Raw genomic sequence first — 56,655 nt, 5'->3', positions numbered from 1 at the left:
CGCTCCCGGCGCACGCGCGCGGACCGGAGCTCGTCCATCGCGAGGCGGGTCGTCACGGTGGCCGTGAACGCCCGAGGGGAGGCGAGCTGCTCGCCCGACTGGAGGGCCCGATGAACACGCAGCAGCGCCTCCTGGACGACGTCCTCCGCCTCGGTGACGCTCCCCAGCATCCGGTACGCGATCCCGAAGGCCACGGGCCGCAGGGCCGCCAGCAGCTGCTCCCGGTCGGGGGCCGCTGCCGGCGAGCCCGTCTCGTCGGTCACGCCGGCGCACCGCTCTCGGCGCGCGCCTGGGCGCCCAGCTCGCGGAAGCCATCACGCCACGTCGCGTGCGCGGGGGCCCAGCCCAGCTCGCGCCGGGCCTTGGCGTTGGACGCGCCCCGCAGCTCGGTCATCATCACCGCGCCAGTCTCGCCCGCCAGGAGCCGTCCGACCAGCCGCGGCACGCGCATCGGTGCCTTGGCCCCCAGCGACTCGGCGAGGATCGGAAGCCACGTCGCCACGGTCGCGGGTTCGTCGTCGACGACGTTGTAGACGCCCGGCCCGCCGCGCTCGACGGCAGCCACCGTCGCGTCGGCAGCGTCGGCGATGTGGATGAACGACCACACCCCGCCGCCGTCACCGACGATCGGGAACTTCCGCCGCCGGACGGCTTCGGTCTGCTCGCCGTCCGGGCCGAGCGAGGTGTGCGGGCCGTAGAAGCCGCCGTACCTCAGCACGAGGCCCTGCGTCCACGAGGCGGCGAGCACCTGGTCCTCCACGTAGCGGATGGCGCCCACGGTCTGCTCCATCCCGGGCGGCGGCACGGTGCCGAACGGGTCGTCCTCGGTCTTCACGCCGCCGCCAACGCGGTCATAGCCGGCGAAGAAGCTCTGGGCGACGAACCGCCCCACCCCGGCCGCCCGGGCCGCGGAGAGCAGGTGGTCCGTGCCTTCGGTCCGCAGCCGGTTGGTCTGGGCGAAGGCGCGGTCGAAGTGCCGCATGTCCATCGGCCCGATCGACGTCAGCTCGTGCACCACGACCTCCGGGCGCGCCGTGGCCACGGCCCGCGCCACCTGCTCGGGGTCCAGCGCGTCAGCCACCACCGGCGCCGCTCCGAGCTCCTGCAGGAGGGCCCGCTTCGACTCGCTGCGCGTCATACCGTGGACCTCGTGCCCGGCTCGTACCAGACGCGGCACCAGCTGTCGCCCCATCGCACCCGTCGCTCCTGCCACCAGAACCCTCATCACGTGCTCCTTCGCTCGTTTCGTGCCTACACCCATCAAGACGGGACAGCAGCCCGTCCTGTGACACTCGGCGCGAAAGACATGCCGTGGAGGGTGGCGGATAGCCACATGCAGGCGGCGTCTTTGTGGTGGCAGGTCCCACCGTCGGCCGTTCGAGCCTGAACTACTTTCGCCGAAACGGTTGGGCGTCAACGAATCTCGTTGCAGCAAAGGCGCGAGCGCCCGCCAGAGGTGGAGGACTTCGGTGTCCAAGCGGTGGAGTTTCGCGCTCGCGAGCGTCATGATCACGCTGTCCGTCGCGGCCTGCGGGTCGCCCGGCCAGCCTGGGGCACCAGCCGGCGGCAACGGCACGGCCGGCGCCTCCGGTGGTTCCGGCGCCCCGTACAAGGTGGGCCTCGTCTACTCCAAGTCCGGACCGCTCGCGAGCTACGGCAAGCAGTACCGGCAGGGACTCACGGCCGGCATCGACTACGCGACGAAGGGAACCGGCGCCGTTGCCGGTCACACCATCCAGATCACCGAGCAGGACGACGCCGGCGACCCGGCGAAGGCCGTCGCCTCGGCCACCGACCTCATCGGTCAGGGCAACACGATCATCGCCGGTTCGACCTCGAGCGGTGTGGCGCTGCAGGTGGCCCCGCTGGCGAAGGACAACAAGGTCCTCTTCATCTCCGGTCCGGCCGCTGCCGACGCCGTCACGGGCGCCAACCGCTACACCTTCCGGTCGGGACGCCAGACCTACCAGGACGTCGCGACGGCCGGCACCATGCTGGGCGACGTCAAGGGCAAGAAGGTCACGGTGCTCGCGCAGGACAGCGCCTTCGGCAAGGCCAACGTCGCGGCGGTCACGGCGGTCCTCGGCGCCAAGGGCGCCACGGTCAGCTCCGTCGAGGTGCCGGCGGCCGCGACGGACCTCACCCCGTTCGCCACCAAGGTCAAGGGCGGCACCCCCGACCTGCTGTTCGTCGCCTGGGCCGGTGCCAACGCCACGGCAATGTGGACGACCCTCGGTCAGCAGGGCGTCTTCGACTCCACGAAGGTCGTCACCGGTCTCGACATCAAGGCGACGCATGCCCTCTTCGGCGAGGTCGCGACGAAGATCAACTTCCTCTCGCACTTCTTCGAGGGCGCGGCCGACAACGCGGCCTACCAGGCTCTGGACGCAGGACTGAAGAAGCAGGGCGCCACGGTCGACCTGTTCACCAACGACGGTTTCGTCGCGGGCCAGATGATCGTGCACGCGCTCGAGTCCGGCGGTGGCAACGTCGACAAGATGGTGAGCTCCCTCGAGGGCTGGAAGTTCGACGGCCCGAAGGGCTCGCTCGAGATCCGCGCCGAGGACCACGCCCTGCTCCAGCCGATGTTCACGGCCACGCTGAAGAAGGACGGCAGCAACGTCGTACCGCAGCTCGGCGACACGCTGCAGGCGTCGGCCGTCGCTCCGCCGGTCACGCCCTTCAAGTGATCGGACACCTCGCGTCGTGATCAGTGCAGAGGCGGTCGGCTGGAAGGTCGGCGGCGCCACGATCCTCGACGGCGTGTCCCTGACGGTTGGGGCCGGTGAGCTGCTCGGCATCATCGGCCCCAACGGGGCGGGCAAGTCGTCGTTCGTCAACATCTTGAGTGGCGTGACCAGGCCGTCCAGCGGACGGATCACGTTGCAGGACAGGGACGTCACCGGAGCGAGTGCCACACGCCGCGCTCGGTTGGGTCTGGCACGGTCGTTCCAGACGTCGGCCCTCTTCGACGGGCTGACGGCAGGGGAGAACGTGCGGCTGGCGATGCAGGCCGCCGGCACGGCGGCCTTCTCGCCGTTCCGGCGCGCCGGGTCCGCGTCGTCGGACGCCATCGAGTCGCTCCTCACCCGGGTGCGTATGCCGGGTCGTGCGCACGCGTTGGCTCGTGACCTCTCGCACGGCGACCGTCGCAAGCTCGAGCTCGCGATGGCCCTCGCGTCTGATCCGTCGGTGCTGCTCCTCGACGAACCGATGGCCGGGGTGTCGGCAGAGGACGTCGACGGCCTGACCGAGATCATCGGCGAGGTCCGCGACTCGGGGGTGGCGGTCGCGATGGTCGAGCACCACATGCATGTCGTCCTCGGCCTCGCCGACCGCGTAGCGGTCCTGCACCACGGACAGCTGCTCGCTGTCGGCGCACCGACCGAGGTGACGGGCGACGAACGGGTCCAGCAGGCCTACCTGGGAGAAGCATTGTGACTGAGCAGGATCCATCGACCCACGGCGCAGGGGAGCCCGCGCCCGTGCTGGCACTCGACGACGTCCACGTCCGCTACGGCGGCTCGCACATCCTGCAGGGTGTCTCCTTCGACGTCCCCGCGACCGGCGTCACGGCGCTCCTGGGACGCAACGGGGTGGGCAAGACGACGAGCCTCAAGGCGATCATCGGACTCGCTCCGAGGACCGGTCGGATCATGCTGAAGGGCAAAGAGATCCAGAGCACGACGACGGCTCGCATCATCCGTGGAGGCATCGGCTATGTGCCCGAGGACCGTGAGGTCTTCGGGGGTCTCACGGTCGAGGAGAACCTCAGGCTCGCTGCCCCCGACCAGGGTGTCGACGCCCCGGTGGTCGGGCGGCTCTTCCCCGATCTCGTCGCGCGTCGTGGTCAACGCGCGGGCACGCTGTCTGGTGGTCAGCAGCAGATGGTGTCGCTGGCCCGGGTCCTGCTGCGCGAGAACGCGCTGCTGCTCATCGACGAACCCACCAAGGGCCTCGCTCCCAAGCTCGTCACCGAGGTCGCCGACGTTCTGGCGGAGGTGGCGCGGACGACCCCGATCCTCCTGGTCGAGCAGAACCTCCCACTGGTGCGGCGGATCGCCGACCGCGTCATCGTCCTCGACGCAGGCAAGGTCGTGCACCGCGGCGCGGCGGCTGACCTCGTGGCCGACGTCGATCTGACGCGTGAGCTGCTCGGGGTCTCGATGCGACGCGAGGGCGCGGCATGAGCGACCTCGTCCTCCTGCTGGTCACCGGCGTCGGCCTCGGTGCGCTCTACTTCATCGCCGCGAGCGGGCTGAGCCTCATCTACGGCCTCATGGGCGTCCTCAACTTCGCTCACGGCGCCTTCATGACGGCCGGGGCGTATGCCGCCTGGCTGACGATGGGGGCGCTGCCGGGCGAGTGGCCGGTGGCCGGGCGCCTGCTCGTCGCCGTCGTCGCTGCCGTGGCTGTTGGGGCCGTGGTGGGGCTGGTCGTCGAGGTCGTCCTGATCCGTCCGCTCTATCGCCACCACATCCAGCAGGTGCTGGTCACGGTGGGTCTCTCGCTCGCGGGTGTCGCTGCGGCACAAGGCATCTGGGGAGCGGACCCGCGCCCGGTGGACTCCCCGGCCTGGATGGGGGAGACGAGCGACGTGCTCGGCGCCCGGCTCCCGAACGACCGCTTCGTCTACGTCGTCGTCGCGGCCGTGCTCTTCGCCGGGCTCCTCGCCCTGCTGCACCTGACGCGCCTCGGACTCGTCATCCGGGCCGGGGTCGAGAACCGGACGATGGTCGAGGCCCTGGGCATCAACGTCCACCGGACCTTCACGGTCGTCTTCGCCCTCGGCGGCGCTGCGGCCGGCCTGGCCGGGGCGCTGTACTCGCACTACGCGGGAGCCGTCTCACCCGCGCAGGGCGGCTCGCTGCTCATCTTCGCCTTCATCGTCGTCGTCATCGGTGGCATGGGCTCGCTGACCGGCACGGCCGTGGCTGCCGTGGTCGTGGGACTCGTCCAGCAGCTTGCGAACTACTACGCGGCGAGCGGGGTCGGCGACCTGTCCGTCGTGCTGCTGCTCGCACTGGTCCTCCTGCTCCGACCGACCGCCCTGAAGGGAGCGACGGCATGACGTCGCCGACCGACCACCTCACCGACACGCATACGCCCTCGGGTACTGAGGTCGCGGGCGATGCGGCCGACGCGCCGGGGAGTGTGACGGGAAGGCGGCGCCTCGGGGTCCACCGGCTGCTGCGCGTCCTGCCGGCGCTCGTCGTCCTGGCGGTGCTCGCCTACCTGCCCTACGTGCCGGTCGAGCTGCCGGGCATCCTGCCCGGGCGGGTCAACGGTCCAGGGTCGCTGCAGCTGCTCGCCACCTGCCTCGTCGTCGGCGGCATCGCCCTGAGCTACGACGTGGTCTTCGGCCGGACCGGCCTGCTCAGCTTCGGGCACGCCCTGTTCGTCGCCGCCGGCAGCTACCTGCTGACGATCTCGCTCTCGACCTGGGCGCTGCCCCTCCCTGTCGCCGTGCTCGCGGCCCTCGGCCTGTCGACCGGGCTCGCCCTCGTCGTGGGGGCCATCGCCCTCCGGGTCGGCGGGATCGCCTTCGCGATGGTGACACTGGCGTTCGCGCAGGCCGCGTCGATCATCGTCATGCGCAACCCCGGGGGAGTGACCGGGGGCGAGGAGGGGCGACCGCTCGACCGCGACGCGGTGCCCGACCTGCTCGTGGGCGTGGCCAACGCGCCCTACCGCTACTGGTTGGCGCTCGGCTTCGTCGTCGTGGCGTGGGTCGCGGTCACCGTCCTCGTGCGGTCCCGGGCGGGCCATGCGATGGCGGCGGTGCGCGAGAACGAGCAGCGCGCGGCCGTCCTGGGGTTCGGCACCTACCGCGTCAGGCTCCTGGCGCTCGTGGTCGGCTCGTCGCTCGGTGCCCTCGGCGGCATCGTCCACGCGCTCGTGCTCGGCGGGTCCAACCCGCACCTGACCACCTCGGAGTTCACGCTCTCCCTCCTCGTCATGGTGGTGCTCGGTGGCGCCGGCAGTCGCTGGGGCGCCCTCATCGGCGGCGTCCTCTACACGTATGCCGATGCCCGCCTCGTCGAGGTCAGCAACGCCGCCGTCCTCCAGGGCCTGCCCGACGTCGTGCGCCAGGTGCTGTCGCAGCCGCTCTTCATCCTCGGCGTCTTCTTCGTCGTCGTGGTCTACTTCGCTCCGTCAGGCCTGACCGGCCTGGGCGGGCGACTGATCAGGAGGTCAGCGTCCAGATGAGCACCACCCCGTCTGCGTTCGTCATCGAGCTGCCGAAGGGCAGCCTCGCCATCCACGACCTGAGCCTGGGGTCCCCTGCTGCAGATGCTCCCGTCGTGCTCGCCGTCCACGGCATCACAGCCAACGGTCTCTCCTGGAGACGGGTCGCCGACGAGCTCGGCCGTCGGCACGGCCCGGGGGCGGTGCGGTTCCTCGCCCCGGACCTGCGGGGACGCGGTGACAGCCGCTCGGTCCCCGGCCCGTACGGGTTGGGCGCCCACGTCGACGACCTGACCTCGATCGCCACCGTCTTCGGATCCGCCCCGGTGCTCGTCGGACACTCGATGGGAGCCTTCATCGCCGCGCTGGCCGCAGCCCGCCACCCCGAGCGCTTCCCGGCCGCCGTGCTCGTCGACGGTGGACTCGCCTTCCCAGTCGCGGACGACCTCGACATCGACGCCGCCCTCCAGTCGGTCATCGGGCCGGCCATGGACCGCCTGTCGATGCGCTTCGCCGACCCAGCGGCATACCTCGGCTTCTGGTCGTCCCACCCGGCGCTGGGGCCGGTGCTGAGCGGGCCCGGCGGAGACGCGGCGCGGGCCTACATCGAGCACGACCTCGTGCTCGACCCCACGGACGGCCAGTGGCACAGCACCTGCGTGCTCGACGCAGTGCTGGCCGACGGCGCCGACGTCATGGCCGACCGCGAGACCCACGCCGGGCTGCGGACGGCCGTCGCCGACGGCGTCGGGGCCGAGCTCGTCTGGGCCCGTCGCGGTCTGCTCGACGAACCGCAAGGGCTCTACGACGAGGGACGACTGGCTGCGCTCGACCTGCCAGACGGGGTGCGCACGACCGAGGTCGACGCGAACCACTACGATGTCATCCTCGGCGACCGGGGCGTCGCCGCGGTCGCGGATGCTCTCGACCGGCAGCTCCACTCCTGAGGAGCGGCCACCCTCAGGAGGTCGCTTTCACCGCCTGAGGGTGATGTCGGGTGCTGGCTCGCGTCCCAGCCTGCCGGCATGAGCGCCATCCACGTCAACGCAGACACCTTCGTCCGGGCCGAGACCGACCGGATGTTCGCCGCCCTGCTCGCGGACGCGGGTGGGATCAGCCGGCTCAAGCACTCGCGGACACCGACGCACCTGGACCCCCAGCCGGTGATCAGGATGAACCGCGACACGCTCTACAGCTCGGCGGTCGTCGACATCAGCGAGGGCGCCACGCTCACCCTGCCGGACCGGCTGGCCGGTACCTCTCGGCGATGGTCGTGAACCGTGACCACTACGTCAACGCGGTGCCGCACGAGCCCGGCGACCACGAGCTGACGACCGACCGCCACGACACCGACGTCGTCCTCGTCGCGATCCGTACGCTCGTCGATCCCGCGGATCCGGACGACGTCGTCGCGGCGGTCAACGCCCTGCAGGACCGCCGCGACGTCCCCGTGGACGGCTTCTGGTCCATCTCGCTCTACGACTCGGACGGCTACTTCGACGATGACGGGAGCGCCGTGAGCCTCAACAACCTGACGCCCCAGCGGAATCCGGACGGAGGCGTGACAGTGCACTTCGGCGGGTGCGCTGACGGACGGGCCAACTGCCTGGGCATCAAGGAGGGGTGGAACTACCTCGTGCGGCTCTACCGCCCCCGACCCGAGGTGCTCGACGGGACGTGGACCTTCCCGGTGGTCACCCCGGTGACCTGACGCGTCGCGTCCCCGTCAGCCGGGAGCCTGGAGCGAGCGGAGGCGCAGCGCGATCTGCAGCTCGAGGGAGTGGTCGGGCTGCTGCCACGACGCACCCAGCAGCGCCGTGATGCGCTCGAGCCGCTGCGACACGGTGTTGACATGGACGTGCAGCGTCCCTGCCGCGTGGCGCGGGCTGCCGCCCGCCGCGAAGTATGCCGCGAGCGTCCCGACGAGGTCGGTCCCGCGCCGCTCGTCGTAGTCCAGGACAGGCCCCAGAAGCTTGCGGACGTACTCGTCGACGTCCGGGTCGGAGCCGACGATGAGTCCCGCGAAGCCGAGCTGGGTCGCGGCCGCGCCCTTCCCGCGGTGCCCCAGCGCGATGAGCGCCCCCACGGTGCGGTGCCCTTCCTCGTGGGCGACGCCGATGTCGTCGACGGTGCTCACCGGTCCGACACCGGCCACCGTGACGCAGGTGCGCTTGGCGATGCGGGCGGCCACCGCCCGCGCCAACCCGTCGGGATCCGTGCCGGGGACGAGCGCGACGACGTCACCCTCATGGGTGCCGACGAGCGAGCCCTCACCGGTGGCGGCACTAGCGGAGATGAGCAGCGCCCGGTGACCACCGGGCTCCTCGCCCCGCAGCACGAGCAGGCAGAACGGCTTCTGCGGGTCGAAGCCGACCGTCCGGGCCAGTGACAGCCGCTCCTCGCGAGATCCGCGCGCACTGACGAGGTCGCTGACCAGGCGGTTGCGGGCTGACTGGCGGGCGTCCGCGGCCTGGCGCTCGAAGAGCAGGACGAGGGCCGTGACCACTCCGGCCCGCTCGACGGTCCGCTGGTCCGAGTCGCTCAGCGTGAGTCCTCCGACGTAGATGGTGCCGAGCCGCTCACGGGCAGCGGTGACGGCGACGGCATACACCCCGTCCCGCTCGACGAGGCGTCCGGTGCCGAGACCCGGCAGCGCGTCGAGGGACGCGACCGGGTCGCGGCCGGACGTGTCGAGCTCGGGAGCGGGACCCGCTGCGCTGTGCCGGGTGCCGTTCTCGTCGACGAGGACGGCCCACCCGCCGAGCAGCTCGGCGAGGGCGTGCGTGATGTCGTCGACGCCGCCACCACCGAGCACGAGTGAAGCGAACCGGTCGTGCGCGGCCGCCGCCTTCTCAACCCCATCGGCGTAGTGACGGACCGTCTCGTGCGCCTCGGAGAGCGCGGCCAGGGCGTTCTCCGCGTCGGCGAGGGCACGGGTCTGGACCAGGGTGAGCGCGGCGAGGGTGGCGAGGTTGCCCAGCAGCCCGACCTCCTCGCGGGTGAACGGACGTGGAGACCGGTTGGCGGCGAAGAGCACCCCGACGAAGTGCTCCTCGACGATGAGCGGCGTCCCGCAGATCGCGATGAGGCCCTCCTCGCCGACGGCGCCGTCGATCTCGGACGTGTGCCTGAACCGCTCGTCGGCCCAGTAGTCGGCGGTCCAGTAGGGCTTGTGCGTCGAGGCGACGAGACCTCCGAGGCCGGCGCCGAGCGCGAGGCGGACCGACTGGAAGACCGCCGAGACGGAGCCGTCGGTGGCGCGCATGAAGGTGTCGCCGGCCTCGGGATCGTAGAGCGTGAGGTAGGTGAGGTCGGTCCCGACGAGGCGGCGCGCGCGGCGCACGATGGCATCGAGGACCGAGCCCGGGTCGCTCTCGGTCGCCAGCTCCCGTGCCGTGTCGAGCAGGGCCGCCAGCCCGGCCTCCCGGTGCTGGTGGATCTCACGGGCGCCCGCGATCCGCAGGGCGAGGTCCCGTGCAACGGTCGGAGCCGCCGCCGCCGCGACCTCGGCGACCGGGGCATCGGCGGCGAGCAGCTCGAGCAGGTGCAGGACCTGAGCTGCTGGCTCTCCCGTCTCGACTGCCTCGGCCGGCTTGGCTCCCTGGGGTCGGTCGTCGGGCGACTGCGGGTCGGTGCGGAGTGCCACGGGCAGATCCTAGGCGGCTCGGTTCGGGGTGGGCGGCCGGAGGCGCACGGCTTTCAGTGCGCCGTCGTTCAATGCGCCGTCCACCCACCGTCCATCGAGAAGGACGTCCCGTTGATCGAGCCGGAGGCCGGCCCGCACAGGAAGAGGGTGAGGGCAGCGACCTCGTCGGGCTCGACGAGGCGCTTGACGGAGACCGGTGCCAGCATGATCTTCTCGACGACCTCGGACTCGGGGATGCCGTGGGTGCGGGCCTGGTCCGCGATCTGCCGCTCCACCAGGGGAGTGCGCACGTAGGCCGGGTTGATGCACGTGGAGGTGACGCCGCGCGGGCCGCCCTCCAAGGCGACGACCTTGGAAAGACCTTCGAGGCCGTGCTTGGCGGTGACGTAGGCGGACTTGAACGCGCTGGCCCTGAGGCCGTGGACGCTCGAGATGTTGACGATGCGGCCCCAGCCGCGGTCGTACATGTGGGGGAGGCTCTGCCGGATGAGCCGGAACGGCGAGACGAGCATGAGGTCGAGGATGAACTCGAAGCGGTCGACCGGGAACTCCTCGATCGGGCTCACGTGCTGGATGCCGGCGTTGTTGACGAGGATGTCGACCTCGGTCGGCAGGGTCGCGAGGTCGTCCAGGGCGGCCAGGTCGGCTGTGATCGTGGCGATGCCTGATCCGTCTGCCAGGGCCGCGAGTCCTTCGGCGTCCCGGTCGACGGCGTGCACCACCGCGCCCGCGGCCGCGAGGGCCCGGGCGACGCTCGCCCCGATGCCGCTCGCCGCTCCGGTGACGAGGGCGGTGCGCCCGGTCAGGTCGATGGGTTCGTTGACCGCCAGGGGACCGCTCTGGAGGCGGTCCGGGGCGTCGTCGCGTGCGTCGGTGCGGGCGTCGGGCATGCGGGAAGACTAAGGAGACCGGTCCGGCCCGCCGGTGTGGTGACCGAACACAAAACCCCGGATCTCATGTGGACCGCGCTCACCATCGTCGTCGGGTCTCCCCGCCGGGTGGCGTGACACGATGACCTCGTGACTTCCATGGGCGAAGCGACACCGCCCCCGGCCGAGGATGCTGGATCCGCCCACGCGGAACCAACGACGGTCGCAGCGGCGGCGGGCGATCCACCACGGCACCACCACGCCGGCGGCAGGATGCTCCCGCTTGCACTGGGCGCCCTCGGGATCGTGTTCGGCGACATCGGCACGAGTCCCCTCTACGCGATGCAGACCGTCTTCAGCATCGAGCACAACACGGTGCAGGCCACCCGGGGCGACGTCCTCGGCGTCATCTCGATGGTGCTGTGGTCGATCACGCTCGTGGTCTCCATGAAGTACGTGTCGCTGGCGATGCGCGCCGACAATGACGGCGAGGGCGGCATCCTCGCGCTCGTGGCGCTGCTGCGACGCCACCTGCAGGGCACCCGACGACTCGCTGCGGTGATGGTCATGGGCGTGCTCGGCGCCGCGCTGTTCTACGGCGACGCGGTGATCACGCCCGCCATCTCGGTCATGTCGGCGATCGAGGGGCTCGCGGTGGCCAACCCGTCCCTCGCCGAGCTCGTCGTGCCGCTCACTGTCGTCGTCCTGTCCCTGCTCTTCGTCATCCAGCGATGGGGTACGGGGGTCGTCGGCAGGTCCTTCGGACCCGTGATGGTGCTTTGGTTCGCCGTGCTCCTGGTGCTCGGCCTGCCGCACGTCTTCGCCAACCCCGAGATCCTTGCGGCGGTCTCGCCCACGTATGCGTTGATGTTCGTCGCCGAGCACCCGCTCGTCGCGTTCGTCGCCATGGGTGGCGTGGTGCTGACCATCACCGGAGCCGAGGCGCTCTACGCGGACATGGGCCACTTCGGCGCCAAACCCATCCGCTTCGCGTGGTACCTCGTCGTCTTCCCCGCGCTCGCCGTCAACTACCTCGGGCAGGGCGCGATGATCCTCGGTGACCCGGGCGCCGTGTCCAACCCGTTCTTCCTCCTCGCCCCGACCTGGGCCACGCTGCCGCTGGTCCTGCTCGCCACCGTGGCCACCGTCATCGCGTCCCAGGCTGTCATCTCCGGCGCGTTCTCCGTCTCGCGGCAGGCGGTGCGCCTCGGGATGCTGCCACGGCTCGCGGTGCGACACACCTCCCGCGAGGAGGGAGGCCAGATCTACGTCCCGGTGATGAACTGGATCCTCTTCGCCGGAGTGCTCCTGCTGACCGCAGCGTTCCGCAGCTCGAGCCGGCTGGCCGCCGCGTACGGCCTGGCGGTGACGGGGACCCTGCTGCTGACCAGCGCACTGTTCCTGCTGCTCGCCCGATACGTGTGGAGGGTTCAGACGTGGAAGCTCGTCGTCTACCTGGTCCTCGTCGTCGGCGTCGAGCTGACCTTCCTCGGCGCCAACCTCACCAAGGTCGTCGCCGGCGGATGGTTGCCCCTCGTCATCGCCACACTCGTCGTCGCCCTCATGACGACGTGGCGGCGTGGCGCGGATGCGCTGCATGCCGAGGAGCGGGACCTCGAGGGCCCGCTGCCACTCTTTCTCAGGATGCTCCACAAACACCCTGACCTGGTCAGACGCGTGCCTGGCGTCGCGGTCTTCCCACACCCCAACGCGACGACGACGCCGCTCGCGTTGCGCACCAACGCCGACTTCAACCGCGTGGTTCACGACCGAGTCATCCTCGTGCAGATCGTCAACGAGAACGTGCCGCACATCCGGCACGTCGACCGCGTCGAGGTCGACGACCTCGGTGACGCGACCGACGGCTTCGTGCACGTCAAGGTGCACGTGGGCTTCACCGACAGCCAGGACATCCCCAAGGGGCTGGCCCTCGCGGTCGGCAAGACGCCCGAGCTCGACATCGACCTCGACGAGGCGCGCTACTTCCTGTCCGTGCTGACCGTCCAGGCCACCGGCCACCGCGGGCTGCGCACGTGGCGCAAGCGTCTGTTCGCGTGGATGTACCACAATGCCGCGAACCGGACAGAGGTCTTCCACCTGCCGCCGGAGCGGACCATCGTCATGGGCGCCCACGTCGAGCTGTAGGCCGGGTGGTCATGACCGTGCGCAGCCCTTCTGGGCCGCCCCGCGGTGTGTCGTTTCTGCGCGGATCAGCCACGGGCGGTGGGGTACCTACGCGACCATGTGGGCATGAGGGAACTTGCCGGGTGGGCCGGCGGGAGCCACACCGCCGGCCGGGTCACCCATCCCACCTACCGCAAGGGAGCCGGCCCGGGCGTCGTCATCGTCCACGAGATCCCGGGTATCACCCCCGAGGTGCTGACGTTCGCCGACGACGTCGTCGATCGCGGTTTCACGGTGGTGCTGCCACACCTGTTCGGCGATCCGGGCGAACCCGCCAGCGCCGGGCAGATCGCCAAGGCGATCGCCCACGTCTGCGTGAGCCGGGAGTTCACCAAGCTCAGGGCCGGCGTGGCCTCACCCGTCACCGACTGGCTGCGGTCGCTGGCTCGCAACCTGAGCGACGAGCTGGGAGGCCCCGGGGTCGGAGCGCTCGGCATGTGCCTGACCGGCGGGTTCGCCCTGGCGATGATGGTCGACGAATCCGTCGCCGCGCCCGTCGTCGCCCAGCCGTCCCTGCCCATCCCGGTGGGCAAGACCCGTGCCGGGGATCTCGGGCTCAGCCCGGCGGACCGCGAGGTGGTGCGCCGTCGGGGGGCCGCAGGCTGCGCCGTCCTAGGCGTGCGTTACCGCGGCGACCCTGCCACCGGGACCCGGTTCGACACGCTCACCGAACTGCTCGGAAATGGATTCCTCAAGGTCGAGCTCGAGGGCAAGGGCCATGCGACGCTCACCGCGCACCGCCAACAGGTCGCCGTCGATCGCGTTCTGGACTTCTTCGACGAGCGGCTGAGGCCCGGCTGAGGCCCAGCTGAGGCGCCGAGCGTCGGGGCCGTCGTCCCGGCGCGGTGTCCGTCGGCACTCACTCGTGACCGGTTCCTCGTTCGAACGGTTGAGCGATAGCCGTCAGCCGCCGGGTGTGTGCTGGCCAGTCGATCGTGTCCGGGACGTTGCTGTGGCGCGGTAGCAGTCCGACGGAGCCGTCGAGCTGCTCACGCAGGATGTCGGCGTGGCCCGCGTGGCGCTGCAGGTCCGCGGTCTTGTGGACCAAGATCTGGTGGAGCGTGACCTCCGCGCCGCCCCAGTGGGCGACGTGACCGATCGCGTCCAGCGGCAGCGCGTCGATCGTCTCGTCGGCGAAAGCCTGGACGCGGCGGTAGAGGTCCACGATCCCGGCAGCGGTCTCGGATTCCGTTGCGTACCAACCGGCCAGCGGGTCGGACCCTTCGTGCGAGACGAGCTCGTCCGGAGTCAGCCATTCGCGTCCGAACGTCGGGCCGAAGTAGATCACCTCGGTGTTGAGCGCGTGCTTGACGAGGCCGAGCAGGTTGGTCCCGGTCGGCGTTCGCGGCAGCCGCAGGTTGTGCTCGGAGAGCCCTTCGAGCTTCCACAGCAGCACGTCCCGCGCGCCCTGTAGGTAGTCCTTCAACACGTCCTTCGGTGGGGTGACCATTCGCCTAGGCTGTCACGGCTCGCCGCCCGTGGGTGGCCGCGCAGGTGCTGTTCGCGTGACGCGGAGCACCGCCTCCACGAAGGAGCCTGCGACGACCCTGGCACCGCCACGACAACTCCGCCCGGGCGGACTTTGCGCGCGGATCGGCCCCAGAACCCCACGACAACTCCGCCCGGGCGGACTTTGCGCGCGGATCGGCCCCAGAACCCCACGACAACTCCGCCCGGGCGGACTTTGCGCGGGCGGTGTCCCGGGACCCCGCTGCACCGGAATCCAGCGGGCCGCTACCTCTCCGGCGGACCGTGATCCCTGACCGCTGACCTGGTGGTGACGGCGACGGCCGCCGCGCTGGCGGCAGAGGTGGACGTTGCCCCCCGAATGAGGATGCCGCCCACTACGGCTTGACGAGCACGTCGCCGGTGTTGGGCGCGAGGGTGATGGAGGTCCTCTCGACTCCGCTCAGGTCACGATAGGTACCACCGAGAGACAGGGTCACCGAGGCGGTGGTGGGATTGACCAGTGCGATACCGGCACTGAAGTCCCGACGGTAGACCCCGCCGACCTTGGCGTACCGGTTCACCGGGTCACCCACCTCCACCCGGTCCCACGGGTGGTCGACGAAGATGCCGGCCACCGTGTTCGCAGTGGAGAAGTTGAAGTAGCTGTGGCCGTTGGTTCCCAGCAGGAACGAGGCGAGGGCGTACTTGTGCCACTGGTCGATCTGCGCCTGGGTCGCAGTGGCCGACACGTTCCACATCTTGGTGGTCGTCCAAGCCACCTTGCTCCGGGCACCGACGTCCACCAGCATGTCGACGTCCTTCTTCCAGGCTGACTCTGCCTTGAACGTCCCGATGGGCGTGTTCTTGTCGCGCAGGAAGATCTCGGAGTGCACGGCGTCGAGTTGCTCGAACAGCACCGCGGGGGTCTGCCCGACGGGCTTGAAGTACCGCTGCCCGTTGACGAGACCGTTGGAGGCGAGCAGGCCGGCGGGGTCGGCCGCCCGCACCGCCTTGGCCACCTCGAGATCGGCCGCGAGCAGGTCGGCATACGTCCACACCTTGCCGGTGCGAGGGTCGATCGGCTTGGAAGCGTTGTAGTTCGGCGCCAGGGGGGCCGTGCCCAGCATGTCGAGATAGCAGTCATCGAAGCCGGACTCCGCGAGCAGGGCCTTGCACGTGCTGGCGCGGTCGGCCCACCACTGCGGGTTCGACATGTCCATCATGTAGTTCCCGAACGAGCGGGACTTCACCCGAACTCCGTTCGCGTCGTGCGCGTACCAGGATTCGGGGTACCTCGCGGCCTCGGTGGACTGGGCGTACACGCCGTTCATGTAGAGGAAGAGCCGAAGGTTCGGGTTGGCTGCTCGCATCGCTGGGACGTATCCGCGGAAGGTCGTCTTCGTCCCCATCACCACGTCGTAGGCCCGGGCCACGGAGACTGCGGTGGACTCGGTCATGACCTTCTCGGAGTCCCACGCCATGTTGCCGGGTGCCCACCGTTGAAGAGCGCCGGTGCGCACCGGCCACGTCGTCGCGCCCTCCGCCTGCACGACGGAGGCCCCGGACAGCAGCCCCGTCACGAGCAGGACCACCGCCAGGCGCCTCCTGCGGAAGGAGCCCCTGAGCCGCGAGCGCCTGGGCGCTCCTGGACCCGCCAGCACGTTGTCAGTCGACATGTCGTCCCCCTGTAGCGTTCCCCCCGCGCGCCGCCCCCGGCCGCGACCAGTGCCCCAACCATGCCGGACGTCCGCCCTCCACGCGGCGGATCCGCACATTCGCCCACCAGAATTCGGGGCGTCGGGTTGCCGGCCGCCTTGGTACCTGATGGGCTGCCGGGCATGAGCGAGCAGACCGCAGCCATCCGCCGCGCCTTCTGGGTCGACCCGGACGCCGACCCGCGCAACGGCCGGGAGCGGCCGGAGGGCGAGACGGCGACGCTGCTCGACTACCTCGAGCGCTACCGGATGACCTTCGAGATGAAGTGTGACGGGCTCACGCCGGAGCAGCTGGCCACTCGGTCGGTGCCGCCCAGCACGATGAGCCTGCTGGGGCTCATCCGGCACCTGGCCAAGATCGAGCACCACTGGTTCCGTCGGACGCTCGAGAGACAGGAGGACCTGCCTGTCCTCTACTGGACGCAGGAGGAGCCGGACCTCGACTTCGAGGGCGCGCTCGCCACCGACGGCTGTGTGGCCGATGCCTGGGAGTCGTGGCGCCGCGAGGCGGCGCACGCACGGGAGGTCTACGCCCGCTACGACGACCTCGGCGAGAACTTCGTCCCGGGCGAACCGTGGCAGGTGCGCGGGGTCATCGTCCACCTGATCGAGGAGTACGCCCGACACTGCGGGCACGCCGACCTGCTGCGCGAGTGCGTCGACGGCCGCACCGGCCAGTAGGCCCGGGGCCCGTTGGCGTATGCCGCGTGGCGCGGTCTGTCCTGCGCCGTCCGTGGGAGCGGCCGGGTTAGGGTGCCGGTGTGCTCCAGGACCCGGCGCAGGGACGCGACCGCCGACGCGGTGCGCCGACGCTCGACCTCGAGACCCTGCCGCGTGAGGTCCGGGCCGCGGTGGAGGCGATGGTCGCAGGGCGTGAGGTGAGACTCCGCCACGAGGGTCGTGACGTCGGGGTGCTGGCGTTCCGCAAGAGCGTCCTCGAGGGCACCGTCGTGTCCGGGCCGGCCGCGGCAGGGGAGTCAGCCCCTCCCGAAGCAGTTCCCGACGGTGTCACCGTCGTGGCCACGGCGACGAAGCTGTCCGACGCCGCGCGGCGTCGGCTCTCTGATGAGCTGGGGTCCGACTACATCGTCCTCGACCTGCTGAAGGCGCCGCCGACGGCGGACGTGGTCCTGACCCATCCCGTGAGCCCGCAGCTGCTCGGGGCACTTCGGGCCGGCTTCCCGAACGCCCGGGTGATCGTGACCGAGATCGACGACGAGGAGCTCGGCGTCAGCGCGCCGGGGCCGGTGAGCCGTCTGCTCGATGCCGGGGCCTCGGCCTACCTGCCGCCACGACCTCTGCGCGAGGTAGCGGCCAGCATGCATGCCTATCTCACCGGATCCGGCGCGCCGCAGCTCACCGCCGCCGCCCCCGCGACGGCGCCGACCGCGGCGCTGCCGGCGCCGTCGAGGGACCAAACGGACTGAGTAGTCGGTCGCCCGCCGGGGTGCCTGCAGACGAATTGGGTGTACGCCGGGCGCTGCCGCCACCTCACGGGGGCGTCGGTCATCCCGTCCTTTCCGGAGTGTTGCGCGGGGCTGTCTCGCTGACGGTCCAGTTGGACAGGAACTGCAGCGCTTCGGCCGATGGCGTGCTGGGTTCGACGGTGTAGGTGATGATCGTGAGGCCGGCGTCACCGGGCAGTTCCAGCGCCTCACCGGTGAGCTCGAGGTCTCCGACGACCGGGTGATGCATCTGCTTCGTCGAGGTGCGGTGGAGCCGCACGGTGTGGCCTGCCCACCAGGTGCGGAACTCCTCGCTGCGGGTGGAGAGCTCACCGACGAGGTCCGTGAGCCCGCGGTCGTATGGGGTGTGGCCCGCCTGTAGACGCAAGGATGCGACGACGTCTTTGGCGACCGCGGTCCAGTCGGCATAGAAGTCCCGGGAACGGTCGTCGAGGAACAGGTAGCGCGCGAGGTTGGGGCATGTGGTGTCCGCGCTGTACAGGTCGGACAGCAGGGCTCGTCCGAGCTGGTTGACGCCGAGCAGGTCGAGGCGGTTGTTGCGGACGTACGAGGGCGCCGACAGCGAGTCCAGGATGCGTTGCACACCGGGTCGCAGCTGCTGCTTGCCGGTGGTCCGTCGCCGCCGGCCGCCGGCGTTGGCTGCACGGGCGAGGTCCAGCAGATGAACCCGCTCCGACTCATCGAGCTTGAGCGCGGTCGCCACGGATTCCAGGACCGACTCGGACACCCCGGACAGGTTGCCGCGTTCCAGGCGCGTGTAGTAGTCGGTGCTGACGTCGGCCAGCATGGCAACCTCCTCGCGTCGCAGACCCTTGACCCGACGGTTGGTCCCGTAGAGCGTCAGACCCGCCTGGTCCGGGGTGAGCCGCGCCCGGCGAGAGGTCAGGAAGTCGCGCACCTCGGCCCTGTTGTCCATGCCTCGACCGTACGGTGCCGGGTCGGGGCGAGGGAGGTAACACCAGCCCCTCCCACCCGCAGAAGCCCTCGCCTACGGTCGATGGCATGACGACACTGCAGCTGAACAACCACGTCGAGATGCCTGCTGTCGGTCTCGGGGTGTTCCAGACCCCTCCGGAGGAGACCCGGGCCGCCGTCGAGGCGGCCCTGGCCACCGGGTACCGCCACATCGACACCGCCGCCGCGTACGGCAACGAGCGCGAGGTCGGCGAGGCGCTCCGAAGCTCCGGCGTGCCCCGCGACGAGGTCTTCCTCGAGACGAAGGTCTGGATCAGCGACTACGGCTACGAGCAGACCCTCCACGGCTTCGACAAGAGCGCCGGCAAGCTCGGCGTCGAGCAGGTCGACCTGCTCATCCTTCACCAGCCCCTCCCGTCCGACTTCGACAAGGCCCTCGAGGCTTACCGGGCGCTCGAGACGCTCCTCGCGGACGGCAAGGTGCGCGCCATCGGCGTCAGCAACTTCATGGTCGACCACCTCACCGCGCTGCTCGACCAGGCGACGGTCGTACCCGCGGTCAACCAGATCGAGCTCCATCCCTACTTCCAGCAGAAGCCGGTCCAGGAGCTCGGCGCGCAGCACGGGATCCTGACGCAGGCGTGGTCCCCGATCGGTGGCATCACCTTCTACCGCGACGGCAACCACGGCAGCACCCTCGAGGACCCGGTCATCGGCGGCATCGCCGACGCACACGGCAAGACGCCCGCCCAGGTGATGCTGCGCTGGCACCTGCAGCGGGGCCGGTCTGTCATCCCCAAGTCCACCAAGCCGCACCGCATCGCCGAGAACTTCGACGTCTTCGGCTTCGACCTGACGCGCGACGAGCTGGCCGCCATCGACGCTCTCGACACCGGGCAGCGCAGCGGTCCCGAGCCGGCCGACATCACCCTGGAGACCTTTGGGCGTGCCATCCCCGAGGCCTGAGCAGACCCGCAAACCTCCGACCGCGAGTGAGAAGACCCCGCCCGATGACCGCCACACCCCAGCCCATCCAGACCGGCCGAGTCGCCGTCATCACGGGTGCCTCGTCCGGTATCGGCGCCGCCACCGCCCGCGCCACCAGCCTCCGCACGGCCGCAGACCGCGTACGGGCCGAGCTCGGCGGCGCAGCCGTTCTCGTCGACAACGCCGGTGTCATGCTCCTGGGCCCGTTCGGCGCCCACCAGCGCGACGACTACCGCCAGATGGTCGAGGTCGACCTCCTCGGCGCGATCACCGCCGCTGAGGTCTTCCTCGACCAGATCAAGGGCGCCGCTTCGATCGGAGGTGGTGACATCGTCAACGTCTCCTCGGTCGCCGGCCGCACCGCCCGCGCCGGCAACGGCGTCTACGCCGCGACGAAGTGGGGCCTCAACGGGTGGTCCGAGTCGCTCCGGCAGGAGCTGCTCCCGGACGTGCGCGTCACCTCACCATCAACGAGATCCTCCTGCGGCCAGCCGGACAGCTCTGACACTCAACGGGTTTCGCCCTGATTCCACCACGAAGGAGAACAGCAATGCAGACACGCACTCTCGGCACGCGCGGGCTGAAGGTGTCCGCTCTCGGACTCGGCTGCATGGGCATGAGCCAGTCCTTCGGACCACGACCCCCACGCGAGGAGATGATCACGTTCCTGCGCGCCGCGGTCGACCGGGGCGTCACCCTGTTCGACACCGCTGAGGTCTATGGCCCGTTCCACAACGAAGAGCTGGTGGGGGAGGCCCTGCAACCCGTCCGCGAGGACGTCGTCATCGCCACCAAGTTCGGGTTCGCCTTTGACGAGAATGGCGCGCAGACCGGCGTCACCAGCCGACCGGACAGCATCCGCGCCGCGGTCGAGGGCTCGCTCCGCCGCCTGCGCACCGACGCGATCGACCTGCTCTACCAGCACCGTGTCGACCCGGACGTGCCCATCGAAGAGGTCGCCGGCACCGTCAAGGAGCTCGTCGAGGCGGGCAAGGTCCAACACTTCGGGATGTCGGAGGCCGGCGTCGAGACGATCCGCCGCGCCCACGCGGTGCAGCCGGTCACGGCCCTGCAGAGCGAGTACTCCCTCTTCTGGCGTGAGCCGGAGGAGGCGATCCTTCCGGCGCTCGAGGAGCTCGGGATCGGTTTCGTGCCGTTCAGCCCTCTTGGCCGCGGGTTCCTGACCGGTCAGGTCACCGCCACCACCGAGTTCGGCGAAGGCGACATCCGCGCCTCTCTCCCGCGCTTCGAGCGGGAAGCGCTGCAAGCCAACCTCGCGCTCGTCGACCTCATCAGGACGGTGGCCGAGCGCAAGCAGGCCACGGTCGGCCAGGTCGCGCTGGCCTGGCTCCTCGCGCAGCGGCCGTGGATCACCCCGATCCCCGGGACCAGAAGGCTCGAGCGCCTCGACGAGAACCTCGGATCCGCAGACCTCGACCTCACCCCTGACGACCTGGCAGAGCTCGACCGGGCATCGGCCAGCGTGCAGGTCCACGGCGAGCGCTACCCCGAGGCCATGCAGCGCATGATCGACCGCTGAGCCAGCCAGAGACTACTGGCGTTCCCACGCTTCCCCGGTGCGTCGTAGTGCTGCCTGTGCGGGCAGCGGCGTGAAGCTCGTCGCTTGTGGCGAACAGCCCATCGGCCCTCGGGAGAGTTGTGTCGATCCTGTGCGAAGCGCCAGAGACGCACTGGTCCGGCGAACACATCGGCGCAGGTCAGCGCGGTGGCTGCGCGTGACCTGCGCCGAATGCTCAGATGTCGCGGAAGACCTCGATGGTCGCGCCGAGCGCGTTGAGGCGCTCGGCGAGGTCCTCGTAGCCGCGGTTGATGACGTAGACGTTGCGCAGCACCGACGTGCCGGGCGCGGCGAGCATCGCGAGCAGCACGACGACGCCGGGACGCAGGGCCGGAGGGCAGACGACCTCGGCCGCTCGCCACCGCGTCGGGCCCTCCACGATGACGCGGTGCGGGTCGAGCAGCTGCACCTTGGCGCCGACCTTCGTCAGCTCGGTGAGGTAGATCGCACGGTTCTCGTAGACCCAGTCGTGGATCATCGTGCTGCCCTCGGCGACGGCGCCGATCAGCGCGAAGAAGGGCAGGTTGTCGATGTTGAGGCCGGGGAACGGCATCGGGTGGATCTTGTCGATCGGCGCGTGGAGCGGCCCGGGGATCGTCGTGAGGTCGACGAGTCGGGTCCTGCCGTTGGCCGAGGTGTACTCCGCCGACAGGTTGTACTTCATGCCCATGCCGTCGAGGGTGGCGAGCTCGATCTCGATGAACTCGATCGGGACCCGGCGGATCGTGATCGAGCTGTCGGTGACGACGGCGGCCGCGATGAGGCTCATCGCCTCGATCGGGTCCTCGCTGGGGGAGTACTCCACGTCCACGTCGATGTCGGCGATGCCGTGGACCGTCAGGGTCGTCGTGCCGATGCCGTCGATACGGACGCCGAGCTTCTCGAGGAAGAAGCAGAGGTCCTGGACCATGTAGTTGGGGCTCGCGTTGCGGATCACCGTCGTACCCGCGTGGCGGGCGGCCGCCATGAGGACGTTCTCGGTGACCGTGTCGCCGCGCTCGGTGAGCACGATGGGCCGCTCGGGCGCGACCGACCGGTCGGAGCGCGCCTCGTAGAAGCCGTGCGTGGCCGCGACCTCGAGCCCGAACGAGCGCAGGGCGGCCAGGTGGGGCTCGACGGTGCGGGTGCCGAGGTCGCAGCCACCGGCATACGGCAGCTGGAAGCTCTCGAGCTCGTGGAGCAGCGGGCCGAGGAACATGATGACGGTGCGCGTGCGTCGCGCCGCGGCGACATCGATGTCGTCGAGGTTCAGCTCCGCCGGCGGGATGATCTCGAGGTCGTTGCTGTCCGGGAGCCAGCGGGTGCGCACGCCGATCGAGGCGAGCACCTCGAGGATGCGGTTGACCTCCTCGATGCGGGCCAGGCTGCGCAGCGTCGTGCGGCCGCGGTTGAGCAGGGCGGCGCACAGGAGCGCGACCGCGGCGTTCTTCGAGGTCTTGACCTCGATCGAGCCGTTGAGCTTCTGGCCGCCGACGATGCGCAGGTGCTGGGGGCCGGAGTGGCCGAGCGAGACGAACTCGGAGTCGAGGGCGTCGCCGATCTTGGCGAGCATGTCGAGGCTGAGGTTCTGCTTGCCCTGCTCGATCCGGGTCACCGCGCCTTGCGAGGTCCCGAGGAGGTCAGCGAGGTCCGACTGGGTCAAGCCCTTGTGGCGTCGCGCGTCGCGGATGAGTCCGCCGATTCGGGTCAGGTAGGTCTGAGGCACGGCTTCGAGGCTAACTCATATATGAGTTAAGGCAAATCGCCCACGCCGACTCGGGACCACGGACCCATCGTGCTGGGTCCGCGGCCCCGTGGCCTGCCCTGTCGTATGCCGTGTCCTGCGTCAGCCGCGGGCGTTGGCGACGCCCTGGGGGAGGAAGCGCGAGCCGGTGACGGCCTCGGCGACGCCCGTGCGGTCGAGCAGGGGCGTGATGCCGCCGTTCCAGAACTGGAAGCCCGCGCCGGTGATCATGGCCAGGTCGATGTCCATCGGGGCCTGGGCGACACCCTCGTCGAGCATCCGGCGCGCCTCGTCGGCGAGGACCGTGAGCACCCGCTCGCGCACGTGGGCGAGGTCGAGCACGACCGGCTCGGCCGGCTTCTCGATGAGCTCGGCGACCTCGGGGTCGAGCACGGGACGGCCCGAGCTCAGGTCGTAGAAGCCGCGCTTGCCCGCCGCGACGATCCGCTGGAGCGTCGGCGAGGCGTAGAAGCGGTCGGGGAACGCCCTCACGAGCGTCTCACCGTTGTGCAACGCGATGGCCGGACCGACGAGCCCGATCAGCACGAAGGGCGGCATCGGGGCGAGACCGGCGAAGGCCCGGTCGACGACCTCGATCGGCGTGCCCTCGTCGAGGATCTTCGCGGCCTCGCCCATGAAGCGGCCGAGGAGGCGGTTGACGATGAACGACGGCCGGTCCGCGGCCCGGATGCACGTCTTCTTCAGCGCCTTGCCGACGGCGAAGGCCGTTGCGAGAGTGGGGTCGTCGGTGCGCTCGCCCGGGATGATCTCGAGCAGCGGCATGACGGCCACCGGGTTGAAGAAGTGGAAGCCGACGACACGCTCCGGGTGCTCGAGCGTCGATGCCATCTCGGCGATCGACAGGCTCGAGGTGTTCGTCGCGAGCACGCACTCGGGCGAGACGACGGCCTCGACCTCGGCGAAGACCTGCTGCTTGACCGACATCTCCTCGAAGACCGCCTCGATGACGAAGTCGGCGTCGGCGAAGCCGTCCTTGCTCGTCGACCCGCTGACGAGGGCCTTGTAGCGGTTGAGCTTGTCGGGGCCCAGCCGGCCCTTGCCCGCGAGCTTGTCGAGCTCGGCGTGGACGTAGCCGACGCCCTTGGCGACGCGCTCGTCGTCGATGTCGGTCAGCACGACCGGCACCTGCAGGCGCTGGATGAAGAGCAGCGCGAGCTGGCTGGCCATGAGCCCGGCGCCGACGATGCCGACCTTGGTCACCTTCCGGGCGAGGCTCTTGTCAGGCGCCCCGGCCGGGCGCTTGGCGCGCTTCTGCACGAGGTCGAACGCGTAGAGCCCGGCCCGCAGCTCGTCGCTCATGAGCAGGTCGGCGAGCACCTCGTCCTCGGCGGCGAAGCCCTGCTCGCGGGTCGCGGTGCGCGCGGCTGCGAGCAGGTCGAGGGCGGCATACGGGCTCCTGGCCTGGCGGCCGGTCTTGACGTCGGCGAGCCCCTTGGCCTTGGCGATCGCGGCGTTCCACGCCGTCTCGTCGCGGTCGACCTCGGCACGTTCGACCGTCACTTCGCCGAACAGGACGCGCGCGGCCCAGGCGATCGACTCCTCGAGGAAGTCGGCCGGCTCGAGGAGCGCGTCGGCCATGCCGAGCTTGTAGGCGTCGACGCCCTTGAGCATGCGGTTCTGGCTCAGCGGGTTGTCGATGACGAGGGTGATGGCCTTCTCGACACCGATGAGGTTGGGCAGCATCCAGCAGCCGCCCCAGCCGGGGACGAGGCCGAGGAAGACCTCGGGCAGCGCGACGGCGAGCACTCCGGCGCTCATCGTCCGGTAGGTCGCCGACAGCGCCAGCTCGACGCCACCGCCCATGGCCGCGCCGTTGACGAACGCGAACGTCGGGACCGGCAGGTCGGAGAAGGCGGCGTATGCCGCGTGGCCGGCTCGTGCGATCTCGAGCGCCTGGTCGCGGGAGCCGATGAAGGGAACGCCCGTGAGGTCGGCGCCCACAGCGAAGATGAACGGCTTGCCGGTGACGGCCACGGCGACGATCTCGCCCGCCTCGGCACGCTCGCGAAGGCGTCCGATCGTCTCGGTGAGACCGGCGATCGACTGCGGGCCGAAGGTGTTGGGCTTGGTGTGGTCGAACCCGTTGTCGAGGGTGATGAGGGCGAGCGTGCCGCCGCCACCCGGGAGGTCGATGTCGTGGACGGGCGTACGGGTCACGACCTCGCTCGCGAAATCAGCTGCAGCCGTGGGCTTCTCGGTCGTGGCGGTCACGCGACGTCCTCCTTCTCGATCGAGGCGACGTAGTCCTCGTGGTGCGGGTTCTCCCAGATGACGGCGCCGCCCATGCCGATGCCGATGCACATCGCGGTCAGGCCGTAGCGCACCTCGGGGTGCTCCTCGAACTGGCGGGCGAGCTGGGTCATCAGGCGCACACCGGAGCTGGCGAGCGGGTGGCCGGTGGCGATGGCGCCGCCGTACTCGTTGACGCGCGGGTCGTCGTCCGCGATGCCGAAGTGGTCGAGGAAGGCGAGCACCTGCACGGCAAAGGCCTCGTTGAGCTCGAAGAGCCCGATGTCCTCGATGGTGAGGCCGGCCTTGGCGAGGGCCTTCTCCGTGGCCGGGACGGGGCCGACCCCCATGACCTCGGGCTCGACGCCGACGAAGGAGAACGACACCAGACGCATCCGGACCGGCAGGCCGAGATCGGTGGCGGCCTGCTCGGAGGCGAGCAGGCAGGCCGTGGCGCCGTCGTTGAGACCTGCAGCGTTGCCCGCGGTCACGTTGCCGTGGGCGCGGAAGGGGGTCTTGAGCTGGCCGAGGTCGTCGACGGTCGTGCCGGGGCGCGGCGGCTCGTCGGCGGTGGCGAGGCCCCAGCCCTTCTCGGCGTGGCGGGTGGCCACGGTGACGAGGTCGCGCTGGATCTTGCCGTCGGCATACGCCTGCGCGAGCTTGTCCTGGCTGCCGACGGCGAAGGCGTCGGAGCGCTGCTTCGTCAGCTGGGGGAAGCGGTCGTGGAGGTTTTCGGCGGTCTTGCCCATGACGAGCGCGTCGGGGTCGACGATCTTCTCGGACACGATGCGCGGGTTCGGGTCGACGCCCTCGCCCATGGGGTGGCGGCCCATGTGCTCGACGCCGCCGGCGATGGCGATGTCGTAGGCGCCGAAGGCGATCGAGCTGGCTGTGTTGGTCACAGCGGTCATCGCGCCGGCGCACATCCGGTCGACGGAGTAGCCGGGCGTCGTGTTCGGCAGGCCCGAGAGGAGGGCGGCCGTGCGGCCGAGCGTCAGTCCCTGGTCGCCGATCTGGGTGGTCGCCGCGATGGCGACCTCCTCGACCTTGTCCTTGGGAAGGTTCGGGTTGCGGTGCAGCAGCTCGCGGATGCACCGGATGACGAGGTCGTCGGCCCGGGTCTGGGCATACATGCCCTTGTCGCCGGCCTTGCCGAACGGCGTCCGGACGCCGTCGACGAAGACGACCTCATGAAGTGCGCGGGGCACAGTGCCTCCTGATGTGGTTCTACAGCGGTCAGGTCGAGACTACTGCCGGGTAACTTCAGGGCCAACGGGCCTCCGGGTGACCATCCTCACCACCGCCCGTGCGCGCCCAGTCAGACAATCGAAAGAGCAATCCGTCCGCCCTGCGGGTCAGCCAGCCGTGAGCGCGTCCCGGACGGATTGCTCTTTCGATTGGAGAGGGGGCGGGTCTCAGGCGGGGGCGTGCTCGGTGCACGCGAGCGAGATGAGTGGCGCGGTGATGGTCGTCTGCCAGCGCCGCGCTCTAGACGGCGTCAGCGTTCCCCCTCCGAACGATCGAAAGAGCAATCCGTCCGCCCTGCCGGTCAGTCAACCGTGAGCGCGTCTCGGACGGATTGCTCTTTCGATTGGGGGAGGGGGTCAGGCGGGGGCGTGCTCGCTGCACGTGAGCGAGATGAGTGGCGCGGTGATGGTCGTCTGCCAGCGCCGGGCGCCCATCGCGACGAGCGCCTCGGCGACCTCGGTCGTCGTCGGGGCGGCAGGGCCGTCCCAGAGGAAACGGCGCAGGAGGTCCGGGGTGAGGAGGTTCTCGACCGGGACGGCGAGCTCCTGGGAGATGGCGCCGAGCAGCTCCCGGGCCCGCGCCAGTCGGGCAGCGGCGACGGGGTCGCGGTCGGCCCACGCCTTGGGTGGGGGTGGACCACTGGGCGGCAGGGCGAGGACGGGCAGGTCGGACTCGGGCAGCGCCAGGGCGTGCGCGACGACCTCGATGATCGCCTCCTGGTGACGCCGCACCGATCGCGCGAGCCGCGGCTCGGCGGAGCCCACGGTGCGCGGCGGCTTGGTCGCGCGCTGGTTGGCGACGGCGATCTCGCTGATCGCGGCGTCGGGAAGGATTCGCCCGGGAGAGGTGTCCCGTTCCTGGGCCATGCGGTCACGCCACAGCCACAGCTCGCGCACGATCGCGAGACCGCGTCGGCCGCGCACCTTGTGCATCCCGGTGGTGCGTCGCCACGGGTCGACGCGTGGCTCCGGACCGGTGAAGTCGAGCAGGTGCTCGAACTCCTCTGCGGCCCAAGCGGTCTTGCCCTGCGACGCGAGCTCCGCGGCGACGGCGTCACGGAGGTCCACGAGCACCTCCACGTCGAGGGCGGCATACAGCAGCCACGGCTCGGGCAGCGGCCGCACCGACCAGTCGACGGCGGAGTGCTCCTTGGCGAGCTGGAGGCCGAGGTAGTGCTCGACCATCGCGCCGAGGCCGACGCGGGGTAGCCCGGCGAGACGCCCCCCGAGCTCGGTGTCGAAGAGCGACTGCGGACGGAGGCCGACCTCGGCCAGGCACGGAAGGTCCTGGGTGGCGGCGTGCAGGATCCACTCGGCGTCGCCGATGGCCTCGCCGACGGGGGAGAGGTCGGGGCACGCGATGGGGTCGATGAGCCAGGTGCCTGCGCCCTCGCGCCTGATCTGGACGAGGTAGGCGCGCTGGCCGTAGCGGTAGCCCGACGCCCGCTCGGCGTCGATGCCCACCGGACCCGTGCCCGACCCGATCGCCTCGGCGGCGCGCATCAGTGTGCGCTCGTCGACGACGACGTCGGGCACGCCGTCACGCGGGTGGGTCAGGGGGACGAGGTCCGGGACGTGGTCAGGCGCGATGCCGGCGGCGTCGTCGAGGTCGTTGATGGTCTCGCTCGGCTCTGCCGTCACCGTCGCTGCCCCGGTAGCGGGACCACGCCGTCGGGCAGTGGGGGGATGCCGGCGATGGTGCACAGCATGTCGGCCCAGGCCCGGAGGTGGTCGGCGACGTCTCCGCCCGCCGGCGTCCACGAGGCCCGGATCTCCATCTCGACGCTCGCCTCGCGGTCCGCGAGCCCCGCGAAGCTCTCGCTGACGACGCGCGTCACCGTCCCCGCCTCGGCCGTCCAGCCGAGGTTGCGGTTGGTCAGGGAGTCGGAGAGCCAGGACCAGCCGACCGCACCGAGCATCGGATCGCCGGCGAGCTCGGGCTCGAGCTCGGCCCGGGCGAAGGTGACGATGCGCCACTGCCCGTCCCACGTGTCGGGCGCCGCGGGATCGTGCAGCACGACGAACCGGCCGGTCGCGAGGTCCTCGTCGGGGTCCTCGACGTCGATGACGTCGGCGGTGAGGGCTGCGGCGTACGGGGCGATGCGGGTCGGCGCCGGTACCTCGGTCAGGCGCACCTCGGAGCGCAGACGGACGTCTCGCAGGGCGCTGAGCGTCCGTGCGAAGACCGCGCCGTGATTGCCCGGCAACGTTCGCGTGTGCACCAGATGAGGGTAAGCCGCAGTCGGGCGTTCTGTCCTCAGGGCGCGCCGGGTGCGCGTGGCGCGGGGCCACCCGGGCGTCGTGGCAGGATTGACCGGTGCCGACCACTGCTCCGACCGCCACCCGCCAGAGCGACCTCGTCCGCGCTGCGCGCCGCGAGTCGGTCACCCGGACGCCGGTGTGGTTCATGCGCCAGGCCGGTCGATCGCTCCCCGAGTACCGCGCCGTGCGCGAGGGCATCCCGATGCTCGAGTCGTGCATGCAGCCCGACCTCGTCACGGAGATCACGCTGCAACCGGTGCGTCGTCACGGCGTCGACGCGGCCATCTTCTTCAGTGACATCGTCGTGCCGCTCAAGGCGATCGGCGTCGACCTCGACATCGTGCCGGGTGTCGGTCCCGTCGTGGCCCGGCCGATCCGGACCGCGGCCGATCTCGACCAGCTCGTCCCGCTGACTCCGGAGCACGTCCCCTTCGTCACCGAGGCGGTGGGCCAGCTGGTCCGCGAGCTCGGCGACATCCCGCTCATCGGATTCGCCGGGGCGCCCTTCACGCTCGCCTCCTACCTCGTCGAGGGCGGGCCCTCGAAGAACCACGAGAAGACCAAGGCGCTCATGCACGGCGACCCGGACCTGTGGGACGCCCTGTGTGCCCGACTCGCCCAGATCTCAGGCGAGTTCCTGCGTGTGCAGGCACTGGCCGGTGCCAGCGCCGTGCAGCTGTTCGACTCCTGGGCCGGTGCGCTGTCGCGCGCGGACTACGCCGCCCGCGCGTTGCCGCACTCCGCGGTCGCGCTGGGCATGGTCGAGGACCTCGACGTGCCCCGCATCCACTTCGGGGTGGGCACGGGCGAGCTGCTGGCTCTCATGGGGGCGGCTGGGGCCGAGGTGGTCGGGGTCGACTACCGCGTGTCGCTGACCGACGCCGTCGACCGGCTCGGGCCGACGTATGCCGTGCAGGGCAACCTCGACCCAGCCCTGCTGTTCGCGCCGTGGGACGCCCTCGAACGGCGAGTGAGGGAGATCGTCGAGGAAGGGCGCCGCGCGCCCGGCCACATCTTCAACCTCGGTCACGGCGTGCTGCCGAACGTCGACCCCGACGTGCTCACCCGGGTGACCGCGCTCGTCCACGAGTGCTCGAGCCGCCGATGACGACGGCGGCTCCCTCGGTCGCTCGCTCCAGTCTCACCATGCTCGGTGGGTCGGTGGCGTCGCGCGTCCTCGGGGTGGTGCGCAACGGTCTCATCACCGCGATCATCGGTGCGCAGCTGGCCGGCGACGCCTTCTCCCTGGCCAACACCCTCCCCAACGTCCTCTACGTCCTCGCCGCTGGCGGCATCCTCAACGCGGTGCTCATCCCGTCGCTCGCGCGCGCCATGAAGCTCGAGGACGGCGGCCAGGAGTTCACCGACCGCGTCATCACGGTCGCCCTGGCCGGGATGGCTCTCATCACCGTCGTCGTCATGGCCGGGGCCGGCGGCTTCGTGTGGCTGCTCGCGCGCAGCTCCTCGCCCCAGTTCAAGGACCTCGCGCTGGCGTTCTCGCTCATCTGCCTCCCGCAGATCTTCTTCTACGGTCTCTTCGCCCTGCTCGGGCAGGTCCTCAACGCGCGGGGGCAGTTCGGCGCGTTCGCGTGGGCGCCCTTCATCGCCAACGTCGTCGCGGTCGCCGGCCTCGTCCTCTTCCTCGTCGTCTTCGGTCAGCCGCACCGCGTCGGTCCGAACGGGCAGCAGCAGCCCCGCGACCCCTCCGAGTGGACCGGACCGATGATCTGGCTCTTCGCAGGCTCGGCGACGCTCTCCGTCGTGGTCCAGGCGCTCTCGCTCGTGCCGGCCCTGCGGCGCACCGGGTTCCACTACCGGCCGCGCTGGGGCCTGCGAGGAGTCGGGCTCGGTGGAGTGAGCCGGCTCGCCCTCTGGGCCTTCTCCGGCCTGGCCGTCTCACAGATCGGCTTCTTCATCAGCCAGGGCGTCCTCAACAACGCCACCGCGCAGGCCAGCGTGCTCGGGTTGAAGAGCGCTGCACGTGGACCCATGGCCTACAGCATCGCGTTCACGCTCTTCATGCTGCCGCACGCCTTCATCACGGTCTCGATCATGACGGCGCTCTTCCCGCGCTTCTCGGCGGCAGCCGCTGCCGGCGATCGGGAGGGCCTTCGACGTGACTTCCGCTCCGGTCTGGCGATGCCGCTGGTGGCGAACGTGCCGATCATGGTGGCGGTCATCGTGCTCGCCAACCCGATCGTGGCGCTGCTCAACCCGGGAATCGACGCCCGGTCCGTCGAGGTGTCGGCCAGCGTCCTCATCATCATGATCCTCGGGCTCGTCCCGTTCGGTCTCGACCTGCTCTGCTACCGCATGTTCTTCGCGCTCGAGGACGGCAAGCCGACCGTCGTCATGCAGGCCCTGCTCACCGCCATCAGCGCTCTCGCCGGTGTCGTGACGTTCTTCGTCAACCCGGTGTGGGCCATCGGCATCATGGCGATGGGTCAGACCGTGGGCAACGTGGTCAGCTCAGGGGTGGGCCTCGTCCTGCTGCGCCGGCGCACCGGACCCCTCGGCCTCATGGGCGGGCTGGTCACGGCGTCGCGCGTCGGGGTTGCTGCCGCCGTCGCCGGTGTCGTCGCCTGGGGGGTGACGTTGGTGCTCCATCCGATCACCGGCGCCGCCGTCGAGAGCTCGCCCTCCGCGATCAAGCGGATGTTCGCCAGCGCGGTGGAGATCGGTCTCGTCGGCCTCGTCTTCGGTGTCATCTACGTCGGCATCGCCCACGCCCTGCACGTGCGCGAGGTCCGCCAGGTCGGGGACATGCTCCGCCGGCGGTTCGGTCGCTGACCGAACCGCCGACGAAACGGCCGACGAACCGCTGACGAACCGCTGACGAACCGCTGACCGCGTCGGCACTCAGTCGCCGGAGGGGGAGGCGCCGGGACCGGCGGGTGAGGACGCGCTGACTGTCTCCGCAGCAGGTGGGGGCGGCGGGAGGGCCACAGGGTCACCTGCGCTGTGGGAGGTCGCGGACGGCATACCTGCGCTTCGGCGGCGCCAGACCCGCAGGCCCAGCAACGTGAGCGGCACGAGCAGGACGAGCCACGGCACGAGCGCGGCGAGCCCGGTGAGGATGACCGTGACGGAGCCGAGGAGGCTGTCCCACGCGGTGCGCAGGCCACCCGTGATCCCGCCCTCGGTCGGCACCGGCGTGGTCGCGTCGGTCCACAGCGTGACGGTGACGTCGCTCGTCGTCGTCACGGCGTCGAGCTTGGCGAGGCGCTGCTCGAGCGAGTCCAGGTCGGCCTGGCGCCGGCTCAGCTCGCTCTCGAGCGTGATGACCTGCTGGAGGTCCGTGGTCTTGGCGAGCAGGGCACGAACGCGGTCGATGCCGTCGCGCATCGGCTGGATGCGGGCCTTGGTGTCGATGTAGCTGTCGGTGACGTCCTGCGACTGCGACGAGCGGTAGCTCACGGACCCGATCTTCGACAGCTGGGTCAGCACGTCGTCGAGCGCCTTCGCCGGGACGCTGAGCACCATGCGTGCCTCGTCCACGCCGACGTCCCGGACCGACGTGCCGGACCCGAGCCGCGGGTCGACGCCACCTGGTCCCGTGGGCCCGCCGGTCGGGTCCGCTGCAGTGACGACGTTCTCGGACGTCACCTGACCGCCTGCATCGGTGGCGATGACACGGGCCCGGGCCGCTGACCCCGTGAGGTCGCCGACCTTGATGCCGAGCCAGGCGGACCGCGCGATCTTCGAGTCGACGACCGTGCCCGTCCCCGTCAGACCGTTTCCCGAAGCGGCGGGGTCGGCGGCTGGTGCCTTGGCGCCAGAGGCGTCGGCCGGGACGTCCGCTCCCGACACCCCTCCCTCGGCGACGGCACTGCGGCCGGATTCCCCGACAGAGGACCCTGCCGAAGGAGTGGAGGACGTGGAGCCGTGAAGAGCCCTGAGGCCCAACGCGATCGACAGGACGAGCACGGCAACGGCCAGGGCGAGCGCAGCGAGAGCCCTGCGCCGAGGCCCGGATGTCAGGCGCGTCAGGCGCGGCAGGTGTGGCGTCGCAGTCATGGCATACCTTCCGACGGGTCGTCCGCTGTGGCCGGTGAGCTGTGCAGACCGCTGTACAGCTCACCGGGAGCCGCAGGCGTGGCGACGTGCTTGTCATGAAGGACACGCCGGGGGCGCAGAACGTTGCGGCCCCGACGCCCCGGTGGTCAGGCCGGTCATCCTGCGCGCGAACCGGATGAAAGAGTGGCGGCATGAGCAGGACGGTCGCGGTCATCGGTGGTGGGATCAGTGGGCTGGCGGCAGCCTGGGAGCTCAGCCACAGCGGCGCCGACGTCTCCGTCACGGTGATCGAGGGCTCCGACCGCCTCGGTGGGAAGCTGCGACTCGAGGACGTCGGGGGCGTCCGCATCGACGTCGGCGCCGAGTCGGTCCTGGCCCGCCGGCCGGAGGCGCTGGCACTCTTCGGGCAGCTCGGGCTCGACGACGTCACCACCCACCCCGGCTCCGCCGGCGCGGCGATCTTCTCTCGGGGACGACTCTGGCCGATGCCGCGCGGCACCGTCATGGGTGTGCCCTCCGACCCCGAGTCGGTGCGCGGGCTCCTCACGGACGAGGAGGTGAACCGCCTCGCTCGTGAGGCCGTCGGTGGCCCTGTCGTCGGCGACATCTCGGTGGGCGACCTCGTCGACGCCCGGCTCGGCGCTGCCGTCACCGACCGGCTCGTCGAACCCCTCCTGGCCGGCGTCTACGCCGGGCACGCCCGGGAGCTCTCCGCCGAGCAGGCGGTGCCAGCGCTGGCGGTGGCAGCCCACGAGGGAAGGCCGCTGCTCGACGTGGCCCGGGCCGCGGCAGACGCCTCGGCCAACGGTTCCCTCGCGGGTCGCCCGGTCTTCGCCTCGCTCGTCGGCGGCCTCGGGACGCTGCCCGAGATCCTGCAGCGCGTGCTCGTCAGCGCCGGTGTGCAGGTGCGCACCGGGGCGCTCGCACGCGGGCTGCGTCGCGACGGTGGGGGGTGGGTGGTGTCGACGGGACCCACGGCCGAGGTCGTCGACGAACGGTTCGACGCCGTCGTCGTCGCTGTCCCCGCCGCGCCGACCTCACGCCTGCTGCGTCACGTCGCCCCCGCCGCCGCCGAAGCCCTCTCGACGGTCGAGTACGCATCCATGGCGATCGTGACGTTCGCGCTCGAGGGGTCCGCGCCGACCGTCCTCGACGGCAGCGGCTTCCTCGTCCCGCCCACGGAGCCGCTGACGATCAAGGCGTCGACCTTCAGCTCGGTCAAGTGGCCGTGGCTCGCTGCCGCCCACCCGGACCGCACCTTCCTGCGTGCCTCGGTCGGCCGGCACCGTGAGGAGGCGACCCTGCACCGGTCCGACGACGAGCTCGTCGCCGTGGCGCTGGCCGACCTGCGGGCCGTCCTCGGGCCCGAGGTGCCCACTCCCGTCGCCACCCACGTGCAGCGTTGGGGCGGGGCACTGCCGCAGTATGCCGTGGGCCACCGCTCACGCCTGGCGCCCGCCCGCGCGCTGCCCTCGGGGCTCGCGCTGTGCGGGGCTGCCTACGACGGCGTCGGGATCCCGGCCTGCATCGCGTCCGGGCGGGCGGCGGCGCGGGCGGTCCTGACCCCCTGAAGGGACCGCGAGGACTGCGGGGGATGATGGACCCATGAGCGAGCGCCTGACCCCGTCCCAGATGCGAGAGATCAACGACACCATCCGCTACTGCATGTGGTCGGTGTTCAGCACCGTCACGCCGCTCGGCGACGACCGGGCGAAGGTCACGGCAGAGCTCGAGGCGTTCCTGGCCGACATCAGCGGCGAGGGCGTCGTCGTGCGCGGCATCTACGACGTCGCGGGTCTGCGCGGAGACGCCGACTTCATGATCTGGTGGCACGCCGAGACGATCGAGCAGCTCCAGTCCGCCTACCACCGTCTCCTGCGCACCGAGCTCGGCCAGCACCTCGAGCCGGTCTGGAGCAGCGCAGCCCTGCACCGCCCGGCCGAGTTCAACAAGAGCCACATCCCGGCGTTCATGGCCGACGAGGTCGCCCGCAAGTACATCTGCGTCTACCCGTTCGTCCGCTCCTACGAGTGGTACCTCCTCGAGGACGGTGAGCGTCGCGACCTGCTCCGTGAGCACGGTCAGATGGCGCGGGACTTCCCGGACGTGCGCGCCAACACCATCGCGTCGTTCGCGCTGGGCGACTACGAGTGGCTGCTGGCCTTCGAGGCCGACGAGCTCCACCGCATCGTCGACCTCATGCGCGAGCTGCGCGCGTCACGCGCCCGGATGCATGTGCGCGAGGAGATCCCCTTCTTCACCGGACCCCGGGTCGAGCCGGCCGAGCTCGTCGCCAACCTGCGCTGACGGCCGCCGCCCAGCGACCTCGGGCCGTCAGTCGTCGATGGCCCGGGCGAGGATCGCGATGATCGGGATGAGCAGGAACACCAGCCACGAGTCGGTGCGGAAGAACGCGACGAGCGCAATGAACGGCGACAGGCTCACGAGGATTCGTGCGACTTTGCTCCTCGTGCTGGACCGAGCGGTCGCGGGGCGGGCGGCGTTTCTGCCCGCGCCCTTCCCGGTCGCGCCCTCGAGCCGGGGCCGGGGCTCGGGCAGGTCGGTGAAGAGCGAGGTCAGGTCTCGTCGGACGATCGCGTCCGTGGCCCTGCCTCGCCGGTCTTCGTAGTCGTTGGCGTCGAGGCGTCCGGCCGCGTGGTGCTCGGCCAGGGCTGCCAGGGCCTCCTCGCGTTCGGCACTGCTGACGCGGATGTCGCCGTCGTCGTGCATAGGACGAATCTAGGCGAGGAGGCCCGGCCGTGGCACGGGGTGTGGCCGCTCAGGCCTCGCGACCCGGCTCGTCGTCGGGCTGGAGCCGCAGAGAGATCGAGTTGATGCAGTAGCGCTGGTCCGTCGGGGTGTCATAGCCCTCGCCCTCGAAGACGTGGCCCAGGTGCGATCCGCAGTTGGCGCAGCGCACCTCGACGCGCTTCATCCCGAACTTCCGGTCCTCGATGTACTCGACGGTGTCGCCGGCCAGGGGGGAGTAGAACGACGGCCACCCGCAGTGCGACTCGAACTTCGTGTCGCTGCGGAAGAGCTCGGTGCCGCAGGCGCGGCAGGAGTAGACGCCCTGGGTCTTGGTGTCGGTGTACTCGCCGCGGCAGGCCGGCTCGGTGCCGGCCTGTCGCAGCACCTTGTACTCGGCGGGCGTCAGGGCGGCGCGCCACTCCTCGTCGGTGCGCTGGACGGCATACGGCTTGTCGGAGGTGTTGTGGTGGCTCATGCCCTGACCAACGCCACGCCGCCCGGGTTTGTGCCCCGAGGCCGGCCACGGCGGCCTGACGAGGTCGGGAGGGGCGCGGCACGCCCGTCGCCCTGCCGTGCCGGGGCGCCGTCCTTTGCGACGATGAGGGCGTGCAGCTGCGCCGTCTCGTCTCGCGCCCGGTGCTCGTGGCGGCGGCCGCGGGCACCGGTTCCGTGCTGGGCGCGGCCGGCGGCTCGGTCGCTGCGGCGGCGTACTTCGCCCGGAAGGTGATCACGCCGGACGAGCTGCAGCCCGACGACGTCGAGATCGTGCGCCACGACGCCGAGAGCGTCACCTTCGCCCCGACCCCTGACACCATCCTTCCCGGCCGCTTCGGCGTGTGGCTCGACGGGGGAGCGGGCCACGCCCGGGTGGGGGAGATCCTCGGCACGGACGCCACGTCGGTCAGCCGCCGGCTCGTGGCCGTCGACCGCGGACGGATCGAGCGGGGCCCGGCCCGTTGGAACCAGTACTACTACTGGGACCGCCCCTCCGTCAGCCTCGGCCTGCCGGACGAGGACGTCAGCATCCTCTCCGACGTCGGGCCGCTGCCCGGCTGGCTGGTGCGCCCAGGGACCGGGACTGCCGGGAACGACTGGGCCATCCTGGTGCACGGCCGGGGTGCGCGCAGGGAGGAGACGCTCCGTGCCGTCCCGGTGCTGCGCGATGCGGGCTGGACGAGTCTCGTCACCGCCTACCGCAACGACCGCGACGCCCCGCGAGGACCGGACGGGCGCTACAACCTCGGCCTCTCCGAGTGGCGCGACGTCGAGGCCGCCATGGGTTATGCCGTGTCCCATGGCGCCCGGCGCATCCTCCTGTTCGGCTGGTCGATGGGTGGCGCCATCGTGCTCCAGGCGCTCGACCGATCGCCGCTGTCCGACTACGTCGTCGGGGTGGCCCTGGACTCGCCGGTCATCGACTGGGGCGTCGTGCTGCGCCACCACGGGCGACTGCACAAGGTGCCCGGCCCGCTGGTGCGCGTGGCGACCGACCTGATGGGCTCGTCTCGGAGTCGGCGCCTCGTCGGGGTGCGTGAGCCGATCGACGTCGCGCGCACAGACTGGGTGGCCCGGGCGGACGAGCTGCGCCATCCGATGCTCCTCGTCGCCTCGGACGGCGACGACTTCGTGCCGATCGGCCCGGCGGTGGCGCTCGCGGGCCGAAGACCCGACCTGGTCCGCTTCGAGCGCTGGGAGACGGCGGGGCACTGCCGGGAGTGGAACCACGACCCGCAGCGCTGGGAGGGCGCGCTGCGCGAGTTCGTCGAAAGCCGCTGACCTACCGACCCGCTGACCCAGTGGCCGGTCAGGCCGGCGGGTCAGCGGCGGACGGACCAGCGACCCATCAGGGTGCCGTCCTGCTCGACGAGCAGTTCGAGGTCGAGGTCCGCGGGTGTTCCGTTCGGTCCGACCGGACGGGGATGCTGGCCACCGACGACCTGGGGACTGATCGTGAAGCAGAGCTCGTCGAGCTGTCCGGCGGCGAGGAAGGCGCCGAGCAGGCTCGGGCCGCCCTCGGTGAGGATCTGCGTCCAGCCGCGGCCGTGCAGGGCTGCGACGAGCGCCTCCACGTCGAGCTCGTCGTCACCGCAGACGAGGACGTTCTCCTCGCCCAGGTCACGGCGTGCGCCTGCGAGCCCGGGAGCTGCAGCCGGGAGCGCGAGGAGAACCCGACCGTCGCGGCATCCGCTCAGAGTCGGCGGCACGTCCCCGCGCTGGCTGACCGCGACGAGCGGCAGCGCGGCTGGGAGCCCGTGCCCAAGCCGGAGGCCCGAGAGTGAATCACTCACGGAGAGTGGCGAATAGCCTTCGGTACGGATCGTGCCCGCGCCCACCACAACGACGTGGCTCAAGGCGCGCAGGACCTCGAACACCATGTGGTCGGCGTCGTTGTTGATCGACCCCGAGCGTCCGTCGGCGCCGGTCGCGGCCCCGTCGAGGGACGTGACCATGTTGCAGCGCACCCACGGGTCACGCGGCGCGGCATACGCGGCGAAGAGGCCTGCCGTGTCGAGGTCTGTCAGGGCGGGCAGGCCGGACCGGCCCGGAACGAGCAGGAGCATGCGGCCAGTATCAGTGACGGCAGGGCAGACCCGCACGATCCGTCGCCCTCTATCCCGTCGCGTCGGGCGCCGTTCGGGCAGGATGACGCCATGGGCAAGGGCGCGAAGGGCAAGCACGGCAAGTCCGACAAGAAGCTGGACAAGAAGGCGCGGAAGGCCTCGCGGAAGGCCTCGAGCAAGGCAGCGGCCAAGGAGGTCGAGCAGCAGGCGCGCCAGGACGAGGCGATCGCGGAGCACGAGGCCGAGGCGGTCCAGGAGATCAAGGACATCGCCAACACCCTCCGTGTGGGCAAGGGCTTCGTCCTCGCGGACGTGGACACCTCGGCGACTCCCGGCTTCACGGGCGACAAGATCGCCGGCAAGGCGGCGCTGAAGGCGTGCGAGGCCGAGCTGTCCGACCTGCTGGAGCGGCTGTTCGCCGAGTCCACCGTCGGCTCCAAGCGGTCGGTCCTGCTCGTCGTGCAGGGCATGGACACCTCGGGCAAGGGCGGGATCATGCGTCACGTCATCTCGGTCAACCCCCAGGGCGTCAAGGCGACCGCGTTCAAGGCGCCGACGAAGGAGGAGCTCGCCCACGACTTCCTCTGGCGCATCGAGAAGGCCCTGCCCGAGCCCGGCGAGCTGGGCGTCTTCGACCGCTCGCACTACGAGGATGTGCTCGTGGTCCGCGTGCACGAGCTCGTGCCCGAGGCGGTGTGGTCCAAGCGCTTCGCCCAGATCAACGCCTTCGAGCGCAAGGCGATCGCCGCGGGCACGACTGTCATCAAGGTGATGACGCACATCTCCAGGGACGAGCAGCGAACGCGCCTGATGGAGCGTCTCGACCGGCCGGACAAGTACTACAAGTACAACCCGGGTGACGTCGACGAGCGGAGTCACTGGGGCTCGTACATGGAGGCGTACCAGACGGTCCTCGACAAGACGTCGACGGTGGGGGCGCCCTGGCACGTCGTGCCTGCCGATCGCAAGTGGTACGCCCGGCTCGCCGTGCAGCAGCTGCTGCTCGAGGGGCTGCGGGGCATGAACCTCCAGTGGCCGCAGGCGGACTTCGACGTCGAGGCCGAGAAGAAGCGACTCTCGGCCAGTTGACACGCGCCGTCGCCGAGCCTCCACACCACGAGGGCGTTTGCCGCCCAGAGCGATTCGTGGGAAGGCTTGCGCCGTCAGCCGGCTCGGTCGATGACGGCTGAGGCGACACCGGCCAGGTCGACGTCGAGCGACCCGAAGGTGTGTCCCCGTCGCCCGGCGATCCGGCTCGCGACGAACGCATCGGCGACCGGCGCGGGGGAGTGCTGGACGAGCAGGCTCGCCTGGAGAGCGAGGGCCAGCTGCTCGACGACGACGCGTGCGCCGAACGCGGCGTCCGCTGACGTAGGGTCGAGCGAACGTGCTTGTGCCAGAGCGGCATCGGTGTGCGCGTCGAGCTCGACACTCCGCCCGCGCACCTCGTGCAGCTCCTTCGTCAGCGCTTCGAGGCTCGCCGGCTCTCGTGTCACGGCGCGCATGACGTCGAGGGCGTTGACGTTGCCGGAACCCTCCCAGATGGAGTTGAGGGGTGCCTCGCGGTAGAGCCGGGCGAGACCGTTCTCCTCGACGTAGCCGTTCCCGCCGAGGCACTCGAGAGCCTCTGCCACGAGCGGGGCCGTGCGCTTGCACACCCAGAACTTGCCGAGCGCCACACCGAGCCGGGCGAACTCGGTCTCGCCGACGTCGACGGCGTGCGCCAGCCGGAGGCCGAGCACGGTCGCCGCCTCGGCCTCGAGCGCGAGGTCGGCGAGCACGTTGCGCATGAGGGGCTGGTCGACGAGCAGGGACCCGAAGGCGGTGCGGTGCCGCGCGTGGTGCACGGCGCGCGAGACGGCATCGCGCATCGTCGCAGTCGAGCCGAGGATGCAGTCGAGGCGGGTGGCCTGCACCATGTCGATGATGGTGCGCACGCCCCGGCCCTCGTCACCGATGCGGCTGCCCCAGGTACCGTCGAGCTCCACCTCGCTCGAGGCGTTCGAGTGGTTGCCAAGCTTGTCCTTGAGCCGCTGAAGAGCGAAGGCGTTGCGTGTGCTGTCGTCGAGGGCACGAGGCACGACGAAGCAGGTGAGTCCGCCGGGCGCCTGGGCCAGCACGAGGAAGACGTCGCTCATCGGCGCCGAGCAGAACCACTTGTGGCCGGTCAGGCGGTAGGTCTCGCCGAGCAGCGGGCCCCCCGGGGTCGGGACGGCACGGGTCGTGTTGGCGCGCACGTCCGAGCCGCCCTGCTTCTCGGTCATGCCCATGCCCGCGACGGCCCCGGCCTTCAGCGGGACGGGCCGGATGCCGAAGTCGTAGCTCCGGCTCGCCAGGGCGGGGAGCCAGCGGGCACCCACCGTGGCGTCGTGTCGCAGAGCCGAGCCCGCGGCATACGTCATCGAGACGGGGCAGCCGTGTCCCGCCTCGACGCGCGACCAGAGGACGAAACCGGCGGCACGCCGCACGTGTGCGCCAGAGCTGGGGGCCGACGTCCACGGCTCGGCGGTGAGACCGGCACCGACTGCCTGGGTCATCAGCCAGTGCCACGACGGGTGGAACTCGACCTCGTCGACTCGGTTTCCGCGGGCGTCGTGAGTGCGCAGGACCGGCACGTGGGTGTCGGCGAGCCGCCCGTGCTCCTGCGCCTCCTCGGTGCCCGCCAGCCTCCCGAGCGGGGCGAGGTCGGCAAGCGCTGCGGGGCCGCCCCAGCGCTCCACGGACTCGCGCAACGCGACGTCGTCGGTGAGGAAGTCGCCGCCGACGAAGGGCGGGACCTGGTTGGTCACCTCGTGTGTGCTCACCCTGCCGAGACTAGGCGGGGGCCCGCGTGTGTGGCCGCCCCGACGCGTGTTGCCCCGATCACTGGTGATGGGCGGCGGATGACCCCGTTAGCCTCGGAGACGATGAGTGCACGGACGAGGACGCGGGCAGTGCTGGAGCGGGTGCCGTGGGGCGTGCCGCTCGCGAAGCTGACCCTGGAGACGATCCGGGTGTGCCTGCGCTACCGCGTCACCGGACTGGCCGCCGAGGGCGCGTTCTTCATGCTCCTCAGCCTGCCGCCGCTGGTCCTCGGCCTCTTCGGCGGGCTCGGCTTCGTCGGCGGATGGATCGGCCCCAACACGATCAACAGCATCGTCTCGGCGATCCAGGTGTATGCCTCGCGCTTCCTCACCCAGTCCAGCATCGACGAGCTGCTGCTGCCGACGATCGACGACGTGCTTCGCGACGGACGCGTCGACGTCATCTCGGTGGGGTTCATCCTGTCGCTGTGGTCGGGCTCGCGCGCGCTGAACGTGTTCGTCGACACGGTCTCGATCATGTACGGACAGAAGGACGCTCGCGGGATCGTTCACATGCGCGCCTTCAGCCTGCTGCTCTACACCCTCGGCATCCTCTCCGCCGTCGTCGTGCTGCCGCTGATGCTCCTCGGGCCGGGACTGCTGGCCTCGTGGCTGCCGGAGGCAGCGGCGACCGCCACCAGGGCGCTCTACTGGCCGACGCTGATCATCTTCAGCGTCGCGCTGCTCGCCTCGATGTACCACGTCTCCACGCCGCAGCGGAGTCCGTGGCGGCGCAACGTGCCCGGCGCCGTCCTCGCCATGGCCATCTGGATCGGCGCGTCGTATGTCGTGCGGATCTCGCTCGAGGCCTCGATGGGCGGCTCCTCGATCTACGGGCCGCTCAGCACGCCCATCGTCCTGCTCGTGTGGTTGTACGCGCTGGCCGTGGCCATCCTCATCGGCGCCGGCCTCAACGCGGCCGCGAACACCCTCTGGCCCGTCGCCCTGCACGAGGGCGCCGACGTCCGCCTCGTCAACTGGGCGATGGAAGGGGCCGGGGGACTCCTGACCCGTGCCGAAGGCGAGGCGGGGACGTCGGACACCGCTCCACCGGTGACGGACGACGACGGGCGGGGCCGTGACCAGCAGTTCGAGAGCGGCGAGCGCGGGCCGATCACGGCGGCGATCCAGCGGGGCGCCGGGCAGGGCGCGGCAGACGGCGCAGGGGACGGCACAGCAGCTGTGCAGGAGGCGTCGGATCGGGCCTCGAGGTCCTCGTGAGCGGGGGTGGCGGCCGGCGCTGAACGGGCGTCAGGACCGGTTTTGTATCTCGTGCATCGATCGGCTAATGTCTAGCAAGCACCGAGCGGGGAAGTTACACCGCTGGTGTTTCCGCGGACGTAGCTCAGTTGGTAGAGCGCAACCTTGCCAAGGTTGAGGTCGCCGGTTCGAGCCCGGTCGTCCGCTCGGAGGCAAAGATCCACTTGCCTTCCACGGTGGAGTGGCCGAGAGGCGAGGCAGCGGCCTGCAAAGCCGCGTACACGGGTTCAAATCCCGTCTCCACCTCGGTGAGACACCACGAAGTACCAAGCAGGACAGCAAGACCCACGGGCGATTGGCGCAGCGGTAGCGCGCTTCCTTGACACGGAAGAGGTCACTGGTTCAAACCCAGTATCGCCCACCAGCAGGAAACAGCCCCTGACCAGCGGAAACGCCGGTCAGGGGCTGCTTCGTTCGTGGGTCCGATCCGCTCCGAAGGGCTGCTGCTTGACTAACTGCTTGACCAAGGATCCGTCTTCGAGGCCCAGCCGGGGCGGTCAGAAGATCTGTCTGGCGGCCGGAAGAGTCGGTCCATCGCCTCGGTCCCTTGGGTCAGTACTGGGCGCAGCTGCTTGCGGTAGACGGACTCGGTCACGATCGTGCTGCGGTGCCCGACGAGGCGCGAGATGTCCTCCAACGGCACGCCGGCGTCTGACATGAGTGAGACGAAGCTGTGGCGCAGCTCCCGCGGCGTCCACACCTGGTCGTCGAGTCCGGCCCTGCTCATCACAGCGCGAAAGGATCGCCGCACATTGGCGGGGTCCAGCGGGAGGCCGCCGCCAGTGCAGAAGACGAGATCGTGCTCCTGCCACGCGTCCGTGATCTTGCTACGCCAGGCTTGCTGGGCATCGAGGTGGCGGCGGAGGGCGTCCACCGCCCCGCGGCACGGGATCGGCTCGCGTTTGCCGAACCGACCAGTCCAGCAACCATTCCGCCCGAGGCCGAGAACGCCGAGGCGATTGAACCTGTTGGTCATTGACCAAGCACCCCCTGCTGACATCTCGCTCGCCGGTCGTGGCACCCCCCGGCAGTAAACGGAGGGCCGGCTGTGCGGGCGCGGTGGGGTTCTCACCCCGCTTCGTGGATACGCCGAATCCAGCATCTGCTGCGGAGGCGAGGTGATCCTGAATCACGGCCTGCAAGAACTACTCCGAGGAGTTCCGCCAGCAGGCCGTCGACGTGTAGTTCGTTCCGGCGCGACGATGAGTGACGTCACCGATGACCTGCTTGCCGATGTGCGCCAGTGCTACTGCGCCGGATCACCATTCAGTCGACGCCACTCTGACTCCAGACGTGAACCCGACATTCATCAACTGCCCGGGCAGCGCTGCGCGATGGTGGTCGACAGCGCCGAGATTGCGGTGGCGACCCGGGTCAACGCCGCTGCGATTGCAGGCGTCTTCTGGGTGAGGTTGCTCGTCGTCAGCCCATTGGTCGCGGTCTCCAGGGAAGCGACTGCCGTCTGCACCTCCTTCACACTGGGCTGTAGATCACTCGAGGCCGATGATGTAGCGGCGTCGAGCTTCGTTTTCACATCGGCGAGGGCACTGGTCAGGGCATCGACCCCACCCTGCTGGATGTTCACGTTCTTGAGCGCCAGCAGGGAGCTCTTCAACGCCATGACGTCGGCGCATCCGGCGGACGACGTCGTCGTCGATTTGATGGTCGTCGACGGTGAGCTGCCGCAGCCGACGAGAACCCAGAGTAAGGCGGCAACGCAGACAAGCACCCCCAAGGGCATCCGAACTGAACGGACCGGCATGTGACGAGTCGCCTCCTTCGCGTGGCTGTTCGACCGACGGGTCAGGTGTGGTGGTGACTGATTGGGCTCAAGGCCTTGTCTGTCGGGACGCAAGGACTGGTCCTGCCATACCGTCGGGCACGCATGAGGAACAGCAGTCTCCGCAGTGGCCTCCGGTGGACGCCGTCGCGGGCAGCGTCCACCGGCCAGGGGGCCAGTCAGGAGGTCGCCCCCGCGGCGGCCACGTCATCCTTCACGGCCTTGGGGTCAGCCTTGAGCTCCTTGCGGTCCACCTTCTGGGCGCCCTTGAGGCTATCGGCGACGCGGTCTGCGATGGCCGCAGCGGCCACTGTGACAACCGCGCACTGGCCGGCGTCGAGCGTCTCCCCCAGGTCCTTGAGGTCTGAGCGGCTCATCCCGCCGGCCGCATGCCCGGCAAGCGCCCCCAGACCGGCGCCGATGCCGGCGCCCCACATGAGGCCTGCCCCCACGGCGACCGCAGGGAACAAGGCAACGCACAGACCGGTCGCCAACCCCAGGCCGCCTCCGACCCACGCCCCCTGCCGGAGCGGCTGCTCATGCTTCTTGACGATCTTCACCTTGCCCTTGTCGTTCTTGGAGACGACCGCGGCGTCGAACGTGTCGACGATGTGCTCGTCGTAGTACAACGACTTGATCGTCTCGTAGTCGGCTTCGGCATCGTCCAGAGATCCGTACGTTGCCGCGAATGCGGCAAACGTGTCCAGTCCTTCCATCACAGCTCCTTGTCTCTCCTGCGCTGAGGCTGAGCAGATGCTCAGGCCTCCTCTTCCTCAAGGGCCTCTTCGTCATCCAGCGCGTCCTCGATGGCCAGGGCATACCCGAGTGCCGCGGTGATGCTGGCGGCAGCGGCGACCACCCGAGGGCCACCAACAATCGGAGCCAGAGCCGCCAGCACACTCTGGGTGTCCTCCAACGTCAGGCCGCTGTCGACTGCAGGGCCCAGGTTCAGCAGATACGACGACGGCGGTGCGTCGACGGCTACCAGGCCCGCAAGGCGAACCAGCATCAGTTCTCGGTCGACCATGTCAACGTGCGCGATCGACGCTGCCGTCATCTCGGTCAAGGTGTCGAGGAGTGGTCGTTGTTCGGTCATGATCATGGTCCTGTCAGCTCGTTCCACCTGGTGCCGGACGGGGTCCTGCCGGAAGTGCTCCGGTTGTTCCGGGGAGCCCGATGTGTCAGCGTCCGCACGCGCGCCGACCTGTCCTCACTTGATCGTGCCGCGACACAGCCGTGATGTACTCACCCACCAGCGGATTCACCCAGGTGAGTAAGCCCTCGCACCTGCTGCCCCCCACAGCGGTCAGGTCAGGCCGTGACGGCGTGGTCGGCCGGGTTGACCTCAGGTTGCTCGCGTCGGCGTCGCGGGTGTCGACTCGTCGCCGTGATGGGGTGCCGGGTCGCCCTGGAGGTTCGCCAGGGATGCCAGGGCGTCGTCTCGAGAGTTCACGCCGAGCTTGCTGTACGCGGAGCGCAGGTGCGACTTGACGGTGTTGAAGGAGATGAAGAGCTGATCGGCGATCTCACGCTGCGTGAGCCTCGCCCCAGCCAGTTGAAGCACCGCAATCTCGCGATCGGACAACACCGCGCCGAACCTCGTCCGGCGTCGGTTGACCGATCTGGCCCGTTCGCGGAGGCTCCGCGACCGGCGCGCCAAATCCCCGGGGTCGGACAGCGTGTCGAGGATGGCATCGGCTGCATCGAGGCACCGGATCTCGCCGCTGGTATCTCCGAGCGCTCGAAAGGCGGATGCGTTGAGCAGGTAGGCGTTCGCCAGCCAGGCGCTGCGCTTGCCCTCACCGAGGATCGCGATCGCCGACCCGAACCATCCCACGGCAGCTCTGGGATCGCCGCCGGCCCGTGCGCGCTCCCCGAGCGCCATGTGCAGGATGGCACCCACCACGGTATGTGGCTGGATGGTCATCATCTCGACCGCGCGGTCGAGGACGGGGTCAGCGTGGGGGCCACCGCCGTCCGCATACTCCGCGAGCGCAAAGTTGCTGATCGCAAAGACCAGGAGGTTGGGATGCGCATCCGGTATCAGACCAACCGCTCTTCGAAGAGTCGCTCGCGCTTGGGCGGTCTCGCCGCGAAGGTATTGCGCTTGGCCGAGCCCGGCTAGGGCGGCGCCCTGCCACATCGGCCCTGGGGCTATCGCGAGCGCGCGGTGCGCGGCGTGCTCGGCGGCTGAGACGTCGTTGACTCCCACGAGAGAGCGGAGCATTTCGACGCGGTACCCCAGCGGCAGGGTGAGCGAACCGACGGCTTCCGGAACACCGCTGCTGGCGGTGTTGAGCCATTGCTCGGCACCGTCCAGGTCGTGGGCGAAGGTATCCGACGTGGCACGTACCCAAGCGAGTTCGGGGTCGGCCAATGCGGATGGCCACGACAGGTCCGCCAGCCAGCCGTGTACGGTCGCCCAGCGTCCGCGCGCAGCCAATGACTCGACCTGCGCGGCAACAAGCCGGGCAGCGACCGCCACGTCGCGGGACTCGATCGCGTGGTCGGTCGCCGACTCGAGGTCACCTGCCGCCTCGAACCATCGAGCCGCGCGCAGATGCAGTCTCGGGAGCAGCTCAGGTTCAGCGCGAGCCAGCTCCAGGCGCATCGCCTCGGCGAACAGGTGATGTTGTTGATACCAGTCGCCGGCGCTGTCGGCCGAGATGAACAGACCGGCTCGCTCGAGCTCGGCCAAGAGGATCCCCGAGCCGGGCGCGCCGACCACGGCGTCGCACAGCGCCCCACACATCCTCGTGAGGATCGAGACCCTCAGAACAAACTCCTGAGCAGCTGGCTCCAGCAGCTCGAGCACATCTGTTGTCAGATACTCCACCACCGGCCGGCGAGCCCCCGCGAACGAGTCGATGAATGCCCGCGGCTCGTGCTGGGGAATGAGGAGGGCCAACAGTCGCAGCGGCGCCGGCCAGCCCTCAGTGCTGTCGGCCAGGCGGGACGTCTCCTCGTCGGAGAGCCCCACCACGCCGACGCCGGCGAGAAACTGCGCAACTTCGTGCCGATCGAAGCGCAGATCTGCGGCTCGAATCTCCGACAGCTCACCCATTGCCCGTAGTCGCGGGATCCCGAGAACCGGGTCCGCTCGAGTGGAGATGACCACCTGGAGGCGATCTGGCCGATAGCGAAGTAGCGCCTCGATCGTGGCATTGACGACCGGGCTCTCCGCCAGGTGGTAGTCGTCGAGAATGACGACCAGGTCAGGCCCGTCACCGGTCAGCTCCTCCAGCAGCACCGGCAGCGCATACTCCTCGAGCCGGTCAGGCCTTGCGCGCAGGGCCGTCAACGAGCCTGTGCCGGCGCGCTGCTCCACCTCGTTCAGCGCGACGATGAGGTGGGTCCAGAGCCGAATCGGGTCGGTGTCCCTTCGGTCCAGGGACACCCACGCACAGCGGGTTGGTGCCACAGAGCCCTGCCATGCGGTCAGCAGCGTGGTCTTGCCATAACCCGCCGGCGCGGAAAGCAGTGTGAGGCTGGATCTCCGACCCGCGCGCAACCTCTCGAGCAGCCGCGGACGGCTGATCGCCCCAAGCGGCAGCCGCCTCGGCAGGATCTTGCTTCGGACGAACCCGACATCAACGAGGTCCGGTGCGAGCGGCGCTCCGGCGAGCGGATCGTTAACAGCCACGCATCCCCCAAACTCGACACCACTAACCGTAGTCGCCCGCACGAGGGACTGCTGACGATCTGGTTGACACTCGAGGTCTGGAGTTTCAGGGCGCGCGAGCGAGTCGGTTGATGGTCTCAAGCTCGATCAGGGTGAACGTGCTCACCGCTCGTTGGCGGCGTCGGCGGTTGTAGGTCGTTCGACCCAAGTCATGACCGCCAGGCGCAGCAACCGGAAGACTGTTAGCCCAGTGCGGGCTCGAGCCGCCCTGGCCCAGGGGCGCTCATGGCTGAGTAGTTGAGACCGACACGATCTCGAGGCCAAGGTCTGCGAGCTGTCGCAACACACCCTGCAACGCTGACTGGTCGGCGAGCAGCCCGATGAGCTCTGTCGTCCCGGACACGCGGACGAGTGACAGACCATCGAAGGCGCCGTCGAAGTGGTCGCTCAGTTCGCCTGCGACCACGACCTTGCAGCTGATCGGGGGCATGACAGCATGATCGTCGGGGTTGCGCCTCGACCGAATCACCCCAGCCGCGCAACCACCCAGGTGAATCTCAGTTCGACGGTCGTCCAGTGAGATCCAGGGGATTGGCACTGACGTCCGGTCGCATTGCGCGGGCGATCGCAAGGTCGTCGCATACCGCGGCAATCGGCAGGAACAGTCCGACGGGGATCCTCGCGGCGTAGATACCTGGGGTCGCGGTGAGCAGCCCCGGGACGGCGGGCGACCCCACGCCTTGAGAAGGTTGGGTCACGTCGGGCAACACGTCCCGGAGACACTCGCCTGGGATGGCCGGACCCCTCCTGGGGTCGTCCAGCACGTGTGGTTCATGTGGAAGCAGGAAACGAAGTGCCACACCACCGCCGGCTCGGCAAGCGCGCTAGAGGTGTGACTTGGCAACGGGGCCCTCGGCGCACGTCCGAGCGTTCGGCGCACGGCGTGAATCGCCGCAGAAGTCTGGATGGTCAGGAGGGCAGGATGTTGATGACCCGGGAGATGACCACGACCAGAACCGCCAAGGAGATCATCGACTGAATGGCCATCAGCCCCTTGACTCGGTGGCTCAGGGGGAGGGTGTCGGTGGGACTGAACGCGACGATATTGGTGTACGCCACGTAGAGGTGGTCTGCGAACCGTGGCCGCCACCCCGGTGGCGCCAACCCTTCAGTGCTGGTTTGAGGGAACTGGAAGTCCGGAAAGGGAGCGGGATGCTGGAGGCGACCACTGGGCCCGCCGCCGTCGAGCTGCCAGTAGAGCAGACCGAACGTGACGACATTGGTGGCCAACACGAGGGCCGCACCGATGAGGAGCTGGGTCACGGTAGCCGGGTGCTCTCCTGCTGCGGGAGTCCGCAGAACCACGATCACCAGTCGGGCGGCCGCTGACGTGTTCGCGAGGACGAGGACAGCGAACAGCCAGAGGATCAGCGGGCGGGCCGCCCGGGGGACCGGGCCTGGTCTGGCCGCCACACCCAGCAGCACCAGGGCCACGACCCCTTCGAGGACGGGCACGATCAGGACCGGACCTTCGCGCATTCGGGCGGGCACCAGCACCTGGGGCAGGATCACCAGGATGAGGGCGACCAAGGGCCAGAAGTAGCTTTCGGGTACCTGTGCTGAATCCGGGCCGGGGTCGTGCACAGGGGCCGGCGCGTTGTCCATCATGGACCTAGCGTGGTCTCGCAGCGGCGCTTGAGCCATCGATATGGATTGATCGAGGGAGTCGGGCTCGCCTGCCGCCGGTGCTTGGCGCCGGGGGAGCGGCTACGCATTGACGACCGGCGTCACGACCGGGTCGTCGGTCGGGGACGCTGTGGGTAGGCGACGCACCCACGCCAGTGCCAGCAGCGCGAAGAGCGCCAGGAAGGCGAGGGAGGCCCGCAGAGCGCTGAGCTGGGCGTCGGAGTAGGTGGCCACGAGTTCCGCGGTCTGGTCCGCGGGCAGTCCTGCCTTTTGGGCGGCCTGCTCAACCTGCGTTGTTGGCACGAAGTTGGCGTTCGCCTGCGCGGCCACCGCCACCTGCTGCTTGACCGAGTCCGGAAGCGAGGGGCTCGTCTGAATTCCTTGGCTGAAATTGGACGCGAGCGTGGCGAGGAGGATCGAGCCGACGAGCGCGACCCCAAGCGATGCGCCGAGGTTGAGCGAAGTGCCCTGGAGCCCCCCGGCCTCTCCGCCGCGCTTCGGCTCGACCGATGACATGATCACGTTGCCCACCTGGGAGGCCATCAACCCCAGGCCGGCGCCGAGCAGCGCCAAGCCGGTGCCGAACCCCCACCCGCTCAGTGTCGGGTCCAGGAAGTACAGCAGGACGAGCTCGCCCGCGAGCAAGGCGGCGATGCCGCGCTGGACGATCAGCTTCGCAGAGAAGCGGCCGGTCAGCGCGGACCCACCGAGTGCGAACGCGAACATCGCCACGGACATCGGGAGGATGGTGACCCCAGTCTTCAACGAGTCGAAGCCCAACACGGTCTGCAAGTAGAGCGGCAGCACGAAGAACGTCGCCTGGATGATGAAGGCCTGACACCACTGCACCACCAGCCCGGCGCGCATCCGCGGAATCTCGAGCAGCGCCAGGTCCAGCAGGGGCTCGTCCCCGCGGGCCTTGACCGTGCGCTCACGTCGGCCGAATGCCACGAGCAGGATCGCCCCGATCATGATCAGCCAGAGCGTTGGAGAGAGTCCCAGAGGGGCCAACGGCTTGCCGTTGATCTGCGGGACACCGGGGCTGGGGATGATCCAGCCCCACTGGCTGGAGCGCAGGATGCCCAGCACGAGGGAGCCCAGGCCAAGCGCGGACAGGACGGCGCCGCCGGTGTCGAGCTTCGCCTTGCGTGGCTGCACCGACGGGATGATCCGCAAGAAGGCGATGATGATCAGAACCACGACCGACTCGGCCGCGAACACATATCGCCAGGAGTAGGAGGCCGAAACCCAACCACCGATCAAAGGCCCGGCAGCCATCGACGCCCCACTGACGCCGCCCAGGATCCCGTAGGCGATCGCGCGCTGCTTGCCCTTGTAGGTGGCCGCTGTGAGCGCCGCGATGGCTGGGATCACCAGAACGGCTCCCATGCCCTCGACGAACGACCAACCGATTAGCAGGACTGCCAGATTCGGCGCCACGGAGGTGAGGAAGGATCCCGTCCCATAAACCAGCAGGCCCACCCAGAACGCCCGCTTGGCCCCCCACCGCTCGCCGAACTTTCCGCCGATCAACATGAAGGCCGCCATGACCAGCGTGTACATCGTGATCGCGGTCTGCAGGCCGACGATGGTGGTGTTCAGGTCCGAGACGACCTGCGAGATGGACACATTCATCACGGTGGTGTCCAGCACCATGATGAACTGAGCGGCGGCCAGCATGCCGGCCACGCCCCATCCGGCCCGGTTGGCCACGCGTGGCGAAGTGTCCGTCATGAGGCGCCTCCTTCCCCCACGATCGCGCCCGCCTCGGCGAACCACGAATCGACGAACTCACGAAGCTGGTCGGGCTGCGCGCCCGCCAGGTCCTGCGTCTCGGACCGGTCGAGGTTCGTGTGGTGGAACCCCGCCTGGGCGAGGATGCGCTAGGAGCCTTCGAGCTCAGCGGCCGCTAGCCCGACCTCGACGAGGTCGAGCGGGTGGACCCATTCGGCGCTGACTGGGAACCCGCCGGCACGGGCGATGGCCGTGCGGAGCGGCGCCGCCCAAACGTGCTCGATCAAAGCAATGGCAGCGGCGCTTCCTGCGGGGATTGCATCGGCGACGTTCCAGACCTCGTCGTCGTCGATGAGGTGACCGTCCGATGCTGCGTCGATACCGGCCTCGGCGCCTGCCAGCGCACCGTCTTCACCGGCGAAGCCGAGGCCGAGCAGCGCGCCGACCGTCGCTCCGAGGTCCTCGGCCTCTTCGACCGACAGGTCGCTCCATTGGAGGGCTACCAGTGACCCGTCGTCGTTCTTCTGCACGGCCAGGGCGTCGATGAGCCGGATCATGTCGCTCTCGCGGAGGCGGTTCAACTCTGTCAGGATCTCGCCGCTGAAATGAGGTTCGTCGAAGCTGATGATGAGCAGCTGCACGGGACCTATGGACATAGAGAACTCCTTCGGATCTGCCGGGAGACGCGTCCGTGGGCGGGGATTGGACCGCGCATGCTCAGTTGCCGAGAACTTTCTGCTTCTCAGCATCGAACTCGGCTTGGCTGAGGACGCCGGCGTCGAGCAGCTGCTTCAGCTTCAGGAGGTCGTCGTAGTTCACCTCGGGTTGCGTTGCGTCAGCAGGTGCTGACGCTGGCGGTTGCGCGACCGGTGCCGGCACGGCGGTGGCCGCCTGCTGTTGCGCCGCTTCGGCCTTTGCGGCGCCGTGCTTGGCGGCGACGTTGGCGGTCGCTCCAAGCACTGCTGCACGTCTCAACATCCGTGGCATGCGACTCTCCTTCGTCAGCGCCAGCGGGCGGAGCCGCCCGCTCGACGTTGGTCTGCTAGTTCGAGGCTAGAACGACGGGTATGGAGAGGGGCTCACCCGAGGGCACAGTCACCCGGGTGATCCGGACGCCTCCTGTGGGCGAAAGCGCTCGCTCGGGGAGTCCGCCATGAACTGGACGCCGAACACCGGTTCGTTCGTGCGGCGTGCACCGCCACCTCGCTCTGGTGGCAGGCTTTGGGTCAGGCCTTGGTGGGAGGCCGGGTCATCAATTGCCAGATCTCTCGGAACGGCACAATGAGGTAGACCGCCAGGCCGAGGTAAAAGGCCATGGCGACGGCCGGGAGGCCAATCCCGACGAGGATCGCAAGGACATAGCCGACAACGGCGCCCAAAGACTTCCGACGCGAACGTCGCAGCTCGTCGTCGTCATCGTCTTCGTCCTCGCCGCCGGGCGAGGCTTCCGTGACGGTCGGCGGGGACACGTAGAGGTCCTCGCGCCGGGCGTAGGCGTCGCAGGCCAATCCAGCCAGACGGATCACCAGCAGGGTCAGCCCGAAGATCGTGACGGCAACGCGTTCGGCATCACGATCGCCGAGGCCCTCGGCGAGCAAGCGGGTCGGAAAGGGCAGGAACGACACCGCCAGCAGAACGAAAAGGTTCAGCCGCAGGAAGATCGAGTCCGAACGCGCGAGCCGATCTGTCAGCGCGGTGTGGACGATCCACGCTCCTCCGATGGTGAGGAAGCTGATCAGGTAGGCCACGTAGGTCGGCCATGCGTTGATCACCTGCGCGAGCGGACTTCCGGGTGGGTGGACCGCCACGTCGAGGATCAGCAGAGTTATGGCGATGGCGAAGACGCCATCGCTGAACGCTTCCAGTCGGGTCTTGCCCAAGGAACGACGAGGCTTCCAAGAACGTCGGGTTTCTGCCACGCGCCTGCCTCCTGGTCGTCCAGCCTTGAGGGTCAAGCAGCCCGACCTGATTCCGGGAGCGGGAACGGCTCGAGATGGAGTTTCGTAACTCCTTGCCACGTTGGACACGCCCCGGACGTGAACTTGTACCGGTCGTGTGCCGACCTCCATACGACCTTCCCGGGCACTCGGACGCCGCCCAGTACGAAACGGAGTCCACGCTATCCGGCAGGGTCGGTTCGTGTGGCGTTTCGGTGCGTGTTGGTGTCGCAGGCTGAGGGCCCACGAGAGGTCTGTCTCGGGAGGGACCGCGGCGCCCGTTGGCACTGCACGAAGTCGAACGGGACGAGGCGGAGGCCGTCGCGGCGACCGCCGCCCCCCTTGAAGCGCTCGAAGTTGAGCACATCCATGTCCTCGGGGTCCGCACGACGGGTTAGCCGCAAACCCGGCACAGGTGTGCGGGAGTCCCGGGGTCGAATTGAGTGCTCAGGCAGGCGGCGTGCGACCGCGTACGAGCCGAGGGCGGAGCGAAGTTCGAGGTTGGTGTTATGCCGTAGGGCCGGGCGCGATGGCGCCCGCGCGGTACTCCTACAACGGGACGGCGCCAGCGGACCACCCGCGCATCACCGGCTCGACGATGCGCCACGCCTCCTCGGCAGGTCACAAGGGGTTTCGGCACGTCAAGAACAGGTTCCATGGTCAGGCTGGAATTTGGTTCAAACCCAGTATCGCCCACCAGTACGAAACAGCCCCTGACCAGCGGAGACGCCGGTCAGGGGGCTGTTCGCGTTGCACGGACGCAGTCACCATAGGCACCGGCTGACCAGGCGATGGGTCGACCGCGTCCACGGCTGTCCACGTTGTGTCGTGCGGAGGATGGTCGCGCGACGACGACGTTGACTTTATACCCCTGGGGGGTATCGTGGAGGTATGAACAGCCACAGCGACCACTCGACCTCTTCGACGACCTCGCTGGTGCAAGACCCCGTCTGCGACATGGACGTCGACCCGGCCACCAGCGAGCACCACATCGTGCTGGACGGACACGAGTACCACTTCTGCTCGGCCGGCTGCCGCGCCACGTTCGAGACCGACCCGAGCGGCTACCTGAGCAGCTCGGTCGGCTACGACCACGGCCACCACGCATCACACGCCGTCCACACCCCCCAGGTGGCTGTCGCCGATACAGCACCCGGCGACGTGGCGGAGTGGACCTGCCCGATGCACCCGGAGATCCGACGCCCCGGTCCCGGCAGCTGCCCGATCTGCGGGATGGCGCTGGAACCCGTCACCGTGACGGCTGACAGCGGCCCCAACCCCGAGCTTGCCGACATGACGCTCCGGTTCAAGGTCGCGGTCGCCCTCAGCATCCCCGTGCTCGTCCTGTCGATGGGGCGCGACCTCGTCCCTGCGCTCGCGGACGTCATCTCCCCGACGGCGGCGAACTGGGCCCAGCTGGTCCTGGCGACGCCGGTCGTGCTGTGGGCGGGCTGGCCGTTCTTCCAGCGCGGGTGGGCCTCGGTGCGAACCATGAAGCTGAACATGTTCACCCTCATCGCGATGGGCACCGGGGTCGCATGGCTGTTCAGCGTTGTCGCCACCGTCGCGCCCGGGATCTTCCCCGAGGCGTTCCGCATGGACGGCGCGGTCGCGGTCTACTTCGAGGCCGCCTCCGTCATCACCGCGCTCGTCCTGCTCGGGCAGGTCCTCGAGCTGCGTGCCAGGGAGAGCACGTCCGGCGCGATCCGCGCCATGCTGGACCTGACGCCGAAGATCGCACACCGCGTCGCCACTGACGGAACCGAGTCCGATGTCACCCTCGACCAGGTGCAGGTGGGCGACCTGCTGCGGGTCCGTCCCGGTGAGTCCATTCCCGTTGACGGCGCCGTGCAAGACGGGCGTTCCACACTGGACGAGTCCATGGTCACGGGGGAGTCGATGCCCGTCACCAAGGCGGCCGGGGATGCCGTCATCGGTGGCACCGTGAACCAGACGGGATCCCTGGTCGTACGAGCCGAAAGGGTCGGCAGGGACACGATGTTGGCGCGCATCGTCCAGATGGTCGCCGACGCGCAGCGCTCCCGCGCCCCCATCCAGCGCCTGGCCGACCGGGTCTCAGCCGTGTTCGTACCCGCCGTCATCCTGGCCGCGCTCATCGCGTTCGTCGTCTGGGCCACCATGGGCCCCGAGCCGCGGCTGGCCCACGCGCTCGTCGTCGCGGTCAGCGTCCTCATCATCGCCTGCCCCTGTGCTCTCGGGCTCGCCACGCCGGTGTCGATCATGGTCGGAGTGGGCCGCGGCGCCTCGCTCGGCGTGCTCATCAAGAACGCCGAGGCCCTCGAGCTCCTGGAAAAGGTCGACACCCTCGTCGTCGACAAGACGGGCACCCTGACCCAGGGCCGCCCGTCCGTCACCCACGTCGTCGCCACCGAGGGGGCGGACGAGAAGGAGGTCCTGCGCGTGGCGGCGGCCGTCGAGCGTGCCAGCGAGCACCCGCTGGGTCTGGCAGTCGTGCGAGCCGCCAGCGAGGCCGGCCTGGACGTTCCCGATGTCGAGGACTTCGACGCTCCCGTCGGCAAGGGGGTCACGGGAATCGCCCAAGGCCGACAGGTCCTCGTGGGCAGCAGCTCGTTCCTCGCCGGTCACGGCGTGGACACCGCCAGCATGGACGCCGAAGCGGACCGGCTGCGCGCCGACGGTGCCAGCGCCGTCTACGTCGCCATGGACGGCGCCGTAGCGGGCGTGCTCGCCATCGCCGACCCCGTCAAGGACACCACCCCCGACGCACTGAAGTCGCTGCGCGCAGAAGGGATCGACGTCGTGATGCTGACGGGCGACAACCAGATCACTGCCCAGGCCGTCGCCCGGACGCTGGGCATCGACCGGGTCGAGGCCGAGGTGCTGCCCGACCACAAGAGCGCGGTCGTCCAGGCCCTGCGTGCCGAGGGCCGAGTCGTGGCGATGGCCGGCGACGGCGTCAACGACGCGCCGGCCCTGACCGCGGCCGACGTCGGCATCGCCATGAGCACCGGCACCGACGTCGCCATCGAGAGCGCCGGCGTCACCCTGCTCAAGGGCGACCTGACCGGCATCGTTCGCGCTCGGGCCCTGTCCGGGGCCACCATGTCGAACATCCGCCAGAACCTGGTGTTCGCGTTCGTCTACAACGCCGCCGGTATCCCGCTCGCCGCAGGGGTGCTCTACCCGGCCTTCGGTCTGCTGCTGTCCCCGATGATCGCCGCCGCAGCCATGTCGCTGTCGTCGGTCAGCGTCATCGGCAACGCCCTGCGGCTGCGTACCCAGCGCCTGTAGCCCGCCAGGCTGGACCAGCGCGTCCATCGCGGGGAGCGAGGCCGTCCTCATGCTGCCTGCGGATACCCTCCGACGGTGAGCACCGAGCTGCGAGTCATCGCCCCCGACGACTGGGAGGACTTCCGCGCCGTTCGCCTGAAAGCGCTGGCGGACTCACCCGATTCCTTCGGCGTGACTCTGGCCGAGGCCCTCGAGCAGCCGCCGTCGGCCTGGCGGGACCGGGCGGCCGGCCCCGACCCGATCGTCCTCGGCTTCGCCGACCATGGGTCGATGGCCATGGGCGGGTTGTACCTGCCCGACGCATCTGCCGACGCATTCGTGTGGGGCATGTGGGTCGAGCCGGCGTCCCGAGGCCACGGTGTGGCCTCACGGATCCTCGAGCGTCTGCTCGAACATGCCGATGCGGAGGGCCGGCCCGTCGTGCTTCACGTCACCGAGGGCAACGACACCGCCTGCGCCCTGTACGAACGGCATGGATTCACGCATACAGGGGAGGTGCAACCGCTGCGCGAAGGCTCCACGGTTCGCATCCACACCATGCGCCGGGGCACGATCATCCGTTCCGGGTGACGCCGGCCTCGCCGTCTGGGCGAGAGCGTTGGAGGTGACATCGAGGAGAGGATCAGGCCATGGGCTGCCTGTTCGTGCTGTTGGCCGGCGTGTTCCCGCGACTGGCCCTGCTGATCGTCTGGATCGCCCGACCGGCCATG

At 69.9% G+C, this 56,655-nt stretch carries 52 protein-coding genes and 3 tRNA genes (1 of these 55 only partly in view); 27 read left to right on the top strand and 28 right to left on the bottom strand.

What is annotated here, in order from left to right:
• Together sigJ and AB4030_RS05620 are read right to left on the bottom strand one after the other, a co-directional pair.
• Positions 1-263, bottom strand: the 5' portion of a protein-coding gene (sigJ, locus tag AB4030_RS05625) for an RNA polymerase sigma factor SigJ (RefSeq protein ID WP_442278216.1). It extends 709 nt beyond the left edge of the window; the window shows 263 of its 972 coding nt (coding positions 1-263); it begins with the start codon at positions 261-263; its stop codon lies beyond the left edge, outside the window.
• The gene (locus AB4030_RS05620) at positions 260-1,225 is read right to left on the bottom strand and encodes an NAD-dependent epimerase/dehydratase family protein (protein WP_442278215.1); all 966 of its coding nucleotides are present in this window, start codon (positions 1,223-1,225) and stop codon (positions 260-262) included. Before AB4030_RS05620 ends, sigJ begins: the two co-directional genes overlap by 4 nt.
• 244 nt (positions 1,226-1,469) lie before the next feature.
• On the opposite strand from AB4030_RS05620, the gene AB4030_RS05615 reads away from it, so the two are divergent.
• From AB4030_RS05615 to AB4030_RS05580, 8 genes are all read left to right on the top strand, one after another.
• On the top strand, positions 1,470-2,690 hold the full coding sequence (locus AB4030_RS05615) for a substrate-binding domain-containing protein (RefSeq protein ID WP_442278214.1): 1,221 nt from the start codon (positions 1,470-1,472) through the stop codon (positions 2,688-2,690).
• 16 nt (positions 2,691-2,706) lie between these two features.
• Entirely contained in the window at positions 2,707-3,441 is a 735-nt protein-coding gene (locus tag AB4030_RS05610; RefSeq protein WP_442278213.1) for an ABC transporter ATP-binding protein, read from the top strand.
• Positions 3,438-4,190 (top strand): ABC transporter ATP-binding protein, encoded by a 753-nt coding sequence (locus AB4030_RS05605; protein WP_442278212.1) that lies wholly within the window; start codon positions 3,438-3,440, stop codon positions 4,188-4,190. The genes AB4030_RS05610 and AB4030_RS05605 overlap by 4 nt, the downstream gene beginning before the upstream one ends.
• Positions 4,187-5,071 carry a branched-chain amino acid ABC transporter permease gene (locus AB4030_RS05600; protein WP_442278211.1) on the top strand — a complete coding sequence of 295 codons (885 nt, stop codon included), beginning with the start codon at positions 4,187-4,189 and terminating at the stop codon, positions 5,069-5,071. Before AB4030_RS05605 ends, AB4030_RS05600 begins: the two co-directional genes overlap by 4 nt.
• Positions 5,068-6,210, top strand: coding sequence for a branched-chain amino acid ABC transporter permease (locus AB4030_RS05595; RefSeq protein ID WP_442278210.1), 1,143 nt, complete (start codon positions 5,068-5,070; stop codon positions 6,208-6,210). Before AB4030_RS05600 ends, AB4030_RS05595 begins: the two co-directional genes overlap by 4 nt.
• Positions 6,207-7,136: an alpha/beta fold hydrolase gene (locus tag AB4030_RS05590; protein WP_442278209.1), complete on the top strand. Its 930-nt coding sequence runs from the start codon at positions 6,207-6,209 to the stop codon at positions 7,134-7,136. Before AB4030_RS05595 ends, AB4030_RS05590 begins: the two co-directional genes overlap by 4 nt.
• Positions 7,137-7,214: 78 nt before the next feature.
• Positions 7,215-7,466 carry a DUF1254 domain-containing protein gene (locus AB4030_RS05585; protein WP_442278208.1) on the top strand — a complete coding sequence of 84 codons (252 nt, stop codon included), beginning with the start codon at positions 7,215-7,217 and terminating at the stop codon, positions 7,464-7,466.
• Positions 7,457-7,900 carry a DUF1214 domain-containing protein gene (locus AB4030_RS05580; RefSeq protein WP_442278207.1) on the top strand — a complete coding sequence of 148 codons (444 nt, stop codon included), beginning with the start codon at positions 7,457-7,459 and terminating at the stop codon, positions 7,898-7,900. The genes AB4030_RS05585 and AB4030_RS05580 overlap by 10 nt, the downstream gene beginning before the upstream one ends.
• A gap of 15 nt (positions 7,901-7,915) precedes the next feature.
• Here AB4030_RS05580 and AB4030_RS05575 read toward each other — a convergent pair whose 3' ends face one another.
• Together AB4030_RS05575 and AB4030_RS05570 are read right to left on the bottom strand one after the other, a co-directional pair.
• The gene (locus tag AB4030_RS05575) at positions 7,916-9,835 is read right to left on the bottom strand and encodes a helix-turn-helix domain-containing protein (protein ID WP_442278206.1); all 1,920 of its coding nucleotides are present in this window, start codon (positions 9,833-9,835) and stop codon (positions 7,916-7,918) included.
• Between the two features lie 68 nt (positions 9,836-9,903).
• Positions 9,904-10,725: a 3-hydroxybutyrate dehydrogenase gene (locus tag AB4030_RS05570; protein WP_442278205.1), complete on the bottom strand. Its 822-nt coding sequence runs from the start codon at positions 10,723-10,725 to the stop codon at positions 9,904-9,906.
• 252 nt (positions 10,726-10,977) lie between these two features.
• On the opposite strand from AB4030_RS05570, the gene AB4030_RS05565 reads away from it, so the two are divergent.
• Both AB4030_RS05565 and AB4030_RS05560 read left to right on the top strand, forming a co-directional pair.
• A complete protein-coding gene (locus tag AB4030_RS05565) occupies positions 10,978-12,849 on the top strand; it encodes a potassium transporter Kup (RefSeq protein WP_442278204.1) in 1,872 nt (623 codons plus the stop codon).
• Between the two features lie 105 nt (positions 12,850-12,954).
• On the top strand, positions 12,955-13,689 hold the full coding sequence (locus AB4030_RS05560) for a dienelactone hydrolase family protein (protein WP_442278203.1): 735 nt from the start codon (positions 12,955-12,957) through the stop codon (positions 13,687-13,689).
• Positions 13,690-13,747: 58 nt separating this feature from the next.
• On the opposite strand, the gene AB4030_RS05555 is transcribed toward AB4030_RS05560, so the two are convergent.
• Positions 13,748-14,338: a DinB family protein gene (locus tag AB4030_RS05555; RefSeq protein WP_442278202.1), complete on the bottom strand. Its 591-nt coding sequence runs from the start codon at positions 14,336-14,338 to the stop codon at positions 13,748-13,750.
• Between the two features lie 394 nt (positions 14,339-14,732).
• A complete protein-coding gene (locus tag AB4030_RS05550; protein ID WP_442278201.1) occupies positions 14,733-16,013 on the bottom strand; it encodes a putative glycoside hydrolase in 1,281 nt (426 codons plus the stop codon).
• Positions 16,014-16,175: 162 nt separating this feature from the next.
• Here AB4030_RS05550 and AB4030_RS05545 point away from each other — a divergent pair, with 162 nt between their 5' ends.
• A complete protein-coding gene (locus AB4030_RS05545; RefSeq protein WP_442278200.1) occupies positions 16,176-16,733 on the top strand; it encodes a DinB family protein in 558 nt (185 codons plus the stop codon).
• Positions 16,734-16,813: 80 nt separating this feature from the next.
• A complete protein-coding gene (locus AB4030_RS05540; RefSeq protein WP_442278199.1) occupies positions 16,814-17,479 on the top strand; it encodes a hypothetical protein in 666 nt (221 codons plus the stop codon).
• Between the two features lie 79 nt (positions 17,480-17,558).
• Here AB4030_RS05540 and AB4030_RS05535 read toward each other — a convergent pair whose 3' ends face one another.
• Positions 17,559-18,434 (bottom strand): helix-turn-helix transcriptional regulator, encoded by an 876-nt coding sequence (locus AB4030_RS05535; protein WP_442278198.1) that lies wholly within the window; start codon positions 18,432-18,434, stop codon positions 17,559-17,561.
• A gap of 86 nt (positions 18,435-18,520) precedes the next feature.
• On the opposite strand from AB4030_RS05535, the gene AB4030_RS05530 reads away from it, so the two are divergent.
• The 3 genes from AB4030_RS05530 to AB4030_RS05520 are packed head-to-tail and all read left to right on the top strand — an operon-like array spanning position 18,521 to position 20,960.
• Positions 18,521-19,399 (top strand): aldo/keto reductase, encoded by an 879-nt coding sequence (locus tag AB4030_RS05530; protein WP_442278197.1) that lies wholly within the window; start codon positions 18,521-18,523, stop codon positions 19,397-19,399.
• A 44-nt stretch (positions 19,400-19,443) separates the two neighbouring features.
• Positions 19,444-19,947, top strand: coding sequence for an SDR family oxidoreductase (locus AB4030_RS05525; RefSeq protein WP_442278196.1), 504 nt, complete (start codon positions 19,444-19,446; stop codon positions 19,945-19,947).
• Between the two features lie 23 nt (positions 19,948-19,970).
• Positions 19,971-20,960, top strand: a complete 990-nt coding sequence (locus tag AB4030_RS05520) for an aldo/keto reductase (protein ID WP_442278195.1) — start codon at positions 19,971-19,973, stop codon at positions 20,958-20,960.
• 214 nt (positions 20,961-21,174) lie between these two features.
• On the opposite strand, the gene AB4030_RS05515 is transcribed toward AB4030_RS05520, so the two are convergent.
• The 5 genes from AB4030_RS05515 to AB4030_RS05495 form a co-directional block, all read right to left on the bottom strand.
• On the bottom strand, positions 21,175-22,704 hold the full coding sequence (locus AB4030_RS05515) for a helix-turn-helix domain-containing protein (protein WP_442278194.1): 1,530 nt from the start codon (positions 22,702-22,704) through the stop codon (positions 21,175-21,177).
• A 120-nt stretch (positions 22,705-22,824) separates the two neighbouring features.
• Positions 22,825-24,954: a 3-hydroxyacyl-CoA dehydrogenase NAD-binding domain-containing protein gene (locus AB4030_RS05510; protein WP_442278193.1), complete on the bottom strand. Its 2,130-nt coding sequence runs from the start codon at positions 24,952-24,954 to the stop codon at positions 22,825-22,827.
• The gene (locus tag AB4030_RS05505) at positions 24,951-26,180 is read right to left on the bottom strand and encodes a thiolase family protein (protein WP_442278192.1); all 1,230 of its coding nucleotides are present in this window, start codon (positions 26,178-26,180) and stop codon (positions 24,951-24,953) included. The genes AB4030_RS05510 and AB4030_RS05505 overlap by 4 nt, the downstream gene beginning before the upstream one ends.
• Before the next feature lie 396 nt (positions 26,181-26,576).
• Complete coding sequence (locus AB4030_RS05500) at positions 26,577-27,860, bottom strand: HRDC domain-containing protein (RefSeq protein ID WP_442278191.1); 1,284 nt, start codon at positions 27,858-27,860, stop codon at positions 26,577-26,579.
• Positions 27,857-28,441, bottom strand: coding sequence for a DUF3000 domain-containing protein (locus AB4030_RS05495; protein ID WP_442278190.1), 585 nt, complete (start codon positions 28,439-28,441; stop codon positions 27,857-27,859). The genes AB4030_RS05500 and AB4030_RS05495 overlap by 4 nt, the downstream gene beginning before the upstream one ends.
• Positions 28,442-28,536: 95 nt before the next feature.
• Here AB4030_RS05495 and hemE point away from each other — a divergent pair, with 95 nt between their 5' ends.
• A complete protein-coding gene (gene hemE / locus AB4030_RS05490) occupies positions 28,537-29,589 on the top strand; it encodes a uroporphyrinogen decarboxylase (protein ID WP_442278189.1) in 1,053 nt (350 codons plus the stop codon).
• On the top strand, positions 29,586-31,271 hold the full coding sequence (gene murJ, locus AB4030_RS05485; protein ID WP_442278188.1) for a murein biosynthesis integral membrane protein MurJ: 1,686 nt from the start codon (positions 29,586-29,588) through the stop codon (positions 31,269-31,271). Before hemE ends, murJ begins: the two co-directional genes overlap by 4 nt.
• Positions 31,272-31,340: 69 nt before the next feature.
• Here the strand turns inward: murJ and AB4030_RS05480 are convergent, their stop codons facing one another.
• Positions 31,341-32,498, bottom strand: coding sequence for a DUF4349 domain-containing protein (locus tag AB4030_RS05480; RefSeq protein WP_442278187.1), 1,158 nt, complete (start codon positions 32,496-32,498; stop codon positions 31,341-31,343).
• 191 nt (positions 32,499-32,689) lie between these two features.
• Between AB4030_RS05480 and hemG the strand changes: the two genes are divergently transcribed.
• Positions 32,690-34,069, top strand: coding sequence for a protoporphyrinogen oxidase (hemG, locus tag AB4030_RS05475; RefSeq protein ID WP_442278186.1), 1,380 nt, complete (start codon positions 32,690-32,692; stop codon positions 34,067-34,069).
• 34 nt (positions 34,070-34,103) lie between these two features.
• Positions 34,104-34,805 (top strand): hydrogen peroxide-dependent heme synthase, encoded by a 702-nt coding sequence (hemQ, locus tag AB4030_RS05470; protein ID WP_442278185.1) that lies wholly within the window; start codon positions 34,104-34,106, stop codon positions 34,803-34,805.
• A 27-nt stretch (positions 34,806-34,832) separates the two neighbouring features.
• Here hemQ and AB4030_RS05465 read toward each other — a convergent pair whose 3' ends face one another.
• Both AB4030_RS05465 and msrB read right to left on the bottom strand, forming a co-directional pair.
• Positions 34,833-35,228, bottom strand: coding sequence for a DUF1707 domain-containing protein (locus tag AB4030_RS05465; RefSeq protein ID WP_442278184.1), 396 nt, complete (start codon positions 35,226-35,228; stop codon positions 34,833-34,835).
• Between the two features lie 49 nt (positions 35,229-35,277).
• Positions 35,278-35,724: a peptide-methionine (R)-S-oxide reductase MsrB gene (gene msrB / locus AB4030_RS05460; RefSeq protein ID WP_442278183.1), complete on the bottom strand. Its 447-nt coding sequence runs from the start codon at positions 35,722-35,724 to the stop codon at positions 35,278-35,280.
• A 131-nt stretch (positions 35,725-35,855) separates the two neighbouring features.
• Here msrB and AB4030_RS05455 point away from each other — a divergent pair, with 131 nt between their 5' ends.
• A complete protein-coding gene (locus AB4030_RS05455) occupies positions 35,856-37,025 on the top strand; it encodes an alpha/beta hydrolase family protein (protein WP_442278182.1) in 1,170 nt (389 codons plus the stop codon).
• A gap of 41 nt (positions 37,026-37,066) precedes the next feature.
• On the opposite strand, the gene AB4030_RS05450 is transcribed toward AB4030_RS05455, so the two are convergent.
• The gene (locus tag AB4030_RS05450; RefSeq protein ID WP_442278181.1) at positions 37,067-37,810 is read right to left on the bottom strand and encodes a dihydrofolate reductase family protein; all 744 of its coding nucleotides are present in this window, start codon (positions 37,808-37,810) and stop codon (positions 37,067-37,069) included.
• A gap of 90 nt (positions 37,811-37,900) precedes the next feature.
• Between AB4030_RS05450 and AB4030_RS05445 the strand changes: the two genes are divergently transcribed.
• The gene (locus AB4030_RS05445; protein ID WP_442278180.1) at positions 37,901-38,899 is read left to right on the top strand and encodes a polyphosphate kinase 2 family protein; all 999 of its coding nucleotides are present in this window, start codon (positions 37,901-37,903) and stop codon (positions 38,897-38,899) included.
• 74 nt (positions 38,900-38,973) lie between these two features.
• On the opposite strand, the gene AB4030_RS05440 is transcribed toward AB4030_RS05445, so the two are convergent.
• Entirely contained in the window at positions 38,974-40,614 is a 1,641-nt protein-coding gene (locus AB4030_RS05440; RefSeq protein ID WP_442278179.1) for an acyl-CoA dehydrogenase family protein, read from the bottom strand.
• A 102-nt stretch (positions 40,615-40,716) separates the two neighbouring features.
• On the opposite strand from AB4030_RS05440, the gene AB4030_RS05435 reads away from it, so the two are divergent.
• The 4 genes from AB4030_RS05435 (at position 40,717) to AB4030_RS05420 (ending at position 42,277) form a co-directional block, all read left to right on the top strand.
• Positions 40,717-41,874: a YihY/virulence factor BrkB family protein gene (locus tag AB4030_RS05435; protein ID WP_442278178.1), complete on the top strand. Its 1,158-nt coding sequence runs from the start codon at positions 40,717-40,719 to the stop codon at positions 41,872-41,874.
• 113 nt (positions 41,875-41,987) lie between these two features.
• Positions 41,988-42,060, top strand: a tRNA-Gly gene (locus tag AB4030_RS05430).
• Between the two features lie 28 nt (positions 42,061-42,088).
• Positions 42,089-42,159, top strand: a tRNA-Cys gene (locus tag AB4030_RS05425).
• Between the two features lie 43 nt (positions 42,160-42,202).
• Positions 42,203-42,277 (top strand) — tRNA-Val (locus AB4030_RS05420).
• 87 nt (positions 42,278-42,364) lie between these two features.
• Here AB4030_RS05420 and AB4030_RS05415 read toward each other — a convergent pair.
• From AB4030_RS05415 to AB4030_RS05365, 11 genes are all read right to left on the bottom strand, one after another.
• Positions 42,365-42,889, bottom strand: coding sequence for a site-specific integrase (locus AB4030_RS05415; protein WP_442278177.1), 525 nt, complete (start codon positions 42,887-42,889; stop codon positions 42,365-42,367).
• A gap of 333 nt (positions 42,890-43,222) precedes the next feature.
• Positions 43,223-43,675: a hypothetical protein gene (locus tag AB4030_RS05410; RefSeq protein WP_442278176.1), complete on the bottom strand. Its 453-nt coding sequence runs from the start codon at positions 43,673-43,675 to the stop codon at positions 43,223-43,225.
• 197 nt (positions 43,676-43,872) lie between these two features.
• A complete protein-coding gene (locus AB4030_RS05405; RefSeq protein ID WP_442278175.1) occupies positions 43,873-44,409 on the bottom strand; it encodes a DUF1269 domain-containing protein in 537 nt (178 codons plus the stop codon).
• Between the two features lie 41 nt (positions 44,410-44,450).
• On the bottom strand, positions 44,451-44,795 hold the full coding sequence (locus AB4030_RS05400) for a carboxymuconolactone decarboxylase (protein ID WP_442278174.1): 345 nt from the start codon (positions 44,793-44,795) through the stop codon (positions 44,451-44,453).
• A 243-nt stretch (positions 44,796-45,038) separates the two neighbouring features.
• A complete protein-coding gene (locus AB4030_RS05395) occupies positions 45,039-47,336 on the bottom strand; it encodes a LuxR C-terminal-related transcriptional regulator (protein ID WP_442278173.1) in 2,298 nt (765 codons plus the stop codon).
• 262 nt (positions 47,337-47,598) lie between these two features.
• Positions 47,599-47,805, bottom strand: a complete 207-nt coding sequence (locus tag AB4030_RS05390) for a hypothetical protein (RefSeq protein ID WP_442278172.1) — start codon at positions 47,803-47,805, stop codon at positions 47,599-47,601.
• 479 nt (positions 47,806-48,284) lie between these two features.
• Positions 48,285-48,983 (bottom strand): hypothetical protein, encoded by a 699-nt coding sequence (locus AB4030_RS05385; RefSeq protein ID WP_442278171.1) that lies wholly within the window; start codon positions 48,981-48,983, stop codon positions 48,285-48,287.
• 99 nt (positions 48,984-49,082) lie between these two features.
• Positions 49,083-50,735, bottom strand: a complete 1,653-nt coding sequence (locus AB4030_RS05380; RefSeq protein ID WP_442278170.1) for an MFS transporter — start codon at positions 50,733-50,735, stop codon at positions 49,083-49,085.
• Between the two features lie 149 nt (positions 50,736-50,884).
• Positions 50,885-51,376, bottom strand: coding sequence for a hypothetical protein (locus AB4030_RS05375; protein WP_442278169.1), 492 nt, complete (start codon positions 51,374-51,376; stop codon positions 50,885-50,887).
• Between the two features lie 76 nt (positions 51,377-51,452).
• Complete coding sequence (locus tag AB4030_RS05370) at positions 51,453-51,722, bottom strand: SHOCT domain-containing protein (protein WP_442278168.1); 270 nt, start codon at positions 51,720-51,722, stop codon at positions 51,453-51,455.
• A gap of 239 nt (positions 51,723-51,961) precedes the next feature.
• A complete protein-coding gene (locus AB4030_RS05365) occupies positions 51,962-52,615 on the bottom strand; it encodes a TMEM175 family protein (protein WP_442278167.1) in 654 nt (217 codons plus the stop codon).
• Positions 52,616-53,563: 948 nt separating this feature from the next.
• Here AB4030_RS05365 and AB4030_RS05360 point away from each other — a divergent pair.
• Entirely contained in the window at positions 53,564-55,945 is a 2,382-nt protein-coding gene (locus AB4030_RS05360) for a heavy metal translocating P-type ATPase (protein ID WP_442278166.1), read from the top strand.
• Positions 55,946-56,020: 75 nt separating this feature from the next.
• Positions 56,021-56,515 (top strand): GNAT family N-acetyltransferase, encoded by a 495-nt coding sequence (locus AB4030_RS05355; RefSeq protein ID WP_442278165.1) that lies wholly within the window; start codon positions 56,021-56,023, stop codon positions 56,513-56,515.
• The last annotated feature ends 140 nt before the right edge of the window (positions 56,516-56,655 follow it).

It is taken from the genome of Terrabacter sp. 2YAF2, from assembly GCF_052114705.1.
GTDB lineage: Bacteria > Actinomycetota > Actinomycetes > Actinomycetales > Dermatophilaceae > Terrabacter.
This window is presented reverse-complemented; position numbering and strand designations above follow the sequence as displayed.

Bases quoted from the DNA above. Each gene is read 5' to 3' on its own strand.
- AB4030_RS05620 (WP_442278215.1), bottom strand. From the start codon at position 1,225: ATGAGGGTTCTGGTGGCAGGAGCGACGGGTGCGATGGGGCGACAGCTG.
- AB4030_RS05600 (WP_442278211.1), top strand. From the start codon at position 4,187: ATGAGCGACCTCGTCCTCCTGCTGGTCACCGGCGTCGGCCTCGGTGCG.
- AB4030_RS05595 (WP_442278210.1), top strand. From the start codon at position 5,068: ATGACGTCGCCGACCGACCACCTCACCGACACGCATACGCCCTCGGGT.
- AB4030_RS05590 (WP_442278209.1), top strand. From the start codon at position 6,207: ATGAGCACCACCCCGTCTGCGTTCGTCATCGAGCTGCCGAAGGGCAGC.
- AB4030_RS05585 (WP_442278208.1), top strand. From the start codon at position 7,215: ATGAGCGCCATCCACGTCAACGCAGACACCTTCGTCCGGGCCGAGACC.
- AB4030_RS05580 (WP_442278207.1), top strand. From the start codon at position 7,457: ATGGTCGTGAACCGTGACCACTACGTCAACGCGGTGCCGCACGAGCCC.
- AB4030_RS05570 (WP_442278205.1), bottom strand. From the start codon at position 10,725: ATGCCCGACGCCCGCACCGACGCACGCGACGACGCCCCGGACCGCCTC.
- AB4030_RS05565 (WP_442278204.1), top strand. From the start codon at position 10,978: ATGCTCCCGCTTGCACTGGGCGCCCTCGGGATCGTGTTCGGCGACATC.
- AB4030_RS05560 (WP_442278203.1), top strand. From the start codon at position 12,955: ATGAGGGAACTTGCCGGGTGGGCCGGCGGGAGCCACACCGCCGGCCGG.
- AB4030_RS05555 (WP_442278202.1), bottom strand. From the start codon at position 14,338: ATGGTCACCCCACCGAAGGACGTGTTGAAGGACTACCTACAGGGCGCG.
- AB4030_RS05550 (WP_442278201.1), bottom strand. From the start codon at position 16,013: ATGTCGACTGACAACGTGCTGGCGGGTCCAGGAGCGCCCAGGCGCTCG.
- AB4030_RS05545 (WP_442278200.1), top strand. From the start codon at position 16,176: ATGAGCGAGCAGACCGCAGCCATCCGCCGCGCCTTCTGGGTCGACCCG.
- AB4030_RS05535 (WP_442278198.1), bottom strand. From the start codon at position 18,434: ATGGACAACAGGGCCGAGGTGCGCGACTTCCTGACCTCTCGCCGGGCG.
- AB4030_RS05530 (WP_442278197.1), top strand. From the start codon at position 18,521: ATGACGACACTGCAGCTGAACAACCACGTCGAGATGCCTGCTGTCGGT.
- AB4030_RS05525 (WP_442278196.1), top strand. From the start codon at position 19,444: ATGACCGCCACACCCCAGCCCATCCAGACCGGCCGAGTCGCCGTCATC.
- AB4030_RS05520 (WP_442278195.1), top strand. From the start codon at position 19,971: ATGCAGACACGCACTCTCGGCACGCGCGGGCTGAAGGTGTCCGCTCTC.
- murJ (WP_442278188.1), top strand. From the start codon at position 29,586: ATGACGACGGCGGCTCCCTCGGTCGCTCGCTCCAGTCTCACCATGCTC.
- AB4030_RS05480 (WP_442278187.1), bottom strand. From the start codon at position 32,498: ATGACTGCGACGCCACACCTGCCGCGCCTGACGCGCCTGACATCCGGG.
- hemG (WP_442278186.1), top strand. From the start codon at position 32,690: ATGAGCAGGACGGTCGCGGTCATCGGTGGTGGGATCAGTGGGCTGGCG.
- hemQ (WP_442278185.1), top strand. From the start codon at position 34,104: ATGAGCGAGCGCCTGACCCCGTCCCAGATGCGAGAGATCAACGACACC.
- AB4030_RS05465 (WP_442278184.1), bottom strand. From the start codon at position 35,228: ATGCACGACGACGGCGACATCCGCGTCAGCAGTGCCGAACGCGAGGAG.
- msrB (WP_442278183.1), bottom strand. From the start codon at position 35,724: ATGAGCCACCACAACACCTCCGACAAGCCGTATGCCGTCCAGCGCACC.
- AB4030_RS05450 (WP_442278181.1), bottom strand. From the start codon at position 37,810: ATGCTCCTGCTCGTTCCGGGCCGGTCCGGCCTGCCCGCCCTGACAGAC.
- AB4030_RS05445 (WP_442278180.1), top strand. From the start codon at position 37,901: ATGGGCAAGGGCGCGAAGGGCAAGCACGGCAAGTCCGACAAGAAGCTG.
- AB4030_RS05435 (WP_442278178.1), top strand. From the start codon at position 40,717: ATGAGTGCACGGACGAGGACGCGGGCAGTGCTGGAGCGGGTGCCGTGG.
- AB4030_RS05415 (WP_442278177.1), bottom strand. From the start codon at position 42,889: ATGACCAACAGGTTCAATCGCCTCGGCGTTCTCGGCCTCGGGCGGAAT.
- AB4030_RS05410 (WP_442278176.1), bottom strand. From the start codon at position 43,675: ATGCCGGTCCGTTCAGTTCGGATGCCCTTGGGGGTGCTTGTCTGCGTT.
- AB4030_RS05405 (WP_442278175.1), bottom strand. From the start codon at position 44,409: ATGGAAGGACTGGACACGTTTGCCGCATTCGCGGCAACGTACGGATCT.
- AB4030_RS05400 (WP_442278174.1), bottom strand. From the start codon at position 44,795: ATGATCATGACCGAACAACGACCACTCCTCGACACCTTGACCGAGATG.
- AB4030_RS05390 (WP_442278172.1), bottom strand. From the start codon at position 47,805: ATGCCCCCGATCAGCTGCAAGGTCGTGGTCGCAGGCGAACTGAGCGAC.
- AB4030_RS05385 (WP_442278171.1), bottom strand. From the start codon at position 48,983: ATGATGGACAACGCGCCGGCCCCTGTGCACGACCCCGGCCCGGATTCA.
- AB4030_RS05380 (WP_442278170.1), bottom strand. From the start codon at position 50,735: ATGACGGACACTTCGCCACGCGTGGCCAACCGGGCCGGATGGGGCGTG.
- AB4030_RS05370 (WP_442278168.1), bottom strand. From the start codon at position 51,722: ATGCCACGGATGTTGAGACGTGCAGCAGTGCTTGGAGCGACCGCCAAC.
- AB4030_RS05360 (WP_442278166.1), top strand. From the start codon at position 53,564: ATGAACAGCCACAGCGACCACTCGACCTCTTCGACGACCTCGCTGGTG.